Annotated in this window: 42 protein-coding genes, 1 tRNA gene and 2 rRNA genes (1 of these 45 running past the window's edge); 32 read left to right on the top strand and 13 right to left on the bottom strand. The window is 34.7% G+C overall.

What is annotated here, in order from left to right:
- A 23S ribosomal RNA gene (locus BMX53_RS02320) occupies positions 1 to 87 on the top strand; the annotation flags it as partial.
- Positions 88 to 201: 114 nt separating this feature from the next.
- Positions 202 to 311: ribosomal RNA gene (gene rrf / locus BMX53_RS02315) — 5S ribosomal RNA — on the top strand.
- Between the two features lie 261 nt (positions 312 to 572).
- On the opposite strand, the gene BMX53_RS02310 is transcribed toward rrf, so the two are convergent.
- Both BMX53_RS02310 and BMX53_RS02305 read right to left on the bottom strand, forming a co-directional pair.
- Positions 573 to 1,058, bottom strand: coding sequence for a regulatory protein RecX (locus BMX53_RS02310; RefSeq protein WP_082671498.1), 486 nt, complete (start codon positions 1,056 to 1,058; stop codon positions 573 to 575).
- A 1-nt stretch (position 1,059) separates the two neighbouring features.
- Entirely contained in the window at positions 1,060 to 1,932 is an 873-nt protein-coding gene (locus BMX53_RS02305; protein WP_038986901.1) for a cupin-like domain-containing protein, read from the bottom strand.
- A 222-nt stretch (positions 1,933 to 2,154) separates the two neighbouring features.
- Here BMX53_RS02305 and BMX53_RS02300 point away from each other — a divergent pair, with 222 nt between their 5' ends.
- Positions 2,155 to 2,649, top strand: a complete 495-nt coding sequence (locus BMX53_RS02300; RefSeq protein WP_038986902.1) for a DinB family protein — start codon at positions 2,155 to 2,157, stop codon at positions 2,647 to 2,649.
- A gap of 59 nt (positions 2,650 to 2,708) precedes the next feature.
- Here the strand turns inward: BMX53_RS02300 and BMX53_RS02295 are convergent.
- Positions 2,709 to 2,788 (bottom strand) — tRNA-Leu (locus BMX53_RS02295).
- A gap of 158 nt (positions 2,789 to 2,946) precedes the next feature.
- Between BMX53_RS02295 and BMX53_RS02290 the strand changes: the two genes are divergently transcribed.
- The 3 genes from BMX53_RS02290 to pth all read left to right on the top strand — a co-directional run bounded on the left by BMX53_RS02290 (position 2,947) and on the right by pth (position 5,221).
- Entirely contained in the window at positions 2,947 to 3,888 is a 942-nt protein-coding gene (locus BMX53_RS02290; protein ID WP_038986941.1) for a ribose-phosphate pyrophosphokinase, read from the top strand.
- Positions 3,889 to 3,916: 28 nt separating this feature from the next.
- Positions 3,917 to 4,525 (top strand): 50S ribosomal protein L25/general stress protein Ctc, encoded by a 609-nt coding sequence (locus BMX53_RS02285; protein WP_038986942.1) that lies wholly within the window; start codon positions 3,917 to 3,919, stop codon positions 4,523 to 4,525.
- A gap of 129 nt (positions 4,526 to 4,654) precedes the next feature.
- Complete coding sequence (pth, locus tag BMX53_RS02280) at positions 4,655 to 5,221, top strand: aminoacyl-tRNA hydrolase (RefSeq protein WP_038986998.1); 567 nt, start codon at positions 4,655 to 4,657, stop codon at positions 5,219 to 5,221.
- Between the two features lie 60 nt (positions 5,222 to 5,281).
- Here pth and aspS read toward each other — a convergent pair whose 3' ends face one another.
- From aspS to BMX53_RS02265, 3 genes are all read right to left on the bottom strand, one after another.
- Positions 5,282 to 7,036 carry an aspartate--tRNA ligase gene (gene aspS / locus BMX53_RS02275; protein ID WP_038986943.1) on the bottom strand — a complete coding sequence of 585 codons (1,755 nt, stop codon included), beginning with the start codon at positions 7,034 to 7,036 and terminating at the stop codon, positions 5,282 to 5,284.
- A gap of 98 nt (positions 7,037 to 7,134) precedes the next feature.
- Entirely contained in the window at positions 7,135 to 8,289 is a 1,155-nt protein-coding gene (locus BMX53_RS02270) for an MFS transporter (RefSeq protein ID WP_038986944.1), read from the bottom strand.
- A 33-nt stretch (positions 8,290 to 8,322) separates the two neighbouring features.
- A complete protein-coding gene (locus tag BMX53_RS02265) occupies positions 8,323 to 9,393 on the bottom strand; it encodes an NADH:flavin oxidoreductase/NADH oxidase (RefSeq protein ID WP_038986945.1) in 1,071 nt (356 codons plus the stop codon).
- 171 nt (positions 9,394 to 9,564) lie between these two features.
- Here BMX53_RS02265 and BMX53_RS02260 point away from each other — a divergent pair, with 171 nt between their 5' ends.
- The gene (locus BMX53_RS02260) at positions 9,565 to 10,494 is read left to right on the top strand and encodes a siderophore ABC transporter substrate-binding protein (protein ID WP_038986999.1); all 930 of its coding nucleotides are present in this window, start codon (positions 9,565 to 9,567) and stop codon (positions 10,492 to 10,494) included.
- A 40-nt stretch (positions 10,495 to 10,534) separates the two neighbouring features.
- On the opposite strand, the gene BMX53_RS02255 is transcribed toward BMX53_RS02260, so the two are convergent.
- Positions 10,535 to 11,191 (bottom strand): metal-dependent transcriptional regulator, encoded by a 657-nt coding sequence (locus tag BMX53_RS02255; RefSeq protein ID WP_038986946.1) that lies wholly within the window; start codon positions 11,189 to 11,191, stop codon positions 10,535 to 10,537.
- A 103-nt stretch (positions 11,192 to 11,294) separates the two neighbouring features.
- Here BMX53_RS02255 and BMX53_RS02250 point away from each other — a divergent pair, with 103 nt between their 5' ends.
- The 5 genes from BMX53_RS02250 to BMX53_RS02230 all read left to right on the top strand — a co-directional run bounded on the left by BMX53_RS02250 (position 11,295) and on the right by BMX53_RS02230 (position 18,755).
- Positions 11,295 to 13,547, top strand: a complete 2,253-nt coding sequence (locus BMX53_RS02250) for a TonB-dependent receptor (RefSeq protein WP_038986947.1) — start codon at positions 11,295 to 11,297, stop codon at positions 13,545 to 13,547.
- Positions 13,548 to 13,562: 15 nt separating this feature from the next.
- A complete protein-coding gene (locus BMX53_RS02245) occupies positions 13,563 to 14,036 on the top strand; it encodes a thioredoxin family protein (protein ID WP_038986948.1) in 474 nt (157 codons plus the stop codon).
- 563 nt (positions 14,037 to 14,599) lie between these two features.
- Positions 14,600 to 14,962: a BlaI/MecI/CopY family transcriptional regulator gene (locus BMX53_RS02240; protein WP_038986949.1), complete on the top strand. Its 363-nt coding sequence runs from the start codon at positions 14,600 to 14,602 to the stop codon at positions 14,960 to 14,962.
- Between the two features lie 31 nt (positions 14,963 to 14,993).
- A complete protein-coding gene (locus tag BMX53_RS02235) occupies positions 14,994 to 17,156 on the top strand; it encodes a M56 family metallopeptidase (protein WP_074744375.1) in 2,163 nt (720 codons plus the stop codon).
- Positions 17,157 to 17,288: 132 nt separating this feature from the next.
- Complete coding sequence (locus BMX53_RS02230) at positions 17,289 to 18,755, top strand: carbohydrate-binding protein (protein ID WP_074744373.1); 1,467 nt, start codon at positions 17,289 to 17,291, stop codon at positions 18,753 to 18,755.
- Between the two features lie 61 nt (positions 18,756 to 18,816).
- On the opposite strand, the gene BMX53_RS02225 is transcribed toward BMX53_RS02230, so the two are convergent.
- Positions 18,817 to 19,632, bottom strand: coding sequence for an XRE family transcriptional regulator (locus BMX53_RS02225; RefSeq protein ID WP_038986952.1), 816 nt, complete (start codon positions 19,630 to 19,632; stop codon positions 18,817 to 18,819).
- Positions 19,633 to 20,217: 585 nt separating this feature from the next.
- Between BMX53_RS02225 and BMX53_RS02215 the strand changes: the two genes are divergently transcribed.
- From BMX53_RS02215 to BMX53_RS02200, 4 genes are all read left to right on the top strand, one after another.
- Entirely contained in the window at positions 20,218 to 20,436 is a 219-nt protein-coding gene (locus BMX53_RS02215; RefSeq protein ID WP_038986953.1) for a hypothetical protein, read from the top strand.
- Between the two features lie 431 nt (positions 20,437 to 20,867).
- Positions 20,868 to 21,218: a hypothetical protein gene (locus BMX53_RS02210; protein WP_038987000.1), complete on the top strand. Its 351-nt coding sequence runs from the start codon at positions 20,868 to 20,870 to the stop codon at positions 21,216 to 21,218.
- On the top strand, positions 21,215 to 21,673 hold the full coding sequence (locus BMX53_RS02205) for a CHAP domain-containing protein (RefSeq protein ID WP_038986954.1): 459 nt from the start codon (positions 21,215 to 21,217) through the stop codon (positions 21,671 to 21,673). The genes BMX53_RS02210 and BMX53_RS02205 overlap by 4 nt, the downstream gene beginning before the upstream one ends.
- A gap of 12 nt (positions 21,674 to 21,685) precedes the next feature.
- Positions 21,686 to 22,198, top strand: a complete 513-nt coding sequence (locus BMX53_RS02200; RefSeq protein WP_038986955.1) for a hypothetical protein — start codon at positions 21,686 to 21,688, stop codon at positions 22,196 to 22,198.
- Positions 22,199 to 22,208: 10 nt separating this feature from the next.
- On the opposite strand, the gene BMX53_RS02195 is transcribed toward BMX53_RS02200, so the two are convergent.
- Entirely contained in the window at positions 22,209 to 22,820 is a 612-nt protein-coding gene (locus BMX53_RS02195; RefSeq protein WP_038986956.1) for an ATP-binding cassette domain-containing protein, read from the bottom strand.
- A gap of 497 nt (positions 22,821 to 23,317) precedes the next feature.
- Here BMX53_RS02195 and BMX53_RS02190 point away from each other — a divergent pair, with 497 nt between their 5' ends.
- The 3 genes from BMX53_RS02190 (at position 23,318) to BMX53_RS02180 (ending at position 24,747) form a co-directional block, all read left to right on the top strand.
- Positions 23,318 to 23,761: a hypothetical protein gene (locus BMX53_RS02190; protein ID WP_038986957.1), complete on the top strand. Its 444-nt coding sequence runs from the start codon at positions 23,318 to 23,320 to the stop codon at positions 23,759 to 23,761.
- A 100-nt stretch (positions 23,762 to 23,861) separates the two neighbouring features.
- Positions 23,862 to 24,362, top strand: coding sequence for a septal ring lytic transglycosylase RlpA family protein (locus BMX53_RS02185; protein WP_038986958.1), 501 nt, complete (start codon positions 23,862 to 23,864; stop codon positions 24,360 to 24,362).
- Complete coding sequence (locus tag BMX53_RS02180) at positions 24,346 to 24,747, top strand: septal ring lytic transglycosylase RlpA family protein (protein ID WP_038986959.1); 402 nt, start codon at positions 24,346 to 24,348, stop codon at positions 24,745 to 24,747. Before BMX53_RS02185 ends, BMX53_RS02180 begins: the two co-directional genes overlap by 17 nt.
- A 3-nt stretch (positions 24,748 to 24,750) precedes the next feature.
- Here the strand turns inward: BMX53_RS02180 and BMX53_RS02175 are convergent, their stop codons facing one another.
- Entirely contained in the window at positions 24,751 to 25,218 is a 468-nt protein-coding gene (locus BMX53_RS02175; protein ID WP_038986960.1) for a CYTH domain-containing protein, read from the bottom strand.
- 98 nt (positions 25,219 to 25,316) lie between these two features.
- On the opposite strand from BMX53_RS02175, the gene BMX53_RS02170 reads away from it, so the two are divergent.
- The gene (locus BMX53_RS02170) at positions 25,317 to 27,413 is read left to right on the top strand and encodes a site-specific recombinase (protein ID WP_038987001.1); all 2,097 of its coding nucleotides are present in this window, start codon (positions 25,317 to 25,319) and stop codon (positions 27,411 to 27,413) included.
- Between the two features lie 111 nt (positions 27,414 to 27,524).
- On the opposite strand, the gene BMX53_RS02165 is transcribed toward BMX53_RS02170, so the two are convergent.
- A complete protein-coding gene (locus BMX53_RS02165; protein ID WP_038986961.1) occupies positions 27,525 to 29,405 on the bottom strand; it encodes a monovalent cation:proton antiporter-2 (CPA2) family protein in 1,881 nt (626 codons plus the stop codon).
- 184 nt (positions 29,406 to 29,589) lie between these two features.
- On the opposite strand from BMX53_RS02165, the gene dinB reads away from it, so the two are divergent.
- From dinB to BMX53_RS02115, 10 genes are all read left to right on the top strand, one after another.
- Complete coding sequence (dinB, locus tag BMX53_RS02160) at positions 29,590 to 30,660, top strand: DNA polymerase IV (protein ID WP_038986962.1); 1,071 nt, start codon at positions 29,590 to 29,592, stop codon at positions 30,658 to 30,660.
- Between the two features lie 30 nt (positions 30,661 to 30,690).
- Complete coding sequence (locus BMX53_RS02155) at positions 30,691 to 31,587, top strand: S66 peptidase family protein (protein WP_038986963.1); 897 nt, start codon at positions 30,691 to 30,693, stop codon at positions 31,585 to 31,587.
- The gene (locus BMX53_RS02150) at positions 31,587 to 31,946 is read left to right on the top strand and encodes a YraN family protein (RefSeq protein ID WP_038986964.1); all 360 of its coding nucleotides are present in this window, start codon (positions 31,587 to 31,589) and stop codon (positions 31,944 to 31,946) included. The genes BMX53_RS02155 and BMX53_RS02150 overlap by 1 nt, the downstream gene beginning before the upstream one ends.
- Before the next feature lie 296 nt (positions 31,947 to 32,242).
- Positions 32,243 to 34,639 (top strand): TonB-dependent receptor, encoded by a 2,397-nt coding sequence (locus BMX53_RS02145; RefSeq protein ID WP_038986965.1) that lies wholly within the window; start codon positions 32,243 to 32,245, stop codon positions 34,637 to 34,639.
- Between the two features lie 80 nt (positions 34,640 to 34,719).
- A complete protein-coding gene (locus BMX53_RS02140; protein ID WP_052243565.1) occupies positions 34,720 to 35,868 on the top strand; it encodes a PepSY-associated TM helix domain-containing protein in 1,149 nt (382 codons plus the stop codon).
- A 76-nt stretch (positions 35,869 to 35,944) separates the two neighbouring features.
- A complete protein-coding gene (locus BMX53_RS02135; RefSeq protein ID WP_038986966.1) occupies positions 35,945 to 36,355 on the top strand; it encodes a BrxA/BrxB family bacilliredoxin in 411 nt (136 codons plus the stop codon).
- A gap of 64 nt (positions 36,356 to 36,419) precedes the next feature.
- The gene (locus tag BMX53_RS02130) at positions 36,420 to 37,151 is read left to right on the top strand and encodes a lysophospholipid acyltransferase family protein (RefSeq protein WP_038986967.1); all 732 of its coding nucleotides are present in this window, start codon (positions 36,420 to 36,422) and stop codon (positions 37,149 to 37,151) included.
- 80 nt (positions 37,152 to 37,231) lie between these two features.
- Entirely contained in the window at positions 37,232 to 38,230 is a 999-nt protein-coding gene (locus BMX53_RS02125; protein WP_038986968.1) for an acyl-ACP desaturase, read from the top strand.
- Positions 38,231 to 38,253: 23 nt separating this feature from the next.
- On the top strand, positions 38,254 to 38,904 hold the full coding sequence (locus BMX53_RS02120) for an HD domain-containing protein (protein ID WP_038986969.1): 651 nt from the start codon (positions 38,254 to 38,256) through the stop codon (positions 38,902 to 38,904).
- A 166-nt stretch (positions 38,905 to 39,070) separates the two neighbouring features.
- Entirely contained in the window at positions 39,071 to 40,471 is a 1,401-nt protein-coding gene (locus tag BMX53_RS02115; RefSeq protein WP_038986970.1) for an SLC13 family permease, read from the top strand.
- 75 nt (positions 40,472 to 40,546) lie between these two features.
- Here BMX53_RS02115 and BMX53_RS02110 read toward each other — a convergent pair whose 3' ends face one another.
- Together BMX53_RS02110 and BMX53_RS02105 are read right to left on the bottom strand one after the other, a co-directional pair.
- A complete protein-coding gene (locus BMX53_RS02110; protein WP_038986971.1) occupies positions 40,547 to 42,445 on the bottom strand; it encodes an amidophosphoribosyltransferase in 1,899 nt (632 codons plus the stop codon).
- A gap of 60 nt (positions 42,446 to 42,505) precedes the next feature.
- Positions 42,506 to 43,435 (bottom strand): PfkB family carbohydrate kinase, encoded by a 930-nt coding sequence (locus tag BMX53_RS02105; protein WP_038986972.1) that lies wholly within the window; start codon positions 43,433 to 43,435, stop codon positions 42,506 to 42,508.
- An 832-nt stretch (positions 43,436 to 44,267) separates the two neighbouring features.
- Here BMX53_RS02105 and BMX53_RS02100 point away from each other — a divergent pair.
- Entirely contained in the window at positions 44,268 to 45,119 is an 852-nt protein-coding gene (locus BMX53_RS02100; RefSeq protein ID WP_038986973.1) for a hypothetical protein, read from the top strand.
- Between the two features lie 78 nt (positions 45,120 to 45,197).
- Positions 45,198 to 45,314 carry the start of an RDD family protein gene (locus BMX53_RS02095; protein WP_038986974.1) on the top strand. 519 nt of this gene lie beyond the right edge of the window, so the window shows 117 of its 636 coding nt (coding positions 1-117); it begins with the start codon at positions 45,198 to 45,200; the stop codon falls past the right edge of the window.

Here is a 45,314-nt window from a genome sequence, read left to right as displayed (position 1 = left end):
GTTGGAGATTACAACGTTGATAGGCTATAGATGTAAAGACAGTAATGTCAAAGTCGAGTAGTACTAATAACCCGTAAGCTTATGTGAGTCTCCCCTTGATACCTCAAGGGGAGGGCAACTTTCTAAAGTATTCTAGATAATAGGAGTTAAGTGATTATTGATATAGTTAAAAATATTAGTTACGTAAAGTAACAACCGATTTAAGGTGGTTATTGCAGCGGGGCTCACCTCTTCCCATTTCGAACAGAGAAGTTAAGCCCGCTAGCGCAGATGGTACTGCTAACCAGTGGGAGAGTATGTCGCCGCCTTTCTTTAGAAATCCCCAATCTCATTAGAGGTTGGGGATTTTTTGTTTTTATTAGGTTTATGCTATTGGTTTAGTGCGTACATTTAAGAATTGTACTTAATAAGGTAAGTTATGATAAAGTACATGTTAGTTGTTTTAAACGTGTTTTAAGTAATGTAATTGAACGTTAGGTGTCTCCGTTATAATAGAAGTTTTTCTTGTTTTAAATGGCCTTTATGGATTTATATAGATAAAAAAAAGAGTCTCAATTGAGACTCTTTTTTAGTTATGATATGTTTTTTAATTCTTCTATTTTGTCTGTAATGTATTCCATTTCATAGCCTTTGCGATGTAAATAACCAATAAGTTTTTGAGTTTTTTTAGTGATGTCTGTATCTGTTAAAGAGTTCCATTTCTGAGCAGCTATTCTATCAAGTGTTTCGAAATACATTTCATCAGTTATTTCTAGCATAGCTTTCTTTATTAGAAAAGAAGATATCTTTCGAAGTTTGAGTTCTCCTAGTATTCTATTCTTTCCCCATCCACTGATTCGATGTTTTCCTCTTGCAAAACTACAAGCAAAACGTTCTTCATTTAGGAATTTATGTTCTATTAGGTGAACAATTACTTCATCATGTAATGATGGCGTTACTTTTAGATTATAAAGCTTTGTTACTACTTCAGCATGACACCGATCTTGGTATGCACAGAAATGTTCTAATTTGTTTTTAGCCTGTTCTAGACTTAAGTATTTTATTTTGTTTTCTTCCAATTTATTTAATGCCTAGTTTTTTGTGAGTTTCAGTAATTGCTCTTTCATTTTTTTTATCTATCCAGGTTTGTCCTTGGATGCGACGCATAAAATTATCAAAAAATCTCATTATTGTAACATTGTAAAATGCATTTGTTAAGTTAGTAAACTTACTAGGAAAAGCTCTTAAACTCATTGAAATACTTGGTGTCAAATATTTCATATAATGCCAATAACCTTCAGGCATATACAGCATTTCCCCATGTTTTAGATTGCATACGAAACCTTGAGCATATTGTAAGGCAGGCCATTTGTCAAAATCGGGATTGTCAAAATCTATATCTTCTCTGGAGATTAAGGCATGTGGAATTTTGTACATGTATTTAGATTGGTCAGGTGCAAATAACATACATTGTTTCTCACCATTAAAGTTAAAATGAAGGATGTTTGAGTAGTCGATATCAAAGTGCATAAAAACTTTTGAATTTGTGCCTCCAAAGAATAACATTGGAAGTTGTTTTACTAACCTTAATCCAAGTTTAGGCCATTTGAAGTCCTCTTTTAGACTAGGAACTTCTTTCATGATATTGTAAAGAAATATTCTATAGTTTGTAGGTGTACTTTGTAGTAAGTCAATATAATCAGACATTTTCATTGTAGCATGAGCTTCATTGAAACCATCTTTATGAGATACAGGTCTATCATCATATAGGGGAACGATTTTATCTCCAGCAATTTCTTTTATATAGTTTAAATGCCATTTAGTATAAGCAGGCCAGTCTTTTGTTAGATTCTCAATTACGACTGGTTTTTGTTTCTTGAAGTAATTTTCAATGAAATCTTTTTCTGAAATAGATTTCACCCTTTCTATCTCCTGAAGTTTTAATTTTCCCATAACATTTTCATTAATGCCACAATCGAATATGTATATTTAGTTTTGTGTAAAGTCAAATTTACTAAATCATTATCTTAATATTACTTTGATATTATTGTATTTAACTAATTTTAAATATTCTTTAGCGATTGTTTGTAGTTATAAGCTGAGGAATAATAAGGGATTTTAGTAGATTGTATATGTATGATTGGATTTTTTATGTGTATATTTAAAACAAAAAACATGGGAATATCAAAGAGCTTTTTATTAGAATTAGGGCATGAAGTTAATAGTACAAAGAAGATTATAGCTTGTGTGCCAAATGATCAGTGGGGCTGGAAACCTCATGCAAAATCTATGAGTCTTGGTGATTTATCTAAACATATTGTAGAACTTACAATTTGGACAGAGAATATTTTGACTAAAGATCATTTGGATTTTCAAACAGATTATAAAGCATTAGAAGCATCTACTAAAGAGGAGCTATTAACATTACTAGATAGGTATGAAAAAGCTGTTATATCATCTTTAAATATGTTTGATGAAGGGAAGTGGATGAATGATTGGAAACTGAAATCAGGAGAGCATGTGATAGTTGAAATGCCAAAAGTAGCAGCAAATAGATTTATTGTGAATAACCACATTTATCATCATAGAGGACAATTATCAGTATACTTACGTTTATTGGATGTTGCTATACCAGGCATGTATGGACCATCAGCGGATGATGCGCGCTAGAAGTTTCTATTAAGATCTTAAATAAAAAAAGCCTAACTCATTGAGTTAGGCTTTTTTAGTGCCCGGAGTGGGAATCGAACCCACACTCCGAAGAACACGAGTTTGAGTCGTGCGCGTCTACCAATTCCGCCATCCGGGCGATGACTTATTGTTTGTGAGTGCAAATGTAGATAAAAAAAATTAGTTACAAAGAAAAATGCTTAAAAAAAATCGTTTAGTCAATTTATATTTTATAAATTTGCAGCGCTTAACAATCATGGTTAAGTTCTAACTCACAACATAACAACTAATTATACAATGTCATATTTCGAACCAGACGCAAAGATTTTTGCATGCGCTCAAAGCACAGAGCTTGCTGAGAAAATTGCAAAAGCATACGGAGTAGAACTAGGAAAAGTAACTTTATCACACTACAGTGATGGAGAGTTTCAACCTTCATTTGAAGAGTCAATTAGAGGAAGAAGAGTTTTCTTAGTGTGTTCTACATTCCCATCAGCAGATAATCTGATGGAATTGTTATTAATGTGTGATGCAGCTAAACGTGCATCAGCAAGACATATTACTGCTGTAATTCCATATTTTGGATGGGCAAGACAGGATAGAAAGGACAAACCAAGGGTTCCAATTGGAGCTAAGTTAGTTGCTAAATTGCTTGAATCAGCTGGAGCAACACGTATTATGACGATGGATTTACATGCTGATCAGATTCAAGGGTTCTTTGAAAAACCAGTAGATCATTTATATGCTTCTACTATCTTTTTACCATATGTAAAAAGCTTAGGTTTAGATAACTTGACTATTGCTTCTCCTGATATGGGAGGATCTAAAAGAGCATATGCTTACTCTAAATTCTTAGAGTCTGATGTAGTAATTTGTTACAAACAACGTAAACAAGCTAATATCATCGACAAGATGGAATTAATCGGAGATGTTACTGGTCGTAATGTAATCTTAGTTGACGACATGATTGACACAGGAGGTACACTTGCTAAAGCTGCTGATATGATGATGGAAAGAGGTGCGTTAAGCGTAAGAGCTATATGTACTCACGCTATCTTATCAGGAAGTGCATATGAGAAAATAGAGCAGTCGGCTATTGAGGAATTAATTGTTACAGATTCAATTCCATTGAAGAAACCATGTGATAAAATTAGAGTACTAAGTTGTGCTCCATTATTTGCAGAAGTAATGCACAATGTACATGCTAACGAGTCTATTAGTAAGACTTTTGTAGTGTAGAATTTATTAATTTTTTAAATATATTTAAATGAAATCAATTACGATTAAAGGATCAGAAAGAGAAAGCGTAGGTAAAGTATCAACTAAAGCCTTACGTAATGCTGGAATGGTACCTTGCGTGTTATACGGAGGAACTGAAGCAGCTGTGCACTTTTCAGCAGAAGAGAAAGCATTCAAAAACTTAGTTTACACTCCAAACGTACACACAGTGGTAATTGAATTGGAAGGTGGAAAAACTTACAATGCAGTATTGCAAGATATCCAATTCCATCCAGTATCTGATAAAATCTTACACATCGATTTCTATCAGTTACATGACGACAAAGAAATTACATTAGACGTACCAGTTAAAATTACTGGAAACTCTAAAGGTGTAATGGCTGGAGGGGTATTAAACTTAAACTTACGTAAATTGAAAGTTAAAGCTTTACCAGCAAACTTACCTGACTTCGTAGAAATTAACATTTCTGACTTAGAGATGGGTAACAAATTATACGTTACTGATGTTACTGTTAACAATTACAAATTGTTACATGCTGACAACACTGTAATCTGTCAAGTAAGAATTTCTCGTGCAGCTATGAAAGCAGCTCAAGAAGCAGCGAAAGCAGCAAAAACAGCTACAAAGAAAAAATAATTCTTTCGAGAAGATATTTTCAAAAGCATCTGTGTTTACACAGGTGCTTTTTTTTGTGTCTTAAAATAAGGTTACTTGTTAGCTTTAATGTACTTTTGTACAGCAATTAATTATGTCATTAATAGAGAGATGAAGAAGTTTTTAATTATCGGATTAGGAAATATAGGAGCTGAATATATAAATACACGTCACAACATTGGTTTTAAAGTTGTAGACGAAATAGCTAATGAACTTGGAGGAGATTGGCAGACTGTTAAGTTAGGAAGCCTTGCAGAAGTAAAAGTAAAGGGAAGAACGTTATTACTTCTTAAGCCTAATACTTATATGAACCTTAGTGGTAAAGCAGTACAGTATTGGATGGAGAAGGAGAAGATACCTGTAGAGAATATCTTAGTTATTACAGATGATCTAAACCTTGCTTTTGGAACGATTAGAATTAAACCAAAAGGATCTGATGGAGGACATAATGGCCTTAAGAGTATACAAGCTACATTAAACTCTGCAGCATATCCTCGCTTTAGATTTGGGATAAGTGATGAATTTAAGAAAGGACAGCAAGTTGATTATGTTTTAGGGGTATGGGATGATAAAGAGAAAGAACTTATGCCAGAACGTCTTAAAATGGCTTCTAAGGCAGTACAAGAGTTCGCTTTAGGAGGATTAAATAATGCTATGAATACTTATAACGGAAAATAAGCAAAGTATATAAAAGCAAAAAGGGAGTTACTCAATGAGTAACTCCCTTTTTTATTGTGATTACTGTGGTTGTACTACAGTAATGTGTAATTCTTCTAATTGTTCTGGAGTAATTGTCGCAGGAGCGTCAATCATAACGTCTCTACCAGAGTTGTTTTTAGGGAACGCAATGAAATCTCTAATTGTTTCTTGTCCTCCTAATATAGCTACTAATCTATCAAGACCAAAAGCTAATCCTCCGTGAGGTGGTGCTCCATATTGGAATGCATTCATTAAGAAACCGAATTGTTTTTCAGCTTCTTCTTTGCTAAATCCAAGGTGTTTAAACATCAACTCTTGAGTAGCTTTATCGTGTATACGAATAGAACCTCCTCCAATTTCGTTACCGTTTAATACCATATCATAAGCATTAGCACGTACTTTACCTGGATCAGTGTCTAATAATGGAATATCTTCTACTTTAGGCGAAGTGAATGGGTGGTGCATAGCGAAGTAGCGTCCAGCTTCTTCGTCATACTCGAATAATGGGAAGTCAATTACCCATAGAGGAGCGAACTCATCAGACTTTCTCAATCCCATACGGTTACCTAACTCCATACGTAGAGCACTTAATTGCGCTCTTGTTTTGTTAGCAGGACCAGATAGAACTAAGATTAAGTCACCAGCATTAGCACCAGTTACCTCAGCCCATTTTTTAAGATCTTCTTGGTCGTAGAACTTGTCTACAGAAGATTTGAATGTACCATCAGCTTCGCATTTACAGTACACCATACCAGAAGCACCTACTTGTGGGCGTTTTACCCAGTCGATAAGAGCATCTATCTCTTTACGAGTGTACGAAGCAGCACCAGGTACAGCAATACCTACTACTAATTCTGCACTGTTAAATACACCGAAATCTTTATGTTGAGCAACAGCATTTAATTCACCGAACTCCATACCAAAACGGATATCTGGTTTGTCATTCCCATATTTGCGCATCGCTTCTTCGAAAGTCATACGAGGGAATTTTTCCACTTCTATACCATGAATAGATTTTAGTAGGTGTCTAGTCATTCCTTCGAACGTATCCATGATATCCTCTTGATCTACGAAAGTCATCTCACAGTCTATCTGAGTAAATTCAGGCTGTCTATCAGCACGTAAATCCTCATCACGGAAACATTTAACTATCTGGAAGTATCTATCCATACCACCTACCATCAACAATTGTTTGAATGTTTGAGGAGATTGTGGCAATGCGTAGAATTGACCAGCGTTCATACGAGAAGGCACTACGAAGTCACGAGCTCCTTCAGGAGTAGAACTGATTAAGTAAGGTGTTTCTACCTCACAGAAATCTTGAGCAGAAAGATAATTTCTCACTTCTTGAGCAACCTTGTGTCTAAACAATAAATTGTTTTTAACTGGGTTTCTACGGATATCTAAGTAACGGTATTTCATACGTATATCTTCACCACCATCAGTATCATCTTCGATAGTGAATGGAGGTACAGCAGACTCGTTTAATACTGTAAGAGTGTGTACTAAAATCTCGATATCACCAGTAGGGATATTAGGGTTTTTAGACGCGCGCTCTATTACTTGTCCTTTTACTTGAATAACAAACTCTCTTCCAAGGTTTTTAGCTGCTTCGAATACTGCTTTATCAGTTCTCTCTGCATCAAAGATTAACTGCGTGATACCGTAACGGTCACGTAAATCAACCCAAATCATAAAACCTTTATCGCGATGCTTGCTTACCCATCCTGATAGGGTAACTTCTGTATTTATATCCGAAGCTCTTAAAGCTCCACAATTATGCGTTCTGTACATTGCTAAAAATTATTTCCTACAAATTTATAAACTTATTGTGAATGATTGACTAAAAAGCACGTACAATGTCGTATAGTTTTTTATTAATCAACTCTTTTTTAAGCAGTAGCTTTCTTTTTCATTTGAATAAAAACGTAAGCCAATAATGCTCCACACAGTGCTAGACCAGCACCTACCCATTCTGGAGAGTTATAGCCTAATCCCATTGTGATAGGAATACCTCCTAAAGAAGCACCTAATGCATTACCGATATTAAATGATGCCTGTCCAGCAGAAGCAGCTAACATCTCAGACCCTTTAGCGTTATTGATTAACAACATTTGCAAAGGCGAACCAATAGTGAATGCAATTAATCCCGTAACTAAAGACATGGCATAAGCCATCCATTGAATATGTACCGTATAATACACGATAATCAAACAAGTAGCCATCGCACAGAATGAAAAGATAACAGCCTTAGCTGGAGGGAAAGTATCTGCTAATTTACCTCCAACGAAGTTACCTAAGAACATTCCTAAACCAACCAAAGTCATAACAATAGGAATGTTAGCCTCCGCTATATTAGCGATATTCGTCATCATCGGAGCGATGTAACTAATCCATGCAAATAAACCTCCTGTACCAATAGATATTAATGCTACTAATACCCATGCGATAGGTGTTTTAAAGAAAGCAGTTTGCTTCTTTAAGTTAGTATCTTTATCTGCCTCCAACTTAGGAACCCATAACAAGATTGTCAATGCTGAGATAATACCTAACGAAGCGATTAACATGTACGCAGTACGCCATGAGTACTCTTGTCCGATATACGTACTAAGTGGTACACCTACTAAGTTAGCTGTAGTAAGCCCTGCGAACATTATAGCTACAGCCTGAGCCTCTTTACCCTTTTGTGCTAATCGAGTAGCTACTACAGATCCTACCCCAAAGAATGCTCCGTGAGGAAGACCAGACATAAATCTTGAGATAATAAGTGTTGAGTAGCTTGGTGATAAGACAAAAAGTAAGTGAAAGAAAGAGAACATCACCATTAGAGCCATAAGTACCTTGTGGGGTGCGTACTTATTAGACGACATTACTAATAGTGGAGCACCTACTACCACACCTAAGGCATAAGTAGAGATAAAGTTCCCCGCTTTCGGAATACTTATTTGTAAGTCATTAGCGATATTAGGTAGTAGTCCCATCATTGAGAATTCTGTCATACCGATGGCTAATCCACCTACTGCTAATGCTATTAAACTTTTGTTCATTGTTGTTTTACTGAGTTTTAATTGTATTAAATATTATATTGTTTCTTTTCCTCTTTCGTATTGATTAGCCCAGTCGATGTTTACACCCAGTTCGTGAGCCGCTCTCATAGCGAAGTGAGGATCTCTTAATAATTCTCTACCAAGTAGGATACAGTCCGCTTGTCCCGCTTCTAATATCTCTTCAGCCTGTTGTCCAGTTTTGATTAGACCTACTGTTCCTACTAATATATTTGTTTGTTGTTTTATTGCTTGAGCGTAAGGCACTTGATAGTTCTTCTCTACTTTTATCTGTTGGTGTCTAACTAATCCGCCTGTGCTCACATCTATCAGTTCTACTCCTTTATCATGTACTATTTTAGCAAGTCTGATACTATCCTCTAAAGACCATCCGCCTTCTGCCCAATCTGTAGCTGATATTCTCAACCAAAGACTCTGCGTAGTCAATACTGACTTGACAGCCTCTATGACCTCTATTAAGAATCTAATCCTGTTCTCAAAAGAACCGCCATACTCATCCGTACGCTGATTAGTCAGAGGAGAGAAGAACTGGTGTATTAGATACCCATGTGCACCATGAAGCTCTATAATCTCATATCCAGCCTCTATAGCACGTACAGCACTTGATTTAAAAGCATCTATTATTCTATTAATTTCTGCTTTATCCATTGCTATAGGCAAGTTCTCACCTTCGTTAAATGCAATAGCAGAAGGAGCTATAGTTTGCCAACCATTCTTAGTATCAGGAGCTATCTGAGCTCTACTTATCCATGGTTTATCACAACTGGCCTTTCTACCAGCGTGTGCTAATTGGATTCCTGGTACAGAACCTTGACTCTTTATAAATGCTGTAATCTGTTTTAGTTTTGTTATATGCTCGTCAGACCATATTCCAAGGTCTGCATAAGTTATCCTACCTTCAGGACTTACAGCAGTAGCTTCTTGTATAATTGCGCCAACTTTACCTATCGCAAACTGTCCATAATGTACGAGATGCCAATCTGTAGCCAAACCCTCTTCAGCAGAGTATTGGCACATTGGTGATACAATGATTTTATTGTGTAACGTGTTGTCCCTTAGTTTTAAAGGAGAGAATAGAGTTTTCATAAGTTGTGTGTTGTTTGGTGATGCAAAAGTATTAAATCCAAAATAGAATAGAAGGTCTTTTGTCCTAAATGCACTTTTTAAGGTATAAAAATTACAACTATTCTTTTAGTTCCTCGATTATGAACCCTATATTTGTTATTTATATTTAATTTAAATAAATACAAAATGAGAATGACTTCTAAGGTTATCACTAGTACAGTACTAGCAGCGATGCTATTCGTAGGATGTAAACAAGAGAATACTAAAGTATCTTCTGATGAGACTATTTCGATAGAGAATATGGGCAGAACGATCAGCTTTAATAAAAAGTTAGACAATGTTGTGGTTTTTGATGTGGGAGCTATGGATAATATGGCAGAATTAGGCATACCTTTTAAGGGAATGGCTAAGGTATACAGTCCTAACTATCTATCTAAATATGCTGATGATACGAATATCGTTAATGTAGGATCTTTTATGCAACCGAATTATGAAGAAGTAGCTAAGGTCAATCCTGATTTAATCATTATGAGTAACTGGTTTGATAAGGATTATCCAGAGTTTGCTAAGATAGCACCTACGTTATCTTTAGGAATTTCAGGGAGTAACTATTTAGCGAGTACTAAAGATAATCTGAAGACTATAGGACAAGTATTTCAGGTAGAAGACAAGGCTAATGCACTAGTGGATAAGATAGATGCTAAAGTAGCAGACATGAAAGAAGTCATTGGTAAAAGTGATGCTAAGGCATTATTAATCTTGTATAATAATAAAAGTTATAGCGCATTCGGAGTGGAGTCTCGTTATGGATTTATGTTTAAAGATTTAGGAGTTAAGCCAGCTGCACCAGAATTAGAAGGAGCTAGTGACCACGGTAATATTATCTCTAGTGAATTTATTATGGAGCACAATCCTGATATTATCTTCATCATCGATAGAGGAGCAGTGATGGACAATACTATAGCTGAGAAGTCTGAAGTAGAGAATCCTTTAATTCAGAAGACTAATGCATATAAGAATGGAAAGATAGTGTATCTAGATCCTAACGCATGGTATTTAGCAGGTGGAGGATATATCTCACTTAATATAATGCTAGACGAAATAGCAAAAGCATATAAATAACAAACTAAAAAAGCTTCTCACTCGAGAAGCTTTTTTGTTTTTATTGTTTTTTCACGAATAGATTACTTGCTATCTTCTTTGTAATCGTGATATTGTGATTATCCACTTTGATCACATATGATTGGTCAAAAGGTTCTATTTCTATTATTTCTAGTTTAGACCCTAGAGATATTTTTTGTTTATCTAAGTATTGTAAGAATTCTGTAGAAGAATCTTTCACTCCTACACAGACTACTTCTTTATTAGGCTCTATTTCTGACAAGAGCTTTTTATCTATCTGTTTTATTTCTCCTTTAGCGTTAGGTATCGGGTCACCATGAGGATCTTCTGTCGGGAAACCTAAAAAAGAATCTAATTTATTAATTAATTTCTCAGATTTGATATGCTCTAATTCTTCAGCTACATCGTGAACCTCATCCCAATTAAAACCAAGTTTTTCTACTAAGAATACTTCCCATAGACGGTGTTTACGCACGATCATCTTAGCAGCCATTACTCCTTTTGGAGTAAGAGTAACTCCCTGATATTTTTGGTATGTTATTAATTCTTTGTCATTTAGCTTCTTTATCATATCAGTCACCGACGAAGCCTTAGTTTCGATTTTAGCAGCTATGGCATTAGTCGATATACCTTGAGACTGTCCTAGTGACAAGTGGAATATTGTTTTTAAATAATTCTCTTCTGAATAGGTAAGCATGGAATGTTTTTTTGTTTAAATACAAAGTTACTATTTTTTTAATTACAAATTAATTTTTAGCTTTGCCTAAATTTTAAGTAAGTATTAAGGTAAAAATATATTTATGCGTATTGTAATTAGTTTTTTGTGTAGCCTTGTTTTTGTCGGAGGAGTGTACGCTCAGAAGATAAAAGGAAAGGTAAGCTCAAAAGGGGATATATTATCCTATGCAACTGTTGTGATAGAGAAAACTACTATCGGAACTACAACAGATGAAAATGGAGAATATTTAATAGAAGGTCTTAAAGAAGGAAGTTATACAGTCAAAGCTGATTTCGTAGGTTTTGAACCTCAAAGCAAAAAAGTAACTGTAAAAGAAGGCCAAGAGGTAGTAGTAAACTTCGATATAAAAGAGAATTCTAACTTAGACGAGATTGTAATATCAGGAACATTAAAGCCTGTATTAAAGTCAGAAGCTGTAGTACCTGTTGAGATTTATACTCCAGCTTTTTTTGAAAAGAATCCTACAGCCAGTCTATTTGACGCAGTACAGATGATTAATGGGGTACAACCTCAGCTTAATTGTAATGTGTGTAACACTGGAGATATCCATATTAATGGGATGGAAGGACCTTATACTATGATCTTAATCGACGGTATGCCTATCGTATCTTCTTTGTCAACAGTGTACGGATTATTTGGTATTCCGACTAATATGATAGAGAGAGTAGAAGTAGTTAAGGGGCCAGCGTCTTCACTATACGGTACAGAAGCGATGGGTGGTATTATCAACGTAATCACTAAAGACCCTGAGCACGCTGCGAAGTTGAGCGTAGATGCGTTTACTACGACTTGGTTAGAAAATAATATAGATTTAGGAGCGAGCTATAAATTAGGAAGTAAAGTGAAAGGACTTTTCGGAGGAAACTACTTTAAGTTTGGAGAAAAGAAAGATAAGAATGGCGATGGCTTTACAGATGTGACACAGCAGGATAGAGTATCTCTATTCAATAAGTTCTCTCTAAAGCGTAAAGATGATAAAGTAGCTAGCCTAGCTTTGCGTTATGTATACGAGGATAGATGGGGTGGTGAGACTAACTGGAAACGCAAGCAACACCGTGGAGGAGAAGATGTATATGCAGAGAGTATATTCACTAACAGGTTTGAGGCTATAGGTATGTACCAATTGCCAACTACTGAGAATATCTATACACAGTTCTCTTATATCTATCACAAGCAAAACTCTATGTATGGACCAGAGTCATACGACGCTAAACAACAAGTAGCATTCGCTCAGGCATATTGGGATAAGAGTTTAGGTAATCATAGCTTACTATTAGGAGCGTCATTTAAATATACTTATTATGATGACAATACTCGTGCTACTGGTATCTATGACGAGAATGGATTAGTGAAAAACCAACCTCAAGAGACTCCAATACCTGGTATCTTTATTCAAGATGAGTGGAAGTTAAATGACCGCAACAAGTTATTATTAGGATACCGCTTTGACTACGATCAGAAGCATAAAGCGATACACTCGCCTCGATTAGGGTATAAGTTTACTCCTACTAAAAATCAAGCATTGAGAGCGAGCTTTGGTACAGGATTCCGCGTAGTGAACGTATTCACAGAAGATCACAGAGCGCTGACAGGGGCAAGAGAGGTAGTTTTCGCAGAACAATTAGATCCAGAGAAGTCGTATAACGCCAATCTGAACTATACGTTAAAAGTACCTTCTAACTTCGGAGTATTTAATTTTGATATCAACGGGTTCTACACCTATTTTACGAATAAGATAGACGCAGATACAGATACGGATCAGACTAAGATTATCTATGCTAACCTAGATGGACATGCTATATCTAAGGGGGTATCACTTAATGTAGATGTGACTTTTGATTTTCCATTAAAGTTGATGGCAGGAGCTACATATATGGATGTATATAGAAAAGAAGATGGAGCACGTGAGCAAATCTATCACTCTCCTAAATGGTCAGGTAACTTTATTGCCAGTTATAATTTCGGTAGTGGATTTACAGCAGACTTGACTTCAGACTGGAAAGGCCCAATGCGCTTACCGAGAGTGGAGAATGACTACAGACCAGAGTATTCGCCATGGACAGTATTGGCTAATATCCAAGTAACGAAGAAATTCAACAATGGATTTCAAGTGTATGGAGGGGTAAAGAACCTATTTAATACACTACCTAAGGAAGACACTATCGCGAGATGGTGGGATCCATTCGGAGAACCAGGTAATGGCGTAGCTCCACCTCCAGGTAGAAATGATGTAATCTTCGAACCAAATGATTACAGTTATACTCCGTTACAAGGAATAAGAGGTTTCTTAGGAGTTAGATATAATATCTTTTAATTAGTTAGTGGGTAAATGAGTAGAAGTTTGTTATTTTTCATGTTGAGTTATTTCTTTGGGTTGGGTGCTATTGCTCAGCCCAAAGAAATTAAGTTCTCTGAGCTTGAGTCAGCAGTGGCTAGTAAGCCTAAACCTGTAGTGATATTCTTACATACAGATTGGTGTAGCTATTGTTCACTGATGGAGCGAAAGACGCTAAAAGATCAGCAAGTGGTGCACAAACTGAATAACGATTTTTATTACATATCATTTAATGCAGAGCGAGATGAGACCATCACTTATAGAGGAAAAGAGTATTCGCTAAAGAAACTTGGGATTAATGCTAAGCAACATGAGTTAGCCAAAGAATTAGCCCAGTCTAATGCTTATCCAGCTATGATATTCTTAAACGAAAATTTAGAAGTACTCTATAGACACTTCGCTTATGTCAAACCAAATGATATGTACCAACTATTAAAAGCAATCAAACCGACTAGTAATGATACATAATACGAGTAGTTGTCCTACATCTAACCGAGTTTTTATAAGAAGTTAGTTTTCCCGTACTAAAATGTAGAACATACGTACTTCTTGCTTTTTGTATTAATCATTAATAGTAGCATAATTAGTTATGACTATGTTTCTAAGCCTTACACATTCACCGTTGTGTAAGGCTTTTTTGATTCTAGTATCTTTTGTATTTATTAGGAGATCGATGCGGGTGATAATATGATGAATGAATAATGTGTGTATAGTGACTCCATTAAAACATTGTAAAATAATGGAGTCACTATGGACTCATCATGGACTTACTATGGACTCACTCCAACGAAAACCCTTATAACTATTAGATGAAATAGAAATATATGCTATAGAGATGATTTTAGGTATATCATACATAATAACCTTAAATCCGAGATAACATCTAATGTTTTTCAAAATATTTTTTCCTTATAAACAGTGGCTTTATGTCGTGTATGCATTTGATTATTATACTTTTATTTTATTGTAACTAAAACTTTAGTTTGAAAACTAAAAAAATAGTTATATGTTTGTTGTATCAAATTACAATTATGGAAAAGCTAACAAACAAAGAAGAAGAAATCATGTGTATCCTTTGGAAACTCGAAAAGGGATTTGTCAATGATATTTTGGAACATATGCCTGAGCCTAAACCTCACTATAATACACTATCTACGCTTGTGCGTATCTTAGAAGAGAAGGGAGTGGTATCTTATAAGGCTTATGGTAAGTCACACCAGTATTATCCATTAGTAAAAAAAGAGGATTACAGAAAGATGTTTATGGAAGAGACGATGGAGAAATACTTTGATAATTCGTTTAGTAATCTAGTGAGTTTCTTCGTGAAGGATAAGAAATTATCTAAGACAGAGCTGGATGAACTAATGGAGATTATAGAGAAGAATAAAAAATAGTTTGATTATCAACCAACCAATCAACTGATTTATGACACCCATTCTTATTTATATATTAAAGACGAACGGACTACTGTTAGTCCTATATCTATTCTACAAGTTGTTCTTGCAGAAAGAGACATTTGTACACGCTAATCGTATTTACTTCTTAGGAGGGATAGCATTGAGTTTGCTACTGCCTTTAATCACTTATACTTCTATAGTACAGGTAGAAGTAGAGCCTTTAGATACTATGGCATATGCTTATCTACTAGATGATACAAGTTTAGAAAGTATAGCTGTCGAGGAGAGTATCTGGACAGCAGAGAATCTTATTACTTCACTTAGTTATTTATATATCAGTCTGACAGCGATGAGTATATTGTGGCTAGGATATAAAGTGATAAAACTCGTACGTCATATCCATAATTTACCTGTTAGTCAGGTGAATGATAGCTTGCGTATAGATGAGCAGTCTAGTGATGCTTATTCGTTTATGAACTGGGTAGTACTACCTAAAGATTATGAGACTATGGATCAGGTAGATGTAGTATTAGCCCATGAGCAGGTACATGTACAGCAGAGGCATAGTATTGATCTAATCATAATAGAGGCACTAAAACATCTGTTTTGGTTTAATCCTGCACTTTACTTTTTACAGCGAGAGATTAACCTTAACCTTGAGTATATCGTAGATGAGGAGATTACTCGTCATGCGGATACCTATACTTATCAGAGAGCTTTAGTCTTATATGAGACAAATAAGCTAGACTGTGTACCTATCGTGAACACATTCGGGACATCTGATCTGAAGAAGAGAATAATTATGCTTAACAACCCAAAATCAACTAATATGAAACGTTTAAAGTATTTATTGCTAACACCTGTGTTAGGAGGTTTTTTCTTCTTGTTTCAGACAGAAGTTAAGGCTCAGTATATAGAAGTATCTGGTAAAGATAAAAGTAAAGTAACTAGTCAAGATAACACTACTCCAGAGGATATTAGTAAGATAAGCGAGGAGGCTAGAAGACTTAGTGAAGAAGTAGAACGCTTAGGAAAAGAAGCTGAAGCTCTAGGAGTAGAAGCAGTAAATGTAGGTAGAGAGGCTAAGAATATCGGTGAAGAAGCTAAGAGTGTAGGTGCAGAAGCTAAAAAGATAGGAAAAGAGGCTAAGGCAATTAGTAAAGAAGCTAATAAAATAGCTAAAGATATACCTTATGTTGTAAATGGACAGGTATATACTTATAGTGAGTATGTAGCATTAGGTAATCCAGTGTCTAGTATAGCTAATGTGGACATATTAGATGCAAAGACTGCAACTGCACGCTACGGAAACATCGGTAAAGACGGAGCTGTAGAATTAAAACTTAGACCAGAGACAGAGTGGACTGGTAAGGGAAGCTTTATGGATAATGCTGTTAATTATGGAGGAAATGCAAAAACGTCTTTTAGTGTAGCAGTAGTAGATAAAGATGGAACTAGGGTAGTGGAAGGTACTTCTTCTAAATCTAGTGCGGATGCTGAGAAAGATTTAATGAGAAAATTAAAAGAGAAAGAAGAGGCACAAGCTAAGTTGCGTCTAGCATTGCGTGAACGAAGTGACGCTGAACGTCAAGTGATTTTAGCTAAACAAGAGAAACAACGTGCTGAGATAGATAAGAGAAGTGCTAATGTAGAAAGAAGAAAAGCTGAAATAGAGAACAAACGTACAGAAGCAGAAAAGAGAAGAGCTAGTGCAGAAGGAAGAAAAGCTGAAATAGAGAAAGATATAAGAGAAAGAAGTATTAGTGATAAATTCGTTTACTATGTTGATGGTAAACAAGTAGCAGAAAGTGAATTAGAAAGCTTTTATAGAAAGATGAAGTCAGTAAGAGTGTATAGTAGAGAGGCTGCAAATAAAGAACTTGGTTATACAGGTAATAAAACAGTTTTAGAATATACATTAAAAACCGATGAAGATTATGAGAAAGCTGCTAGGGTAGAGGAAATTACTAAGAGATATAAAGAGAAAGTTTCTGCTAGTCTGACTAGTGTTAAGAGTGATAGCTTTAAAGGCTTGGTGTTTATCAACAATGTAGAGAAAAGTAATGATGATCTTAAAACTTTAGATGCTGCTAATGTTGTGACAATGGAAGTGCTAAAAGGAAGCGCTGCTGCAGATAAATATGGAGATAAAGGGGTGAATGGTGTAATCCTGATTAAGACGAAACAATAATTGAATAAACATAATAAGTTAGTAAGAAAGCAATCTCAGAGATGAGGTTGCTTTTTTTTTGTATTTACTTATAAAATAATTAGTTATGGTAATTTTTGTTAATTTTGATGTATTAATATTAATAAAAAAGTTATGAAAAGATTTTTACTTGTTATGTGTGCAACTCTTGGTATTATGGGAGTCTCTATGGCACAGAAATTAGTGATCAAAAAAAGTGTAGTATATGTAGATAAAACTACAGATCCTCTTGCGAGTATACAGAAGCTAGATAGCCAGACTTATGTATATAAGAATCCTAAAGGAGAAGATATTTTTAAATTAGAAGAGATTAGAGAGTATACTCGAATTGGTAAGGTGTTTCACGTGATAAACGTGACAGATATGCGCAATGGTAAGAGTAATAATATACCTTATGAAAGCTTGTCTTTTGCGATTGGTAATGAGACGGTCTTTTTTGCGATAATTACTAAGGGACAGTACAAGCTAATGAATGACAAAGGAATTGACTATGAGGTATTAGATGCTTTAATGGCAGAGCCTAAGAAAGATGTTATGGTCAATGTAAAAGCTATCAATGATTCTGTAAATGCAGTGATAGAAAAAGGTATGGCAATCGCTAAGGAGAAAAAGGTAAGTATAGGTCTTGATAACAAAATCTATAGCGATAAAAAAGAAATAGGAAATGTAGTTATCAAGGTAAGTAAAGATCAAAGTATCTATGCGTTCTTTAGTAAAAAGACAAAACAACCTATAGGTTACTGGACTAATTACAAAGAGAATTTCTCTATGGGGGATTTATATAAAGCTTCTACTCCTGGCTATACTTTATTTACGTATGACAATCAGCGTTTTGTAGTAACGCCTCGACCTAAAGATATACCTGGCCCTTCTCATGCGATGGAATTATTAGCAATTATGTATGCTAATGGAATAGACTTTGAATCAATAGATGATAAAGTAATGGCAGAAATAATTGAAAAGTTAGCAGAGCAAAAACGTATAGCTAAAGAGAATGATGCTAATATCCGTAGAGAAAAAGGATTCTTAATAGATGCAAACGGAACTAAAGTAGAAGGAGAAATCTCTATAGCTTTTGATAATGCAGATAAAGCTGATGACGCTACTGCTGGTTGGACTAATGTGGCAGATGTGTCTAGTTATGGAAATAAAGTGTATGTCTATGCTGCTAATGAGAAAGGAAAGATTAAGTCTACTAGTTATAAAGCTAGTGATAAAGTAAGTTTTGAAGTAACTTTAGCTAAAGATGGAAAAGTAGAGAGATACGAAGGGTTTAGTTATGATATAGCGAATAAGACTATAGGTTTTTTAAATAAGTTAAGTAGTGGGTCTACATTCTTTAAACATATTTATGGAAGTAATAAACTAGGACTTTATTATAGTCCTACAGAACGATTATATGCTATAAAACTTAAGGATGCTCAAAATGGCTTTGCTGCGACTAGAAGCGATCAGGATAAGTTAGTAACTGCTATTAAAGAGTACTTGAGTTGTGAGACAATAAGCTTTGATGGAATAGATTTGTTCACTATCGAAGGTCTAAAGAAATTAATTGACAACTATGATGCTCAGTGTAAATAAATTGAGTTATATCTAGTATAAGAAAAGCCCAATCTGAATTAAACAGATTGGGCTTTTTATTTTAGAATATACGTTTGATAACGTGGAATATCTGATAAACGTTGTTTATAGGGTAATCAAAAGGTTCGTATATCTTATTACGACTGCTTAGTGTAATAAGGCCATTCTGTTCATCGTAGTTAGTAATATCTTTTAAGAAGGTAGCATCTTTAGTAATGATGATAAATCCGTAAGTAGTATTTCTAAATCCACCTTCCCATAAGTGACGGCCTACTTCACGTCCTAATACTTCTGCACCATCTGGTGTATCTTCTATATTACCACCATTCATAGAGTCTCCTACTACATCAAAGGCCTTATAATGTCCCAATCCGAATTTATCTACTCTAAACTGTATGGTGTCAAACTCCTGTATAAGCTGTACATCGTCTTGGTAACAAGTGATGTATGAAGCGTGGGCTGAAGAAGGTATCTTTAGCACTTCTATGTAGATACGACCATCAGGGTAAAAGGTAAACTTATTACCATGATTATTATACATAATCTCAGGTACTGTGTCTTTAGTAATATTAGTTGCTTCAAAATTATATAATTCTTGTCCTATTGGATCTCCTGTCAATTCTTGTATTGTAGAAGAAGCGTTAGAAGTCAATATCATGCTTCCTTCTCCTGTTGATAACCAATGTTTACTTAGACTCTGTGCAAATTTGGTAAGATTCTCTATAAAGTTGTCACTGATGTTTACACGTCCATTCACTATCTGAGAGAAAGAAGACTTCGTGTAGCCAAGCTTTTGTGCTAGGTCAGTCTGGTTCTTTGCTAATCCTTCAAATATGACCCATTTGATAGCATCATTAACGCGTTGTATTCTGTCCATTCTAGTAATATTTTTAAAAACTTTGTTTTCTTTTAGTTTTAATCGAAACTTTGTTTATATGTTTGTTTCGAAGTAAGAGCAAAATTAGTCAAAAAAAGCATAGATAGCTAATTTTAAAGGGATAAACTAAGGTTTTAATTCATTAAAGTACTTTTGTTAAGAGAAGATTTACCTTGTGGTTAGTACCTTTAGTTAAGGTTTTATAATAACTATGTTTTGATTCTGAGTAGTTTTTTAAGTAAATAACCATATAAACCAAAAAATTATGAATGCAATGCTGAGTACATCAACCATCTTTATAGGAGGAGAGCCTGCTATACTGACCTTAAAAGAAAACAAAGTATAGAACGTGAATTATATCTGTATCACGCACTGTATCGAACGAGAGGGACTGAATATTTTACCGCAGGTGAGCGTATTAGTATTAATCAAGAGAGGGGATATCATTTAAGTGTAGGTAGTGAGGAGGAGTTAAGAGCGTATCAGATATCTAAAGATCTAGAGCTGAAACTTACTGTACTGAAGAAAGTATTGTAGTAGAGTGCATGTAAATTAAGTTTCGATTAATGTGTAAAAGAAATGATTATGACAAAGAAAAAGACTAGTGGTCAAGTGAATAAGCTAAAGAGATATAAACTAATTCTGGATTTGTACAATAAATACAAGACAGATGATATCCCTACCACGGTGGTATGGAAAAAATATATCTGTCCTGTATATCCTATATCTCGTACTACACTGTATGAGGTGCTAAATACACCTGTGTATAGAGAGCTAGCTAAGCTAGAGAATCTGGTAGATTAAGGTTATTAACAACTGTTATTAACAATGTGTATAAGTGTTCAATATGTTGATTTGTAGTGTCTTATTTTGTTGATAAACTATAGAGATGATATGTTGTGAATAGGTTATCAACAGTGAATATAAGAAGTGAACATAGTTGTTCGGAGACTTGACAGAAAGTTGAGTAAGGATTGAAAAAAGGCAATCTTTGTAAGTGTAATTAAGAGTGGTATTCATATCGTATGATAAAACAAGGCCTTGTTTATATGAATATCTTATAAGAAGTAATGTGAACTAAAGCATTTGACTTAGTAATAAAATCAATAATCATTAACGGTTAATAGATCTGCTGTATTAGAGTGGAATAGGATGAGTATGTCTTATTGTGAGAGACAAGAGGTGTAATATGTGTAAGTATGTATAAAGTATAAACAACCCAAACCAGTATGCTAATGAATGAAACGATAATAGTGGCTGTAGTAGGTTTAGTTTCATCATTAGCGACATGGTGGGCGGCTAGACGAAAGACTAGGGCTGAGGTACAGATGTCTGAATTAGACAATGTGGAGAAATCATTAAAATACTATAGAGATATAGTGGATGATCTCGGTAATAAACTTAGAGAGGCTACTAGCGAGCTGTATAAAACGTCTAATCTCCATCGTGAAGCGATAGATGAACTTACTGCTGCAAAAAAGGTAATTATTAACCTAGAGCAAAGATTGGAGCAACTTGCTTTACAAAATAAGGAGTTGATTAACGAATTGAGAAAGTATAAACAGTTAAATGGAAAGAGCGAATGAGAGAACAGTTAATAAAACAGGCTAGAAGCCAACTTTATGTGCAAGAATGGCCTATCAAGAACAATAGAGGACCTGGTGTAAAGAAGTATCTAAACAGTGTAGGGCTAGGTGAGGGCTATGCGTGGTGTATGGCTTTTATATACTGGTGTGTACAGGAAGTATGTAATGACTATGGAGTACAGAATCCTCTACAAAAAACAGGAGGGGTATTAGCACAGTGGAATGGTAGTAAAGTACTACGGGTAGATAAACCTGAGAAAGGAGATGTGTTTATTATGGATTTTGGCAAAGGGCTAGGGCATGCTGGGATAATAGTAGATGTAGAGGGAGATGTCATAACCACGATAGAAGGAAATACAAATGATGAGGCTAGTAGGGAAGGCTATATTGTCGCTGAAAAGAAGAGAAAGATAAAGTCGATTAACAAAGGATTTATAAGAGTGTTTAATAAATAATCAAAACAAGTTATGACAAGAGAGTATATATATGTGAGGTTTCTCTTTGTGTTGGTAGTTGCTCTACTATTAACGAGTTGTGGTAGTCGACGCACTGCTATAAACATGCAACCAACAACAACAACAGAGCAGGTCACTCAGTCAGTAGAGGAAATTAAGAGAGATACTGTATTAGTCATTCCTGCAGATAAGAGTCAGTATGTCGCGGACTTAGCAATACAAGGGAATATGATAGTGGTAAAAGACGCAAATATAAAACGCAGTAAAAACAAGGTGTTGCAACCGCCTAAAGTACAGTTGGTAAACAATAAACTAATGGTGGACTGTGAGGTAGAGGCTCAACAAATGTTTTTAGAATGGAAAGAGAAATTCATTAAAGAACAGAGAGTCATAGAAACGAAGATTCCCATAGCTGTACCGCTAGAGTTATCAACATGGCAACAGACACAGATCTGGCTAGGACGCACCTTATTACTACTCATGACTCTAGGCAGTGTAGGTTATGGCTTAAGGTCTAGAGTGTAGTAGAAAACTATTATTCATTTGAAGATTTCTCCTTTAATACTCCGTTCTCTAAATGCAGAGTTTTAGTTGCGATAGTATTGACTATATCAGCATTGTGGTCAGTGAGTAAGATTATCTTGTGTTTAGCTTTTTGTTTAATTACTTGAGCTAAAAACTCCTGTAATAGAGGAGAGATTCCTGCAAAAGGCTCATCTAGTAAACAAATAGGTTGAGGTAGGTTTAATACATATAGCGTCTGGATAAACTGTTGTTCTCCTGACGAAAGATGGTCTAACTTGGTATTCATTTTTTGAGCAAAAGAGGTTTGTTCTATTTCTACAGGTGATATTACATCTTTTAGTTTTAAGTGCTTGGGGAAAAAGATGAGTTGTGGTTTATAGCTGATGTATTTGTTTAGGTGACGTTTATTAGTGATGACTTTATTATTGATATTTATATAGATAAAATCGGGTGTTATAATACCAAATAAGATTTTCATCAGAGTAGATTTGCCCGTACCGTTTCTTCCTTTAATGATTAGTATATCTCCTGTTATGGCTGCTAAATAGACTGCGTGTAGTATCTTCTTATTGGCAACGGTATAGCTTAGGCTGTCTACAGAAAGTGTATGAGTTATGTCCATAATACTAAAATGCTATAGATTAGAGTAGATAGTATAAAACATACTATAGCTGTTAATACTAGTATTAGAGCGAGGTTCAATTGCTCATTGCGGTGATAGTATAGTTCGTTCTTTCTGAAGCTATAGAAATATAGACAGTACAAAGCAATACTAATAAAGGGAGCGAGAAAGAATACCTTCAATATTCCTATAGTCAGTACAGTGTTAAGTATGACTATTGTGATGATTGACTGCCTGGGGATGTACTTCTTAATAGTCGTCATTGAGTTGGTAATTAGTAGAATAGAAAATTACTACTATTTTATAGATAAAACTATACAGTTTATGACAATTTAGCTTATCAAAGAATTAGACTAAAAGATATAAGGCGATAAAGCCTTATAAATGTTGAATATTTGGCTGATTTAAGGAGAGTGTGAATTAATTGTAAATCTTCATTCTAGGTGTTAGCATTCAATAGATTTAAGTATATTTGCCTCTAAACTAATAACATCAATATGGAATTCAGTACTATTATTAAACAAGCGCACTCAGGTGTAGCTTATTTAGCATTAATCTTCCTAGTAATCGTGGTAATCAACGCTTTTGCAGGAATGTCAGGAAACAAAGAGTTTACAGAGAAAGACAGAAAATTAGGATTGTTTGGTTTAATCTTTACACATATCCAGTTATTGTTAGGTCTTATTTTATATTTCGTTTCTCCAATGGTTCAAAGCATGGGAGTAGCAATGAAAGATTCTACAATGAGACTTTATGCTTTAGAGCACCCATTGATTAACATCATCGCTATTGTATTAATCACTATCGGATGGTCTAAACACAAGAAAACTGCAGACAGCAAAGGTAAGTTTAAGAAATTCGCTATTTTCTATACTTTAGGTCTTATCTTGATTTTATCAAGAATTCCATGGAAAATGTGGTTACCAAGTTTATTCGCATAATTGCAATTTAAAATATAGAGAAAGGATCTTCGAAAGAAGGTCCTTTTTTCGTTTGGTATGCTTCTTGCAAATATTACTTCGTGGAAAATTAAAAAGTGGCATGAAAGCATATCAATACATCATCGGAATATTACTTATTACATTCTTATCGAGTTTTAGTGGAAGCACTACAATCGTAAAAGATAATAAAGTGAAAATTGCATTAGCGAAAGTAGTAAATGACTCTGTAACGGAGGACAATGATTCTATCGTTATGGCAGCAGATACAGAAGAAGATTTTATTGTATTAGATGAGGACACTCAAGCTTCATATTACCACGACAAATTCACTGGAAGAAAGACAGCTAGCGGTGCAGTATTCAATAACAAAGAGTACACTGCAGCCCACAAGACACTACCTTTCGGTACTAAAGTAAAGGTTACAAACTTAAAGAATAAACGCTTCGTTATCCTTACAATCACAGACCGTGGACCATTCGTAAAAGGAAGAAATATCGATATGTCAAAGAAGGCTTTTAGTGACCTTACTGACAATGTAGGTAGAGGAGTTTTAGATGTAAAAATCGAAAAATTCGTAGGCGAAAATGAAGAACAGTTATAGTATTAAATATTATATAAGTTTCTGCTTTTTAATCTTATTTTTAGGGAGTTGTTCTACTTCCAAATCCACAAGTTATTCTACAAAAGGCAATTACAAATCTAATGTAACTGCATCTTATTACCACAAAAAGTTTAATGGAAAGCGTACAGCAAGTGGGGAAAAATTCCACAATTCGGGGATGACAGCCGCACATAAGTCTTTGCCATTCAACACTAAAGTAAAAGTTACGAACACAAAAAATAAAAAATCTGTAAAAGTTCGTATAAATGATAGAGGGCCTTTCACAAAAGGCCGTGAAATCGACCTTTCGAGAAAAGCTTTTATGAAAATAGCAGACCACAAAGGTGAAGGCCTGCTACAAGTCGATATTAAAGTTATCAAATAGAGTTTACCAGTTTTTATAAGGATTATTAGCTATGTATGAGTTATAGTACCTTAAATCTCCTGTTACTTCTTGTCCTAACCAGCTAGGCTTACTGAATTGTTCGTCTTCTGAAGTTAGTTCTATCTCTGCAAGGATTAATCCTTCATTATCTCCATGAAAGACGTCTACTTCGAAAGTGTGTTCTCCAGAAGTAACTAAGTATCTTGTTTTAGAGATTACATAATCTTCGCATAGATTTATTAATTGATTAGCTTCTGTGTAATCAATTTGTTTCTCCCACTCTAGTCTTGATGTTCCAGATTCATTACTTTTACCTTTAATAGTGATAAAAGCTTGTTCGTCTTTTAATCTAATACGCACAGTGCGTTCAGGATGAGAGTTGAGATATCCTTGAGTTATTTTATTAGATTTATGAGATTGGTCAATGAATTCCAGTGTGTTGACTAGAAACTTTCTTTCTATTTCTATCATTGTTTTAAGAATAAAATGTAATTTTATGCCAAAATAAAAGATTTTATTTTACTAACTGTTTAAAAGTAGATTTTTTTTAAAAAATGAAATTAAGACATATGTTACGCTCACCGCATGGTGTTGAAGAATTGTTTAATAAATATGTTATTGACGGGAAGGTATATGCTACAGAGGATTTGCTTTTTATTGTTGAATTAGTACATATTTTTAGACCAAAGAATAATAAAAAAATTAATAGAGTATCTATAGATGCTCTTATCGCTTATCTAAAAACTCACGATATAGAGAGAGTGGCTCTAATGAATTATCTAATAGAGCTGTTGTCAAATAGAAATTTCAGTAGAATGGTATCAGATGCTGGTATTCTACAAGATGCTGATTTCTTTGATGAGGTGAAGAAGCGTATGTGGGCAAAGGTATTGCCTTACCAGCCGGAGAAAGATACTTATGAGTATGTATTAAATCAAGTGTTCTATAAGCATACTGATGCAGAATGGGTATTTATGATACCTGAAGAGCAATTGATAGAATTGTTTTCTCTATTAGAGTTTAGCTCTATATTCTCAGATAAGAATGATGGGTCAACACTTAATGAGTTATTGACATCTATAGATATTATTACTCAGCGTATGAGTGGTAGAGCGATGGAGAGTTCAATCATTAATATGGTACCTGAATATTCTCATCTAGAAAGTCCTTTTAGAGCGTTAGAACATGAGTTTACCGTAGTGTTACAGAGTTTTCAGAAGGGAGAAATTAAGTTCTTATTAGAATCAGATATTAACTATAAACAGATTATAGTCTTACATAAACAGTGTCAAGAATTCGTTAATCAAGCGTTTAAGAATAGTTCGAAGTATGGTATATCAATGAAGGTAAACCAAAGCTTACTACGCCTTAGACAACAATTAGCTAGGGTTAATGTTCTTATATCTGTATTAGTGATGCCTGAAGCAACACTTACTGAGAAAAGACAGAATACGCTGAAGTTTGCTCGTAAACTGATAGAGTATAACTGTTATAAGTATAATGTATCAGGTCTTATCAAAGAGAGTACTCAGCTAATCTCTTATGAGATTACTCAACATACTGCTAAGACTGGAGAACATTATATCACTAATACTGGTAAAGAGTATTGGAATATGTTTAAAGGAGCTATGGGCGGGGGAATTATCGTTGGTTTTATGTGTATTCTGAAGGTATTTGCACATGAAACAGATGTTAGTGGATTCGGTCATGCGATGCTTTATAGTTTAAACTATGCTTTAGGTTTCTGTGTTATTTATCTTTTAGGATTTACACTAGCAACTAAACAGCCTGCTATGACTGCTGCTACTATTATCAAAGCTATCGAGGATGGACGTAAACAACATATAGATGATGCTGATAAGCACATTGGCTTCGCTAAGTTATTTGCTCGTTTATTTAGATCACAGTTTATTGCCTTTATCGGTAACGTGATATTAGCATTCCCAATGGCTCTATTATTGGTATGGGGAATAGATATGTTATTTGAAGTGAATATAGCTGAGCACGATTGGTCTAAGATGTTAGTAGATGCTGACCCTATAGAATCGAGAGCTTTGTTTCACGCTGGTATAGCTGGTATTTTCTTGTTCTTATCTGGTATTATATCTGGTAATGTATCGAATAGAAATAAACACAATAAAGTGTTCTACCGTATTCAAGAACACCCTTGGCTAAAACGCAATATAGGATATACTAGAACGACTAAATTAGCGAATTGGGTAGATACTAAGTGGCCTGGTATTGCTTCTAATATTTGTTTCGGGTTCTTTATGGGTACTTGTGGTACTATTGGTGTATTCTTAGGACTAGGAATAGATATACGACACATTACTTTCGTAAGTGGTAATATCGCTTTAGGATTATATGGTTCAGGCTTTGATGCTCCGATGCATATGTTGATATGGGCATTTATAGGAATGTGGATGATTGGGTTTATGAACTTCTTAGTAAGTTTCTCTTTATCGTTATTCTTAGCATTCAGATCTCGTAATATTCCTTTTAAAGAAACAAAAGACTTAGTTAAGGCTACATGGAGACATTTTAGAAGTTTCCCTATAGAATTCTTTTTACCGACCTCTAGTGGTGTAGTAGAGAATCCGCACAACCTAACTACAGGTAAGGCTTCAGATAAGAAAGAAGATAGTAATAAAGATAATTCTCATTAATTGAGGATAATAAATATAAAGTAAAAGGCAATCACTAAGATAATTTTAGTGATTGCCTTTTTTGAGAACTGTATAAATAAAAAGGCTTTCGTTTATGAAAGCCTTTTTGTATTAATTATCTGAAGGGAATACATCTGTTCTAACTTCAGCATTATGTTTATTGTTTCTTGTATTCTGTAGATTGCTTTTCATCATTTCAGATTGCTCAGCGAACTCTAGTCTTGATACATTAATGTAGTCTTCTAAATTGTGTATGTTTTTAGCTAGTTTGCGAAGGGATGCTCTATCGCTCTTAATGAATAGTTCACTCTGAGCATTTGCTTCTTCATGGCTGAAACCTAGCTTTTCTAGCATTACTCCGCCTACATATACAGCAGAGAAGAAAGTCTCTCTATAGACCTCTGTAAGGCCGTCTTGTAGATATTCGTATGCATTCTTACGGTTCTTAGCTCGTACGATTACTTCTACATTAGGGAAGTGCTTACGCAGCACAGCTACTAATTGTTGATTTAATTCAGGAGGATCCATAGCAGCGATTACATAATCGGCATGGTCAACACCTATAGATTTTAGAATATTGATAGATGTAGCGTCTCCATAATATACGTTAAATCCTAGCTTTCGCAAGTGATCAACACGTTCTGCATCATTGTCAAGTACAAGTGTTGGTATATCGTTAGCTTGTAAAAGACGTCCAATAGTATTACCAAAGTCTCCGAAACCTGCTATAACAATTTTCTTATGTGCTGTGATATTAGTTAGGTCATCGTATTCTTGTTTTTCTTTAGTCGAAGGACTTAATCCTAAGTATGGAGCAATCCACTTCTCGTTTAATAGTAGCAAGATAGGTGTAACAACCATAGAAAGAGCTGTAGTGGCTAATAAATAATCGTACCATTGAGAGTTGATTAAGTTAATCGTTTTAGCTAATGCTAAGATTACGAAAGCAAACTCTCCTACCTGTGATAGTAAAATAGCAAATAAGAAGTTCTGATCTTTAGGAAACTTCTTCCATTTACCAATAGCTAATAAAACGATTGCTTTAATACTCATAGCTCCTACCAACAAAGCTAGAATTACTAATGGCTCGTTCTTAATAATATCAAAGTTAATTGTGGCTCCTACGGCGATAAAGAATATACCTAGGAGTAGTGCTTTAAAGGGTTCTATATCACTTTCTAATTGGTGCTTATAAGGATTGTTGGCTAATACAACACCTGCGATAAAAGCTCCAAGTGCTGGTGATAGACCAACCATTTTCATTAATAGTGCAACTCCAATTACTAAAAGTAAAGCTGATGCAGTATATATTTCCCTGATCTGTAAACGACCAACAGATCGGAATAGAGGATTTACAATATAGTTACCTACTAAGTAGATAATAGTTATAGCTCCTAGGATAGCCAGAGTTTTCATAAACACTGGGGCACCATCTAACCAGCTATTAGCTTCTGTACTAATAGGGGTTTTAGCTGTAACTGCTAATAAAGGAATGATGGCCATCATAGGGATTACCATAATATCCTGGAAGAGTAGTACTGCAAAGCTGGATTTACCGGCATTGGATTGGTTTAGACCGCGTTCTGATATAGTCTGTAGAATAATCGCAGTAGAAGACATTGTAATGACAAAACCTATGGTTATAGATGTACCAATACTCAGATCTAATGCGAAATAGGCTATGGAGGCTACTACAGCAGTAGTACCTACTGCCTGGGCGGTACCAAGACCAATTATTTCATTTTTTATTTTCCAGAATTCTTTAGGGTCTAGTTCTAATCCTACAAGAAATAGCATCATTACTACTCCAAATTCTGTAGCATGCATAATATCTGCACTGTCATTACCAACAAACTTTAGAACAAAAGGTCCGATTAGTACACCCGCAAATAGATATCCTAATACTGATCCCATTCCTAGTTTTTTAGATATCAGTACACACACTACGGCTGCAAAGAGGAAGACAAATGCTTGTGCCAAAAAATCATTCATTACGTATAGCTCTTTTTTTTAGTTAATTATAGGGTAAATTACCCATTATTATTTTCATAGTCACTACAAAATTATAAAAAGTGAATAGGAAAGTTAAGAATAAGTTTAAAAAAAAGTAGTTTATTTTTGTAAAGCAGATAATTAAGCTTTTTCAAGTAATTTCGTTTTGCAATTTATTGATTGAATGAATCGTAAGATAATACATGTAGATATGGATGCGTTTTATGCATCAGTAGAACAACTAGACTTCCCTGAACTTAGAGGTAAGGCTTTAGCTGTGGGAGGAAGTGAAGAGAGGGGAGTGATAGCAGCTGCTAGTTATGAAGCTAGAAAGTTTGGTGTGCGAAGTGCGATGAGTGGAGTAATGGCAAAAAAGAATTGCCCTCATCTAATTTTTGTCAAACCTAGGTTTGAGAGATATAAAGAAGTTTCTCGTATTATCCGATCAGTATTTTATGAATACACTGATTTAGTTGAACCTTTGGCTTTAGATGAAGCATTTTTAGATGTAACAGAGAATAAGATAGGATGCCCTAGTGCCACATTGATTGCGCATGAGATCAGGATGAAGATATTAGAAAGAACGGGTCTAACAGCGTCCGCAGGTATTTCTATTAATAAATTCTTAGCTAAGATAGCTAGTGATTACAACAAACCAAATGGGCAGAAGACAATTGAACCAGATGAGGTTATTGAGTTCTTAGAAGAACTAGAGATTAAGAAGTTCTTTGGTATTGGTAAGAAAACTGCTGATAAAATGTACCATCTGGGGATATTTACAGGAAGAGATTTAAAGACAAAGTCAGTTGAATTTCTTGCTGAGCACTTCGGCAAGTCTGGACAATTATATTATGATATTGTAAGGGGGATAAGTAATTCTCCTGTTCGACCTAATCGTACTATTAAATCTGTTGGAACTGAACGCACATTTGATGAGAATCTGTCTTCTGAGATATATATAGAGTCTCGTATAGAGTCATTAGTAGAAGAACTTAGTTTAAGATTAAAGAAGCAGAACCTCGCAGGTAAGACAATTACTTTAAAGATTAAATATTCTGACTTTGTGCAACAAACACGTAGTACTACTGTTCCTTATTTCGTTTCAGATTATGATATTATTCTTGACTTAGCTAAATCTTTATTGTATCAGGAGAAGTTGAAAGACTCTGTTAGGTTAATTGGCGTAGCTTTATCTAACTTAAATACTGATGAAAAGAAAAAGCCAATAGCAGTACAATTAAGTTTTGATTTTTAAATTTGTAAGACAATATAATTACACACAATAATGATAAGACCAGATTATTTAAAACAAGGAGATAAAGTAGCTATCGTATGTACAGCACGTAAGTTTAGTAGAGAAGAAGCTAAGTTAGCTATTGAGTTAATGAATTCTTGGGGATTAGAAGTTGTATTAGGAGATACTATAGGGCTAGATAATTATCAATTAGGAGGTACAGATGAAGAGAGAGCAAATGACTTTACTAAACAATTAAAAGATCCTGATATTAAAGCAATCTGGTGTGCAAGAGGTGGATATGGGACAGTGCGTATTATTGATGAGATTGACTTTACTGGTTTTGTAGATAATCCGAAGTGGATTATAGGTTTTAGTGATGTGACAGTGTTGCACAGTCATGTTCATAATCTTGGTGTAGAAACAATACATGGGATAATGGCATTCAGTGTTGAAAAGTCTTTAGTAGAATCAAGAGATTCTTTATATAGAGCCTTGTTTGGGCAAGAGCTATCTTATCAGATTAAAGGGGTTGAGGAAAATAGATGTGGTAAAGCTAATGGAGTATTAGTGGGAGGTAATTTGTCAATTTTATATAGTCTACTTGGTTCTCAGTCATCTATGGATACCAAAGGAAAGATACTTTTTATAGAGGATTTAGACGAGTACTTATACCATATAGATAGAATGATGCACAATCTTAAACGCAATGGTTTATTAAATGACCTGGCAGGTATTATAGTTGGTGGAATGACAGATATGCACGATAATGCTATTCCTTTTGGATATGATGCAAAACAAATTATCTTATCTATTACTAAAGAATTTGATTACCCTATCGTTTTTGACTTTCCTTCAGGACATGGAGTTAGTAATCTAGCGCTTAATCTAGGAAGAGAGGTAGAGCTAGAGGTGTTGCCTAATGTTGTTTCTTTAAAATTTAAGTAATGGCTATTAATCACGATGTTGGAAAAGAGGGAGAAGAAGCTGCTGTACAATACCTTATTAATAAAGGATACGAGATTGTCATAAGGAATTATTATGCAGATAAAGCAGAGTTAGATATTGTAGCTTTAAAAGAAGGTATTCTTGTGTTCGTAGAAGTGAAGACGAGGAGCTCTTTAGACTTCGGTTCTCCTCAAGACTTTGTGACTAATAAAAAGATTAAGCTAATGATCAAAGCTGCTAATTTCTTTATTGAAGAGTTCGAAAGAGAAGAAGAAGGTAGGTTTGATATCATAGCTATTCATAAAGTGGGTAACAACTTTGATATTGAGCATATAGAAGATGCCTTTTATTTCTTTTAAAGGTATAATACGATTTACTTAAAAGTGTTTTATTTTAAAATTCATATAAATAACAGTTTCTTGCCTTAATAAAGTAATTATACTTTTTGAAAGCATAGTCAAAAATAGACAGATATTGTCAAATTAGTAGTTTTACTACTGCTACACTGTTGTTTCTTTAATTTTACTTTTATTATTTGCCTTTAAATTTGGTTTTTTCTTCTTTTATTTAAAAAAAGTCTTAATAAGGTTTGTTAGTTATTTAGAATCAATTTACTTTTGCACAAGTTAAATGAGTCTAAATAATATAACTAAGTATGAAATTAATAAATACTCTTTTATTTACTATTGGTGGGGTAATAGTAAGTATGGCGCAAACGTCTACTATTAAGGGACGTATCGTTGATGAAGGTAATAAACCCATTCCTTTTGCTACTGTTGAGATTGTAGAACTTAATATTGCTACTCAGACTGATAATAATGGAGAGTATGTGTTTAATAACCTTAAGAAAGGAAAACAAACACTTAAAGCTAGTTTTATAGGATATGCTAATACTTCTAAAGCATTAACTGTAAATGAAGAAGGTGGTGTAGCTAACTTTACTTTAAAACAAATCGAGAACTCATTGTCGAATATTACTGTTTACGGTAAGAGTAATAAGAGTGTAAAGAAATTACAAAACTTGACAAGATTGCCTTTAGGTCTTCAAGAGCAAGTTCAGAATATATCAATTGTTTCTGACGCTATCATTGCTGAGCAAGGAGCTTTATCTGTTACAGAAGCAGCACGTAACGTAGCTGGGGTTACTCAGTTTGCTAGTTACGGAGGAGTTAAAGAGAGTATGTCTATCAGAGGATTTAGAGGAACACCAATTCTTAAGAATGGTGTGGCTTTAGATTCAGATTTTAGAACAGCTGCAGGTATTGTGGATATGCAAGGTGTTGAGAGTGTTGAGGTAATTAAAGGATCAGCAGCTATCAACCAAGGTATTGGTAATGGATTAGGAGCAGCAGGTGGAGTTATTAACGTTGTTACAAAAACTCCAAGTTTTAAAAATAAAAGAGAAATAGGATTCAGAACAGGTAGCTACGGACAAGTTCGTCCTACTATTGATTTCGAACAAGTATTAGATAAAAAAGAAACTGTTTCTTTTAGATTCAATGGTGCTTATGAAAGAAATGATGGTTTTAGAGCTTATACAGGAAATGATAAGTTTTACTTAAACCCATCGCTTACTTATAAGCCAGATGAAAAAACTACTATTACAGCAGAACTAGATTACTTAGAGTCTAATGCTGTGCCTGATTTAGGAACAACTAACTTAGGTCCTGATAATGTGAATGCTCTTTACGACATGCCACATAATAAATTCTTAGGATACAAAGACAATTACCTAAAAACAAATATCCTTACTTATACTTTTAGAGCAGAGCGTGAATTAACTGATAAGTTAAGCATTAGAGTTTCTGCAGTTACTGCTTCTAATAGAAATGATCAAGAAGCTTTAGGTGTAAGCAAAAATAAAAAATTAGGATATGACTACTTAAATAGATCTTTATCTAAGTCAAATACTAAAGATGAAAATAGCGTAATCCAAGTAGATTTAGTTGGTAAAGATTTTAAAACAGGTGTTTTAAAACATACTTTCCAAGTAGGGTTTGACTTTAGACAAACTACATTGACTACTAATAGTTATGATACTTACCTTAATGGTAAGAAATTCGGAAGAGGAGATTTTATTGATACAATCTATGTTCCTGGAGAATGGTCTAATGAACGTCCTGATGGAGTTACTTTTGGACATAAAGGAGAGACTATCGTGACAACACCTACTATAGGATTTATGGCACAAGATTATATTCAAATTGGAGAATATGTTCGTGCTTTAATGGGAGTTAGATACAGCAGATTAAATGGTAATACTACTGAAAACGCTACTGTTGACCGTTGGAATCCTATCTTTGGTTTAATCGTTACACCAGTTAAGAATATTAATGTATTCGGTTCTTATACAACAACAACTAGTTTAAGACAATCTAATAATCAACTTGTTGATGGTAGCGTAGGTGGACCTCAAGATACTAAACAGTTTGAAACTGGAGTAAAAACAAGTTGGTTCAATGAGCAGTTATTGTTCAATGTAACTTACTTCAATGCTAAAAACAGTAACCTATTAGCTCAAGTATATGATGCAAGTGGGAATGCTGTTCCAAGTATCTATGAAAGAGCGGGTACTTTAAAACGTCAAGGAGTTGAGATTGATTTAACAGGTAAAATCACAAATAATTTACAAGTGATGATGGGGTATGCATATTTAGATGCTCAATATGTAGATAGCCCAGTTTACTATGAAGGATCAGCTCCTATGAATGCACCAAAACATACAGCTAATGCATGGGTTAACTACCAATTCGATGGTTCATTAAAAGGATTAACTGTTGGAGCAGGTGCTTACTTTGTTGATGCTAGACCAGTGAATGAGTATAGTTTAACACCAGATGCGCATGGTTCTACAACAGGAGTTAAACCATTTGATATGCCAGATTATACAACTATTAATGCTCAGGTTTCTTATTCTTATAAGAACGCGACATTACGTGTATTCGCAAATAATATCTTTGATAAGAGAGGATATACATCATACTACAGAGGTGGATATATCAATGAGATAGCTCCAAGAAACTTTGCAGCCCAATTAACTTACAGATTCTAGTTAATATATTTGATTTAGTAAAAAAACACGACTTTATTCTTTTTTGAATAGAGTCGTGTTTTGTAATTATAACCCTTTTTATGAAATCAGAGAAGAAATACAGTTTTCGTCAATTAATGAACGACCTACATTTATGGTTAGGTATTGGTAGTTCTATTGTTCTTTTTATCGTATGTCTAACAGGTACGATATATACATTTAAGAGTGAGATACAGTCTATGATGGCTCCTGAAATGTATAAATTAACTGAGGTTAAAGATGAGGTATTACCAATCAATGAGCTAAAAGAGTTTGTTGAGAGTTCATACCAAGGGAAAGTTCAACGAGTAAGTATCGCTAATCAAAAAGATAAGCCATATATGTTCTCTGTTGGTTTTAAAGATAAAGAAAAGAAGAACGAAACCGTTTATCTTAATCCTTATACTAAAGAAGTTGTAGGGAGTGGTAAAGGACCAGGTGATGAGTTTTTCATGACTGTGTTTAAGTTACACAGATGGTTATTACTAGAGAGTGAAATAGGTAGACCAATAGTAGGAGTAGCAACTCTTATATTTGTTTTCTTATCTATATCAGGGTTAATCTTATGGTTCCCAAAGAAAATAAAAGGTTGGAAGAGCTTTAAGCCTGGATTTAAGATTAAGTTTAATGCAAAGTGGAAACGTATTAACCACGATTTACATAACACTTTAGGTTTTTATACTTTATTGATTGTTGTGATTATGTCTTTGACTGGACTTTGTTGGTCTTTTGAATGGTATAAAGATGGATTGAGTAAAGTATTAGGGACTAAAGTATTTGGTGGGCGTAATGAAGCTAAACCAGAATCAACATTCGTAGATAGCAAGACAATTACACTGGCAGAAGCATTAGATATAGCGAATAAAGAACTTCCTTTTGTAGCAAGAAATATTTCTATCTCTATCCCGAAAGATTCGATAGGAAGTTATGAGATTAATAAGAATGATTTAGTTCGTTTTAATGAGAGCGCTACTGATCGTGTGTTTATTGATCAGTACAGTGGTTCAGTTTTAAAGAAAGAAGTCTTTGCAGATAAGACAGTAGGAGAAAAAATATCAGCTTCTATTAAGCCATTACATTTAGGTGATATTTATGGAAAGTTCTCTAAGACTATTTATTTCATTGTCTGTTTAATAGCGACTACATTACCAGTAACAGGTATTTTTATTTGGTTAAATAAGATGAAAAAAAGTCCAAGTAAGAAAGTATAACATTTCTTTATAAAACAGATGTTTTTATCTTTAATAAAAAATGTAACTTTGCTATATAACATAATTTAGATAATATATGTATCCAGAAGAAATAGTAAAACCTATGCGTCAAGAGTTAGTTGATGCAGGATTTGAATCATTACATACAGGTGCTGAAGTAGAATCAGCTTTACAAAAAGGTGGTACTACATTAGTAGTAGTTAATTCAGTATGTGGGTGTGCTGCTAGAAATGCACGTCCAGCTGCAGTTATGAGTTTAAGCGGAGATAAAAAACCAGCTAACATCATCACTGTATTTGCAGGAGTAGATAAGGAAGCTGTAGACGTAGCACGTCAACACATGTTCCCATTCCCTCCATCATCTCCATCGATGGCTTTATTCAAAGATGGCGAATTAGTTCATATGTTAGAGAGACATCACATTGAAGGAAATACTGCAGATGTAATCGCAGAAAACCTAATGGATGCTTATAAAGAATATTGCTAAAAAGAAGACCACCAGTAAGGTGGTTTTTTTTTTAAGTGTATATTTGCGTTAAACTATTTGATTAATGCAAAAAATAATATCTTACCCTATATCCCTGCTATTTGTGATTATTATGCTGATAGTACTATGTGTCTTTCACGCATTGCAGTGGATTGCATTTAACCTATTTGGATATAAAGCCCATAACGTTACTGTAAACGGACTTGTATGGTGGCTAATGGCTTGTACAGGTATCTTGGGAACTACTTATAGATTTCGTCAAGAAGAACAACTTCCAACAGATCGACCTATTATCTTTGTTTCTAATCATCAGAGTATGTTTGATATACCGATGATTATCTGGTTTTTTAGAAAGAATCACCCAAAATTTGTTAGTAAAAAAGAACTAGGAAAAGGTTTTCCTAGTGTATCATATAACCTTAATCACGGAGGATCAGTATTAATTGACCGAAAAGATGCTAAGCAAGCCTTAACAGCTATCAAAGGACTAGGTCAATATATCTCTAAGTACAATCGCTCTGCTGTTATCTTCCCAGAAGGAACTAGAAGTAGAGATGGTCAACCAAAAAGATTCTCTGAGAATGGAGTTAAGATGCTTTGTAAGTTTGCACCTGACGCATTAGTTGTACCTTTGACGATTAACAATTCATGGAAGATATTCCGTTTCGGGAATTTTCCTTATGGATTAGGAGCTAAAATCAGCTTATATGCGCATAAACCATTTGCAGTTAAAGATTATCCTTTTGAGGAAATCATGCAAATGTGCGAAGAGCAGATAAAATCAAAAATAGAATAGAATAAATTTCTAAATATAAACTAGCCTTTACTACCAACAGACTAAGCCAAGTAGTAGTGTAAGGGCATAAACATAACATTATGTCTATAAAGAATGTTCGCCTAGAAGTAATGCAGTTCTTAGAGAAGAATATCGATAGCTTTGTAGAAAGCTATTTGATACCAGTAGAAAAAATCTGGCAGCCATCAGACTTATTGCCTGACTCAGAAAGTGAGAACTTTATCGAGGAGGTAAAAGAATTAAGAGAATACGCTAAGGAATTACCTTATGATTTTTGGGTAGTTTTAGTAGGAGATACAATCACAGAAGAAGCTTTACCTACATACGAGTCATGGTTAATGGACGTAGAAGGAGTTAATCAAAAAGATCAACCAGGAGGTAATGGATGGGCTAAATGGCTACGTCACTGGACAGGTGAAGAGAATCGTCATGGAGATCTTTTAAATAAATACTTATACCTATCAGGTAGAGTAGATATGAAAGAGATTGAGATTACTACACATCACCTGATTAACGATGGTTTTGACCCAGGTACAGATAGAGACCCTTATAAGAACTTTGTATTTACAAGTTTCCAAGAGTTAGCTACTTATATTTCTCATAATCGTGTAGCTAAGTTAGCTAAGCAATATGGAGACCATAAGTTATCTAAAATCTGTAGATTAATTGCAGGTGATGAGATGAGACACCACCATGCATATAGTGAGTTCGTAGATCGTATCTTTAAAGTAGATCCAAGTGAAATGATGCTTGCTTTTGTAGATATGATGAAGAGAAAGATTACAATGCCAGCTAACCTTATTCGCGAATCAGGAGGAAAGATGGGAGATGCTTTTGAGTTATTCTCTGACTCTGCACAACGAATAGGAGTATACACAGCTCACGATTATATCGATATTATGCAGAAGCTTATTGACCGTTGGGAAGTAGCACAGTTAACTAATCTTACTGATGAAGCTGAGAAAGCGAGAGATTATTTAATGAAGCTTCCTACACGTATGGCTAGAGTAGCAGATCGTATGGTTATCGGACAAGAAGAGCACGTATTTAAATGGGTTAAACCAGCATTGATTAAATAAATACCTAATACAACACAATAGTTATGGACAAGCGTATAGATCAAGTCATCCTTTATGTAAAAAATGAGTTACAGCAAGCTGAAAGCGGTCACGACTGGTTCCACATCGAACGAGTTTATAAGAATGCCTTACATATAGTAGAAGGAGAAGGTGAAGTTGACTTAGTAGTAGTCAAATTAATTGCTCTTTTACACGATATCGCAGATAGTAAATTTCACGGTGGGGACGAGACAGTAGGACCTAATAAAGCGAAGAGATTACTTGAAGAACTTTCCTTTGATTCAGCAACTATTGAGCATGTAGTAAAAGGTATTGAGAACATCTCTTTTAAAGGAGGTAATTTTAATCAAGTCTTTCGCTCTAAAGAATTAGATATTGTACAGGATGCCGATCGTTTAGATGCTATTGGAGCTATAGGTATAGCACGTACATTTAACTACGGGGGGTATAAGAATAATCTAATCTATGATCCTAAGATAGAACCAAAGATAGGGATGTCTAAGGAAGAGTATAAGAATAATGTAGGTACGACTATTAATCATTTTTACGAGAAGCTTCTTCGATTAAAAGATTTGATGAATACAGACACAGGAAGACAATTAGCAGAAGGAAGACACCGCTTTATGGAGTCGTTTCTTAGCCAGTTCTACGACGAGTGGGAAGGCAATGCATAGTTAACTTAAAACATAGAGAAAGCCAGTCATTTGACTGGCTTTTTTGTTTGTATATAATCGAGTTCTCTTGGTTATAAAATAGATGAATTAGTGTTTTTTTACATAATTGCTATGCTAAAATTATTTTTTTGTTAACTTTAGTTAAAATTATTAAACAATACACAATATGCGTTTAGACTATGAGCATGAAAACAGGCCATTAAAATCAATGAGAAATTACCTTATTATTCTTTTTAATGTCATTGTGTTATTTCTTCTTATCAATTATTTACCCTACGAGCCTAAAGTTAATAAAGGATTAGCCTTATTAGTATTCGTAGCGGTATTATGGCTGACAGAAGCTATACACGTTACCACCACAGCCGTATTTGTGCCTGTGCTCGCCATAGGACTAGGATTAACGGATACTAAACCCGCGTTAGCCTCCTTTGCAGATCCGACGATCTTTTTATTCTTAGGGGGATTTGTATTAGCAGGTGCACTGCATGTACAGAAGTTAGATACCATTATCGCAAATAAGATTATGTATCTCGCTAAGGGTAGACTCTCTTATGCAGTCTTTTACTTATTTGCAGTGACAGCCTTACTATCGATGTGGATTAGTAATACAGCCACAGTAGCTATGATGTTGCCATTAGTGGTAGGAGTATTAGGTCAGTTAGACAGAGAGAAGTACCGCAGTACTTATGTATTTGTACTATTGGGTATAGCCTATAGTGCTAGTATAGGAGGAATGGGAACAGTAGTAGGTAGTCCACCTAATGCTATTGTAGCCTCTCAGTTAAATATCTCTTTTGCCGAATGGATGAAGATGGGAATACCAATCGTATTATTGTTATTGCCGATTATGATAGGAGTTATTTATTTTGTGTTTAAGCCTAAACTAGACTTCGAGTTTAAACATAATACAGAGCATATACCGATGACATTTGATCGTTGGTTGACTTTGGAAATATTCATAGGAACTGCTTTATGTTGGATATTCAGTGATCAATTAAACCCGCTTGTAGCTAACTTAGTAGGCTTCGAAGGTAAGTTTACTAACTTCGATACATTTATCTCCTTAGCAGCCTTTATTTTGATTTGTGTGAGCCAGGTGTCACGTTGGAAAGAATTACAACACAACGTAGACTGGGGAGTACTATTATTATTTGGTGGAGGACTAACATTGAGTATGGTCCTTAAAGATTCAGGAGCGAGTAAAGTAATGGCAGACTTATTAGTATCTTTTATTAAAGGAAGTCACTATTTTATTATCGGCTTAGTAGTATCGTTCTTTATCGTATTCTTGACAGAGTTTACCTCTAATACTGCCAGTGCAGCCTTGTTAGTACCTATCTTTATCTCTATATCAGAAGAGTTAGGATTACCACCATTAGGACTATCTATGATTATCGGACTAGGAGCATCATGTGCATTTATGCTACCTGTAGCTACGCCACCTAATGCTATTGTATTTGGTACAGGAGATATTCGTCAGAGAGATATGATGAAAGCAGGTTTTGTACTAAATATTATTTGTGCAATCTTAATATCAGTTATCGCTTATTACTTCTGGCTTAGCTAGTAAAATATATAGAATTAAAAAGGGCTGTTTCACAATCTGAAACAGCCCTTTTATATTATTGAATCATATTAAATTCTAATACGGTTTCTCATCTCTACCTTCATAGAAGTTGATAAATGCTCTATTTACCACTCTATTACCTCCGATAGTAGGATAGTCACCTGTGAAGTACCAGTCTCCTAAGTTGTGAGGACATGCAGTATGCAAGTTCTCTACAGATTGGAACACGATCTTCACATCAGACTTAATGTTTACATCTTTTACCATTACAGATATCTTATTAGAGATCTCCTCATCTGTAAACGGAGCATAGATTTCTTTCACATAGTTTACTACTTCGCTATCGTGTAATCCTTCTTGAGCTTTAGATTTTTTATATACCTCTTCTACGATGTGGTATAAGTTTCTATCTTTTAATAACTCTATAGCAGCTTGGAATGCGATAAGACCTTCTAGTTTAGCCATATCGATACCATAGCAGTCAGGATATCTCACCTGTGGAGCAGCAGATACTACTACGATGCTCTTAGGGTTAAGTCTATCTAGCATTCTGATGATACTCTTCTTAAGTGTAGTACCACGTACGATACTATCGTCGATAATTACTAAATTATCTGTAGGTTTTATCACACCATAAGTCACATCATATACGTGAGCTACCATATCATCACGACTACTGTCATCAGTGATGAATGTTCTTAGTTTAGCATCCTTTACCGCTATCTTCTCTGTTCTTAATTTTACAGATAAGATCTCTTGTAATTTTGCCTCAGATAAGTTCTCTTTATTTTTAAGAATATCAGCTATCTTACGTTGGTTAAGGAAATCTTGAGCCCCTTCTACCATACCGAAGAATGAAGTCTCAGATGTATTTGGGATATATGAGAACACAGAGTTATCAGTATCGTCATTAATAGCCTTTAATACCTCAGGGAAGATTAGTTTACCTAAATCCTTACGCTCTTGGTAGATCTCTGCATCATTACCTCTAGAGAAGTAAACTCTCTCAAAAGAACACGCCTTAAGTGGAAGTGGTTCTAAGATTTGTTCGAACTTCACAGAAGCATCCTTGCGGATGATAATAGCCTGTCCAGGAGTAAGTTCTTTTATTTCTTCAAAAGGAACATTAAATGCAGTCTGTATTACAGGTCTCTCACTAGCCACTACCACAATCTCGTCATTCTCAAAGTAGAATGCAGGACGGATACCAGCAGGGTCGCGTAATACGAATGTATCACCGTGTCCTATCATACCAGCCATAGCAAATCCACCATCCCAGTTTTTAGAAGCACGACGTAAGATACGAGCTACATCTAGACGCTCACCGATAAGTGGAGAAGCACTTTTCTTAGTATACCCCTCTTGTTTAATTTTGTAGTATAAGTCATTTACTTCATCATCTAAGAAGTGTCCTATTTTCTCCATTACAGTGATGGTATCAGACATTTCTTTAGGATGTTGTCCTAGCTCTACTAGATCTTGAAATAAATCACGTACGTTAGTCAGGTTAAAGTTACCTGCTACGATAAGGTTTCTGTGCATCCAGTTGTTTTGACGCAAGAAAGGGTGAACGCTTTCAATATTATTTTTACCGAATGTACCATATCTCACGTGACCTAAGAATACCTCTCCTAAATAAGGGATGTGTTTTTTCTGAAGGTCCACATTGTTGTGGTATTCAGGATGAGCTTCCATTTCCTCGTTGATACGTTCATTGATTTGCATGAATATATCTTGGATAGGTTGTGCTTTATTAGAGCGTACACGGCTAATGTATCTCTCACCAGCATCCATATCCAGTTTAATACTTGCTAATCCAGCTCCATCTTGTCCTCGATTGTGCTGTTTTTCCAATAGCAAATACATCTTCTGTATTGGATAGAAAGCACTCCCATACTTTTCTTTGTAGTAAGATAACGGTTTTTTTAATCTAAGAACCGCAATCCCGCATTCGTGTTTTAAAGCGTCGCTCATGTGTAGTTGTGTGTTGGTGTTGAATAAAAAAAGCCCCATGACGAGGCTTATAATTTTACATTATTGTTTTAATTCGATATCGAATTGAGTTAACATTTTAAATTGTTGTAGTCTATTCACTACTTCAGTATCATTTAAATTTTCCATCCTACAAGTTCCGAATTCTTCAACGCAGAACGAAGCAAGGTTAGAACCATAAATGATAGCATTCTTCATGTTTCTGAACGAAACATTACTACTCTGTGTCAAATAACCTGTGAATCCACCCGCAAAAGTATCACCTGCCCCAGTCGGGTCAAATACTTCTTTTAACGGTAACGCAGGAGCAAAGAACACATCCTTATCAGCGAATAATAAAGCACCGTGCTCGCCCTTCTTAATCACTACATATTTTGGTCCCATTGTATGGATTACTTCAGCTGCTTTTACTAGTGAGTATTCACCAGATAATTGGCGAGCTTCTTCATCGTTAATGGTGATAACGTCTATTCTTTTTAATACTTCTTTTAATTCGTCTAAAGCACAATTCATCCAAAAATTCATTGTGTCTAATACTACTAGTTTTGGTGTAGTAGTTAATTGATCTAAAACGCTTATTTGGATATTAGGGTGTAAGTTACCTAGCATCACTACATCTGCATCTTTATAATCATTAGGAACAATAGGGTTAAAGTCTGCCAATACATTAAGCTGTGTATCTAATGTATCTCTAGAGTTTAAGTCATTATGGTATCTACCGCTCCAAAAGAAAGTCTTACCATCTTTTACAACTTCAATACCAGAAGTATCTATGTTTTTACTATTTAAAAGGTCCAAGTGTTCTTGTGGAAAATCATCTCCAACCACAGACACTATAGCAGATTTAATATTAAAGTGTGAGGCAGACAATCCGATGTATGTCGCTGCACCACCTAAGATCTTGTCTGTTTTTCCGAATGGAGTTTCTATCGCATCAAAGGCCACCGTCCCCACTATCAGTAATTTATTCATATTTTTTGCAAAGAAATAAGCTACAAATATATGGCAATACTCTTTTTACTACCAAATTTAATAGTCATAATTAACTATTTTACTATTAACCTTTTCAGAGCTAAATATATAGGTTTTTTCGCAATTAACTCGTAGCGAGTGGGTATTATTATCTAATTAGATGAATTTTACTCTTTAATGGTAGACTATTATTTAACACGATATTAATATTTGTGTCATGTCAGAAGGCTGACCTAATGATATATAAGACATGGTGAGATATTAGGTATATAATGTACTATTTAAATGTGTATGGTACTGTATATCCTTTTTTTAAAAGCTGGTTATAAGAGATAAAAGTATAATTGTTGAGCTAATACGCGATACACTTACTCCTAGGATCAGTCTAGGGTTATTTTAGAGTTCTTTTAGAAAATGCTCTGTGTTTAGAGCAAAATGGGAGAATTGTAAAAGAATCCTCGAAGGAATTGTCACGAGCACCCATAAATAGTGGCTTGGAGCTATGCCGTTAGATTTTAGCTCTACTGAGTTGTTTTTTATTAGAGTATTGATTATTAGGATATTAATATTTGTTATTCGCAATAATGAGATAAAAAAGTGACGCACTTTTTATTAAAAAGAGGTGTAAAAAAACCTTTTTTAAGCTATTTGAATAAAAAAGTAGTCAAATAAGCGTGTTCTCGGAGTGTAAGTAGAGTGTGTTTTCTTATTAAAAGAGAAAAAGTGAATAGTTTTTTTGAGGAGAGGTACTCACTTCAAATAAATCTCAATTTTTGAGAGAATTTATTTTATAGATTTACAATAACGAACTAACCTAATCTATAAAATTGTTATGCAAAAAAGCTTGACACTTTTAATGACTATATGTGTAAGTCTTCTAATGAATGCACAGGTGCATATTCCTTTTAGACTGACATCTTATAATAATATAATAGTCAAAACGCTGGTGAATGATAAAGATTCGCTTGATTTGATGTTTCAGATAGCGATGCAGGATGCTGCTATCTCTCCTATGCGTGTACATAAAGTAGAAAATATCTCATTTGATAAAGAGGAGTATAGCCCATCTAATAAGGTGCAGATAGGAGGACAAGTGTGGAATGATATCGCCTTTGAGAATAATCAGATGAGCGGGTATGAGTCTGATGGTAAGATTGGGATGTCTCTGTTTAAAGATAAAGTGTTAGAAATAAATTATGACCAATCTGAATTCGTAGTATACGATGGTCTGCCTACTGTGGAAGGGTATATAGCTATACCTATATTATATCGCAACGGTGTAATGTTTATAGATGTGACAAGTCTGATAGGGGGTAAAGGTTATACACATAAGTTTTATCTACAATCTGGATATTCTGGAGCTATATTGTACGATGACAACTTCGCTGAAGTAAATAAACTCAGTGAACAACTAGTAACTATAAGTGAAAAGGAATTAAAAAATGCCCAAGGTAAAAGTGTGATTACTAAAAATGCTGTAATAGGACAGTTAGAAGTAGGAGGAATGCCTCTTAAAGAGGTGTCTGTTGGCTATTTTGCAGGAGAATTAAAGAATCAACCTCTTAGTGTCTTTGGAGCAGATATGCTAAAGCGATTTAACTGGGTCATTAGTGCAGATAGAGCAGTTGCGTGGGTTAAGCCAAGTAAGTATTTTAGTTCTTTTTATTTTGGGAGTACTAAATAGGTGTTATTTCACGACTGTATTATTTGATTAGTCATGTGTTGAATTTATATTATTATTTTTGCAGTAAAATTGTAATGAATGAAAAGAGAGTACTTTATCTCGATTAATGGACAGAGCCAAGGGCCTTATAGTTATGAAGAATTGGGACAATTCGTTATATTGCCTAATACCTTAATATGGCATAAGGACTTGCGC

This window comes from Myroides marinus (genome assembly GCF_900109075.1).
GTDB lineage: Bacteria > Bacteroidota > Bacteroidia > Flavobacteriales > Flavobacteriaceae > Flavobacterium > Flavobacterium marinum_A.
This window is presented reverse-complemented; position numbering and strand designations above follow the sequence as displayed.

Bases quoted from the DNA above. Each gene is read 5' to 3' on its own strand.
- BMX53_RS02290 (WP_038986941.1), top strand. From the start codon at position 2,947: ATGTCATATTTCGAACCAGACGCAAAGATTTTTGCATGCGCTCAAAGC.
- BMX53_RS02150 (WP_038986964.1), top strand. From the start codon at position 31,587: ATGGCTATTAATCACGATGTTGGAAAAGAGGGAGAAGAAGCTGCTGTA.
- aspS (WP_038986943.1), bottom strand. From the start codon at position 7,036: ATGTACAGAACGCATAATTGTGGAGCTTTAAGAGCTTCGGATATAAAT.
- BMX53_RS02135 (WP_038986966.1), top strand. From the start codon at position 35,945: ATGTATCCAGAAGAAATAGTAAAACCTATGCGTCAAGAGTTAGTTGAT.
- BMX53_RS02270 (WP_038986944.1), bottom strand. From the start codon at position 8,289: ATGAACAAAAGTTTAATAGCATTAGCAGTAGGTGGATTAGCCATCGGT.
- BMX53_RS02215 (WP_038986953.1), top strand. From the start codon at position 20,218: ATGACAAAGAAAAAGACTAGTGGTCAAGTGAATAAGCTAAAGAGATAT.
- BMX53_RS02170 (WP_038987001.1), top strand. From the start codon at position 25,317: ATGTTACGCTCACCGCATGGTGTTGAAGAATTGTTTAATAAATATGTT.
- BMX53_RS02300 (WP_038986902.1), top strand. From the start codon at position 2,155: ATGGGAATATCAAAGAGCTTTTTATTAGAATTAGGGCATGAAGTTAAT.
- BMX53_RS02180 (WP_038986959.1), top strand. From the start codon at position 24,346: ATGAAGAACAGTTATAGTATTAAATATTATATAAGTTTCTGCTTTTTA.
- BMX53_RS02190 (WP_038986957.1), top strand. From the start codon at position 23,318: ATGGAATTCAGTACTATTATTAAACAAGCGCACTCAGGTGTAGCTTAT.
- BMX53_RS02260 (WP_038986999.1), top strand. From the start codon at position 9,565: ATGACTTCTAAGGTTATCACTAGTACAGTACTAGCAGCGATGCTATTC.
- BMX53_RS02105 (WP_038986972.1), bottom strand. From the start codon at position 43,435: ATGAATAAATTACTGATAGTGGGGACGGTGGCCTTTGATGCGATAGAA.
- BMX53_RS02125 (WP_038986968.1), top strand. From the start codon at position 37,232: ATGTCTATAAAGAATGTTCGCCTAGAAGTAATGCAGTTCTTAGAGAAG.
- BMX53_RS02225 (WP_038986952.1), bottom strand. From the start codon at position 19,632: ATGGACAGAATACAACGCGTTAATGATGCTATCAAATGGGTCATATTT.
- BMX53_RS02240 (WP_038986949.1), top strand. From the start codon at position 14,600: ATGGAAAAGCTAACAAACAAAGAAGAAGAAATCATGTGTATCCTTTGG.
- dinB (WP_038986962.1), top strand. From the start codon at position 29,590: ATGAATCGTAAGATAATACATGTAGATATGGATGCGTTTTATGCATCA.
- BMX53_RS02250 (WP_038986947.1), top strand. From the start codon at position 11,295: ATGCGTATTGTAATTAGTTTTTTGTGTAGCCTTGTTTTTGTCGGAGGA.
- BMX53_RS02200 (WP_038986955.1), top strand. From the start codon at position 21,686: ATGACAAGAGAGTATATATATGTGAGGTTTCTCTTTGTGTTGGTAGTT.
- BMX53_RS02130 (WP_038986967.1), top strand. From the start codon at position 36,420: ATGCAAAAAATAATATCTTACCCTATATCCCTGCTATTTGTGATTATT.
- BMX53_RS02145 (WP_038986965.1), top strand. From the start codon at position 32,243: ATGAAATTAATAAATACTCTTTTATTTACTATTGGTGGGGTAATAGTA.
- BMX53_RS02175 (WP_038986960.1), bottom strand. From the start codon at position 25,218: ATGATAGAAATAGAAAGAAAGTTTCTAGTCAACACACTGGAATTCATT.
- BMX53_RS02265 (WP_038986945.1), bottom strand. From the start codon at position 9,393: ATGAAAACTCTATTCTCTCCTTTAAAACTAAGGGACAACACGTTACAC.
- BMX53_RS02205 (WP_038986954.1), top strand. From the start codon at position 21,215: ATGAGAGAACAGTTAATAAAACAGGCTAGAAGCCAACTTTATGTGCAA.
- BMX53_RS02115 (WP_038986970.1), top strand. From the start codon at position 39,071: ATGCGTTTAGACTATGAGCATGAAAACAGGCCATTAAAATCAATGAGA.
- BMX53_RS02230 (WP_074744373.1), top strand. From the start codon at position 17,289: ATGAAAAGATTTTTACTTGTTATGTGTGCAACTCTTGGTATTATGGGA.
- BMX53_RS02305 (WP_038986901.1), bottom strand. From the start codon at position 1,932: ATGGGAAAATTAAAACTTCAGGAGATAGAAAGGGTGAAATCTATTTCA.
- BMX53_RS02120 (WP_038986969.1), top strand. From the start codon at position 38,254: ATGGACAAGCGTATAGATCAAGTCATCCTTTATGTAAAAAATGAGTTA.
- pth (WP_038986998.1), top strand. From the start codon at position 4,655: ATGAAGAAGTTTTTAATTATCGGATTAGGAAATATAGGAGCTGAATAT.
- BMX53_RS02165 (WP_038986961.1), bottom strand. From the start codon at position 29,405: ATGAATGATTTTTTGGCACAAGCATTTGTCTTCCTCTTTGCAGCCGTA.
- BMX53_RS02255 (WP_038986946.1), bottom strand. From the start codon at position 11,191: ATGCTTACCTATTCAGAAGAGAATTATTTAAAAACAATATTCCACTTG.
- BMX53_RS02195 (WP_038986956.1), bottom strand. From the start codon at position 22,820: ATGGACATAACTCATACACTTTCTGTAGACAGCCTAAGCTATACCGTT.
- BMX53_RS02285 (WP_038986942.1), top strand. From the start codon at position 3,917: ATGAAATCAATTACGATTAAAGGATCAGAAAGAGAAAGCGTAGGTAAA.
- BMX53_RS02185 (WP_038986958.1), top strand. From the start codon at position 23,862: ATGAAAGCATATCAATACATCATCGGAATATTACTTATTACATTCTTA.
- BMX53_RS02155 (WP_038986963.1), top strand. From the start codon at position 30,691: ATGATAAGACCAGATTATTTAAAACAAGGAGATAAAGTAGCTATCGTA.
- BMX53_RS02235 (WP_074744375.1), top strand. From the start codon at position 14,994: ATGACACCCATTCTTATTTATATATTAAAGACGAACGGACTACTGTTA.
- BMX53_RS02110 (WP_038986971.1), bottom strand. From the start codon at position 42,445: ATGAGCGACGCTTTAAAACACGAATGCGGGATTGCGGTTCTTAGATTA.
- BMX53_RS02245 (WP_038986948.1), top strand. From the start codon at position 13,563: ATGAGTAGAAGTTTGTTATTTTTCATGTTGAGTTATTTCTTTGGGTTG.
- BMX53_RS02100 (WP_038986973.1), top strand. From the start codon at position 44,268: ATGCAAAAAAGCTTGACACTTTTAATGACTATATGTGTAAGTCTTCTA.
- BMX53_RS02210 (WP_038987000.1), top strand. From the start codon at position 20,868: ATGAATGAAACGATAATAGTGGCTGTAGTAGGTTTAGTTTCATCATTA.
- BMX53_RS02140 (WP_052243565.1), top strand. From the start codon at position 34,720: ATGAAATCAGAGAAGAAATACAGTTTTCGTCAATTAATGAACGACCTA.